We start from the raw sequence: 57,671 nt of genomic DNA on the forward strand, positions 1-57,671 counted from the left end.
AACTGAAAGAAGTACAGCGAGGCTGGCTTCAATACTACCGCATGGCAAGTATCCAGGAAAAACTCAAAGATGTGGATGGGTGGGTGCGTAACCGGTTACGTTGCTGTATCTGGAAACAATGGAAGAAATCCGAACGAAGACGGAAAAACCTGATACGTTTGGGCGTTGACCTTGAACACGCATACAGCCACAGCCGTAGCCGAATGGGTACATGGGCGGTCGCCTGTAGCCCTATTTTGAAAACCACCATCACGGTGGAACGTCTGCAACAACGCGGTTACGAACCTATGTTTACTTATTATCAGAAAATTGCTCCATTTCTTAACGAACCGCTGTATACGTGAACCGTACGTACAGTGGTGTGAGAGGCTCTCCCCGTCAGCCAAGGCTGGCGGGGCAGTCTACTCGATTAGGTACTGGCTTTTTTCACTTTATATTCTTCCAAAGTCGCTGCGTTTTCGATTTCCGTTTTTAATAGTTCCATTAATTGTTGCGTATCCTGATGCATTAAGTTATACGCTTCATATTCTACACGTAGATAATCTCCGTGTGCAATATTATTCCTTGCATCAACCAAATCGTTTATAAGACTCCTTTTATGCGCGAAATTCGTTTCGTCAATCCCAATGATAAATAAAATTTCCTCTAATACACTATAACGAAGATTTGATTTAGTTTGGATTACGTTTTTAGTTAGCATATTTGAATTCTTGTCAATTTCGTTGATTAAAAATTCAACCGCTTTGGTGCGTTCTTCTATATTTTTTATTTCCAAATTTCCTAAAGTTTTTGACAATGAGAGTGCAATGAATTGTGGTTTCAGTTCGCTATGCTTAAGATACTTTTTAGCTACAAATTCTAAATATAACTCACACGATTTTTTAACAAATCCCTCCCAATGAGCATACAAAATTGGAACGCAAAATCTCAACGCTGCGCTTTGTTTAGGACTTGGACTACTCGGAATTTGGTCTTTAATAATTTTAAGTTCCTTTCGTCTCCACGCGTAGTCATTACCAACTAAATCAATGAGTTCGTTATATGTATATGGTTTTCTCGCCATTATTTCTCGAAATAAGCTTTTGAGAAAGGAACAAGTTTTGGAATTCTCGTTTTTGCATTTGAACCAGAACCGGACGTCAGGTTATAGGTTTCTTGACTATAAAGCTCTTGAATTTTTGTTTTTATTAAAGTATCATCTTGGGGAAGATTATAGTTGGAAATATTTGGGGATAAACCAACTGCTACTGCCTCAAATGCCGATTCTAAAAACTTCCCTTTGAAATCAATGCCGTTATATTTTTTAAATGATTTTTCTCCCAATATTCTATTTAGTGTTGCAAATGTCAAATCAAAATTTTCTTTAACTTTTTCAAAATCGAATGTGTTGCTATTTAATATGTCTTCATTAATGTCATCAAGAAAGTCGCCTACATCCTTTTTATTGTTGTAATCATATTGAGTTAAGGAGATAAATCGTAAGAGCAACTCCATATGATATTGTTCATCATAAAGCCTGTCTGAAAGTGATAAAGTTTCCAGAAAATCGGAATTTTTTGACAAACCTTCGAACCATAGAAATCTATCACGATTAATCATTAACATTACATTATTTCGAACTTCCTGATTAGAAGCGTTTGAACCTCCAGTATTCAACCTCTGGAAAACCTCGAATTTCGCTCTTTCGTCCGATTCACTTAAAATAATTGTTAAGTTAATTTTTGTTCGTTTTATGGATAGTTTTAATCCAGCTGGCAATTCTTTATCTCCATCTTCCCACTTATAGCCTTCTAAACTTGGAATATATTTTGTTCCTTCCAAAACTAAAGGGTCTGTATCTTTTAGAACTCCAAAAAGTTGTAAAATAGTCGATACTCTTTGCAAGCCGTCAACTAATTCCCAAATTCCATTTTCATCTTGATAAACAAAAACAGAAGGAATAGGTATTCCTAATATAATAGATTCGACAAGTTTAACTTTTTGTCCGTGAGTCCATCTGAAAAGTCTTTGATACTCTGGTCTAATAATGATTTCTTCATTTTCATAAAGGTTTACTAATTCCCCAATAGACATTGCATAGCTTTCAGTTTTAAAACTGGTTCTTTTTTTTTCAATTTCTTCTAATAATTTATCCATTGTTCTTTTTTTTTCAATTTCTTCTAATAATTTATCCATTGTTCTTTTTTTTTAGCTTGTGCCTAACGGTTCGGGGCTTTGCGAAGTGGCGGAAAATCGAAGCGGAAAGTTTCGATTTAGACGGAACGTAGCAAAAGCCAATTTTTATTTGCTAAATTATGAAAAAAAGCCAATAAAATTGGCTTTTGCGGATTAAAATGTACAAACTTTCAATTTAGACGTAGACCCGCCATTTTGCAAAACCCTTGTTATGTGCTGGTGTTCTTGTCGTCCCTTTTAAACTCTTCCATTTCCTTATAAAACTCCATTGCTTTCATTACTGATTTACCACCCGAACCTGCAATCATATTCCTGAACCATTTTTTGTTTAAGTTTTCGGGCTTGTGGTTCTTATATAGCCAATAACTAAGGTAGATAAAAGAACTTGTCAATAATACCTGAAAAACAATATATCCAAATCCGACTTCTTGAGGAAACCATTTATTACTCAAATAAAATGTGGTGTAAAACGGGATTTGAAGACACATAATTTTAGCGTGGTCAATTATGGATAGTTGAAGTCTTGATAATTGTTGTTGAATTTCGATTATGCTACCATTATAGTTAATGTTGTTCGTCCAATTAAGGTGTCTAATATAGTCGGAAAAACCTTTAATGTTAACCACGGTGATTATAGCGACTGAAATGATAAAATAGTTCAAAGCCGAGGAATAGTTAAATATGGCATAAAACAAGGCGTGTCCTAAAATCAAAAGATAAAAGACAAAGGCAACGATTCCTGATGTTTTTAATTTAACCAATGATTTCAAAGAAGATTTAGCTTTGTTGTTTATAGCTTCTTTCAAAAGAAGTTCATTAATTGCCAATGTTTTTTCGATTTTGGCATTTTGTTGTTTCCAAATGTTAATCAGTTCTGTATTTTCCATTTTATTGATTTTTAATTTTAGTAAATTTTTGTTTTAAGCCGTTTTTGATACGGTTTATTTTGGTGGCGACATTAGTTTCAGAAATCCCGATGATTTGAGAAATTTCTTTGTGACTCTTTTCTTCTAAATAAAGCAACATCAATGCTTTATCCAAATCTTTGAGTTGAGAAATCATCTGTTGTAAAATACCTAAATCCGTTTCCTTATCTTCAAAATAGTCATTATCAGGGAAATTGATAATTCCGTCTGTTAACAGATTTGATATTTTTTTTCTGCTAGTTTCTTTCCGATAAAATGATATCGCAACATTTAAAGAAATTCGATACATCCACGTTGAATACTTGAAATTGTCGTCATAATTGTCAAATGATTTCCACAACTGGATAATAATTTCTTGAACGAGGTCTTTTCGGTCTTCAACATTTTTGCAGTAAGAATTTGCTACCTTGTAGATGATACCTTTATTAGTTTGAACAACAGAGAGAAATATGTCGGATTTATCAATTTTGTCCATTCTTGTAATTTGTCAGTGTATCAACGGGATAGTTGATTTGCACTTCATTTTTGTTTGATTTTTTTACACTTTGGTCAGGATAACCATAATAGTGATTTCTCGTGATTGTGATTCCGCATCCTGTTGTCAAGGTCAGTATCGCAATAAATGCAATAGCCAATAATTTGTTATTTCTTTTTCCCATTCGATTAAATAATTAGGTGTTAAACTTTCTACTTTCCTAATTATTCGCACAAAGGGTCAAAATATCACAATCCGTATAAAAAATATTTTTTGCCTGAAGTCAAATGGTCGTTTTGATGTTTGGCACGGTCGGTCTTACACTTGCACATAACGGACGGAGGATTTGCGAGGTTGCGGGGGGGATATCCACTATCCCTTGTAATCTCGCAAATCCTGTGTTCTACGATGTCGCCGTTAGGCGAGGAGTAGAATGCAGGATGTAATCCTCCGTCCGTTCTCCCGACGAGCCGAAGGCGATGTCGGGAGAACGGTACATGTATGAAACGTTGGGGATTGCGGGCTTCGTCACTGTCTGCCGTTGCAAAAGCGTATGCGGGGCAGAACACTTCAAGAAACCACTTAGACCCCAATGTTTTATACATGATGTGTGCGCCCTGCATGAGCAGAGCGCACCTGCTGCAAGCAACAGTAAAATTTCAAAATTACAAATAATTTTGGTTAAACAATGCTCTAAGCAGGTGTATTTTTCCAGGGGGTGCAAGTCCCTTATGCACGGGGTCGTGCCCGAAGCATTAGCAAGTCGCAAGCTGGTTGTTGGTGACGACAGCAGTGAAGGAAGCGAGACTGCAAAATCCGGTACTGACGAACAGAAACGGTATATGAGGCATAATTGTCTTGGGTAAGTAACCACATCATTGTAACGCCCAAAAGGTAGTTTGTGGACAGATATGTAGATACCGCAGGGATTGGAGGAAGGAAAAAGCTCTTACCGGGGGAGATCTCTAAGCAGTAAAATGTAATGAGAAGTCAGCCGAGGTCATAGTAATTACGGAAAACGAGCCGGCAAGTGATAGAAATCCAGAGAGTCGGAGGTCTCACGAACGTAATGAAGGACTGAACGTTAAGAAGTTTTTAATGCGACATGGATTTTCAGCAATGAAATAGCCTGTAGCAAGCGAAACAGGGCAAGAGAAGATGATTAAAAGAGCAAACAAAAACGAAATGGAATTGATTGAGCAAGTGATTAACCGTCACAACATGATGCGTGCATTGCAACAGGTCAGGCAGAACAAAGGTTCGGCAGGAGTTGATCGAATGCCTGTAAGTGAACTATACGACCACCTGACAAAGAACAGGGAAAGTATAGAGCAATCATTGTTAAACGGCACTTACCTGCCACAACCCATTTTGGGGGTAGAGATACCCAAGGGAAATGGGAAGAGACGTCTTTTAGGTGTGCCCACCGTGGTTGACCGGATGCTTCAACAAGCCGTAGGGCAAGTTTTAGCCAACCGGTTCGAAATGGAATTTGAGGATTACAGTTATGGATTTCGCCCGAATAAGAATGCCCTGCAAGCGGTACTCAAAGCATTGGAGTATATAAACAATGGTTATCAGGATATAGTAGACATTGACCTGAAGAGCTTCTTTGACGAAGTAGACCACTGCATTTTGCTGCAATTGTTGTATCGCAAGGTAAAATGCCCGCTTACGCTGCGTCTTATCCGCAAATGGCTGCGAGCGCCGATTTTAATCAACGGGAAGTTAGTCAAACGCCGAAAAGGAGTACCACAGGGCAGTCCGCTGAGCCCGATTCTCTCCAATATCATGTTAGATGAATTGGATAAAGAATTAGACAGACGTGGATTAAAGTCTGTCCGCTATGCTGACGACTTTAGCATTTATTGCAAAAGCCAATGGCAAGCCCGCAAAACAGGCAACGAGATCTTTCTCTTTCTAAAGAGTAAACTACACCTGCCTATTAATCGGGAGAAAAGTGGAATCCGTCGCCCCGTAAACTTTTCGCTATTAGGATATGGTTTTGTGCCCACTTACAAAAAGGGGGAAAAAGGCAAATACCAGCTGGTGGTAAGCGGCAAAGGATGGAAAAACCTGAAACTAAAACTCAAAGCCATCACCCGAAAAACCACACCCGCCAGTTTCGATGAGCGTATCCACAAACTGAAAGAAGTACAGCGAGGCTGGCTTCAATACTACCGCATGGCAAGTATCCAGGAAAAACTCAAAGATGTGGATGGGTGGGTGCGTAACCGGTTACGTTGCTGTATCTGGAAACAATGGAAGAAATCCGAACGAAGACGGAAAAACCTGATACGTTTGGGCGTTGACCTTGAACACGCATACAGCCACAGCCGTAGCCGAATGGGTACATGGGCGGTCGCCTGTAGCCCTATTTTGAAAACCACCATCACGGTGGAACGTCTGCAACAACGCGGTTACGAACCTATGTTTACTTATTATCAGAAAATTGCTCCATTTCTTAACGAACCGCTGTATACGTGAACCGTACGTACAGTGGTGTGAGAGGCTCTCCCCGTCAGCCAAGGCTGGCGGGGCAGTCTACTCGATTGTGTGCAGTTCTATTTTGTTCCGATAGGGTCAATTTTTGTCTCATTAACTTGATGTAGTTTAAGCATCAATTCTTCTTGCTCTTTAGTTAGCTGAATTTTTTTGAGTCTTTCTTTCCAAATTTTGTACAAATCAATAATATTTTGAAAAGAGTTGTCATCCTTAAGGTTTCGACAATCTGCAATTTCAAAAAAGTAGTTTTCCACCGAGTAACAATAAGTTCTTCCTATTGAAGAAAAAGCTATTTCTTCATCAGCAACTCCCTTTGTAAAATAGGTGGCAAAGGCCTCCATAGAGTTTAGAACATCTAACCATAAGACCAAAAACTTCAAACGCTCATTTCGAACTTCTGATACTTTCTTTGCACCTAGTTTTTGATTGAGATATTCAACATTGAAATCACCAATTTCGATTTTCGTTTTTTCTATTTTTTCTTTAATTAAAGAGAAGTCGTATTTCGTCATTTTTGGAATTATACGAACAGAGTAGTCTTTAATTTGTTGTGCTGCCAAGTTTGCCGCATCCCTTTTCGAATTAATAATTAATGTTTTTCTGGTAATAAATAATTGAATTACTCCTGCAATTGCAAGAAGAGTTAGTATAGGGCCACTTAATAGATATAAGTTTTCAACTATACTTTTAGAAGTGTCAAAAAATTCCATTTTATTCCATTTTTTTAATTGCACACAACATCTTAGTGTTTTATTCGCCGTTATAGCCCACCAAAGTTATTGAAAAGAAGTTGATTCACAAATTTTCACAAAGATTAATTTAATATGATATCAATAATGGCAAATAAAACTAGTTGAACGGAACCTATTGCTATGGGAAAAGTATTTATGGGAGGTTGGCGTTTTTGCTTGATTTGTGTTAATAAGTTCCTATAAAAGCTCTTTTTCAAGTACATGATTGTTTTTTAATCTTAGACCGTCCACGTAAATGCATAATTCTCCCTGTATGATTTTGCTCATCATCTATACGAGTTTTGTCATTAAATGGAAAGAACGCTTTTGTTAATTATCAGAATTATCCTGGTTCCATGTGTAAAACATTGCATGCCGGGCTTACCATTAATTTCCCTTTTTTGCACTTTGCGCAAATAATCGGGTCCTTACCGGATATTATTTGTAAAACTTCCATTGCAAGCAGTCCTGTAAGTCTTGAAAAACAGGTTGGGGTGGGCAACAGTGAATAGCATAAATTGAGCTTTGTTTTCCTTTTGCAGATAGCCATGAATCCGAAGTAACGTATTTTGCTAAATCCACATGGAAGGACATGCTGCATGAATCGCCGTATAAACTCCATAGTTTCCAGGGTCATTGTTTTTCTTGCACCTCCTGCCTTGTTCTCCCTATAGCTGAAAGTAACCTTATCATCTTTGTAACCTACCATACGGTGGTTGCTAATTGCCACACGGTGTGTGTAGTTGCCCAGATAACGGACCAGATTATCGGGTGAAGCAAACGGTTTTTCTGCATAAACCACCCATTTTTTAGCGTAGCATTTTGCTTTTATGGTCTGAAAATCGGGTGTATCATCCGGAAGTTTGATCTCCTTCCTGAATACTGACTCCTGCAGTAGCCGACATAAAATACCCCTGAAAACGGTGCTGAGCACTTTTACCGGGACAAAAAACTTTTTAGCACTTGGTACCCATTCCATTCCATCATCGGATACTCCTCCGGCAGGAACAATGGTATGAATATGCGGGTGATAGGTCATTGTTTGACCCCAGGTGTGTAACAGGGCAACAGCTCCGGCCTCTGCACCTAAATAATGCGTGTTTCTGGCACATTGCATCAGTGTTTGTCCGGCTGCTTTGAAGAGCAAGGAATAAGCAATCCTCTGATTGATATAAAACAGTTTGTGCAGACACGCGGGTATTGTGAAAACAATGTGAAAATGTTTTACCGGGGGGAGATCAGCCGCAAGTTTATCCACCCATTGCATCCGTTTTATGTACTGGCATTTGGGACAATTGCGATTACGACACGAGTTATAGGATTGAACCTTGTGACCGCAATGATTGCAACTCAATGTATGCCCGCCAAGTTCTGAAGTACGACAGGCAATAATATCTTCCATTGCTTTTTGCTGTACGGCACAAAGTGTGTTCTCGGTCAGGAAATCGTGTCTCTTATCCCGGAAAATGTCAGCAATCTCTATGATTTGCTTTTTATTCTCCATAATGATAGATCAGAAAAATGTTATATCATCCAATGGAGAAGTAAACTCGCTGGTTTTGATATGGGCTACATGCAGGTAAACAGCTGTGGTCTTCAATGAAGTATGACCCATGAACTGCTGTATCTGTCTCAGGTTTACACCGGCTTCCAATAAATGGGTGGCAAAACAATGACGCAATGTATGAAACGATACCTCTTTTTTTATTCCGGCATTTTTAGCACTGTTTTTCACAATATACTCTACAGTTCTTTCCGACAAGGGTTGTCCTTTACGCCCCATCGGTTCGAATAGATAAGTGCTTGGTCGTTCCAATTTATAATACATTCGCAGCACTTCGAGTGTTTTCCACGAAAGAATGGTATATCTGTCCTTCTTCCCCTTTCCTTGCACGATACGTACTTGCATACGCTGTGAATCAATGTCGCGTGGTTTGATTTGTAATACTTCCATCCTGCGAAGTCCCGCAGAATAAGTAAGCATTAGAATGGCTCTGTGCTTTATGTTGTTTGTTACCGTGATCATGCGTTGCACTTCCTGCAATGACAAAACTATGGGGAGTTTTTTCTCCTTGCGAGGCCGTCTTACATGGAACTCTTCCCATTTGCGATGGCAGACGTCTACATGAAAAATCTTGAAAGCACTTATAAGCTGGTTTACCGTGGAAACGGAAATTCCTTTTTTGGTAATCAGGTAATGTAACCAGTTTTTAAAGTCTTCGGTGGTAACCTCATACAGCGATTTACCCAAGTCTTTTTCAAGTTTTATGAGCAGGCTGCAATACGTCTTAATTGTACGGGTACTGTAATTGCGAATTTGCATCTCCTTGATCTGCAAACTCTCGAATGTTTTGTTTAGATTCATAATGATAATTAATTGAAGTTATTACGCTTCAAAATTATCACTATTCTAATTTACCGACAGGTTTAGTTCAACGTTTGTGTATACGCAATTGTATTGCGTATACATTTCATATATGCTTCCTGTTTGTTTTTATAATATTCATATTATAAGTACTTTATGGAAATTGTCTGTTTTTTATGCAATTGCGCATACAGAAATTTTCCCTGAGCTGATTCTTCATAGGTTATGACTTCTCTTCAATATTTACATAGGTATGAATAACCACTGCTTGTTTAGTTCTCAACGGGATTTCAATGATATGAGTTAACATTCCACCATTTCTAACTATTGGCAATTAATTCAAGCAACGAATTTACGAAAACATTTCTGCTTTACCTATCAATTCTTTGATCCAATTTGTGCTATTTCTCTCGATTTTCCTTTGAAGTTTCTTTCATCGCCTGGAAGAACAAGTCTGTCCTCCGATCTTGACTAATCGTTCCTTCTTCCAGATCCATCAACTCGATGGCTCTCTGATACGCTTCATCGCTTACTCCTACGTGAAATCGCAATTGATCTTCTCCCTCACCACTTTCCAGTACGACATGGTGTGAATTTTTCTCTTCTTGCATCAATTCTGATTTATTTACAGGTTTTCTTTCTCAATAAACAAATATAGACAAATAACAATTAAATATTTGACAACCTGTGTCATTTTGAAAATAAACCTCTGATAAAACTATAAGGTTTTTTCATTGCTGTCCCATTAAAATCTGAAATAGTTCTTTGAAATATTTGAAATTTAGTTAGATACAGAGGTTTTTCGAGCGCGACGATTTCAATTGATACCTTTGCCGCCTATAACAAAGGCTGCAATGAATAAAGAGAAATATGTGTTTGCTCAGTTAATCTCATTCCTGAATGAAGATAAGTTTCGACGTATAGTCAACAAGTACCAAGGGAATCGCTACATAAAGCATTTCACTTGCTGGAACCAGTTGCTATCTTTGATGTTCGGCCAACTTTCCAATCGTGAAAGTCTGCGAGACTTGATTGTCGCTCTTGATGCTCACCATTCCAAATGTTATCATCTGGGAATGGGTAGGAATGTTTCAAGATCATCCTTGGCGAGAACCAATCAAAACAGGGACTATCACATCTTTGAGGAGTATGCCTACTACTTGGTAAACGAAGCAAGGAAGAAGCGTGTCACCGATATCTTCAAACTCGGTGGAAACGTTTACGCCTTTGATTCAACAACCATTGATTTATGCCTATCTGTATTCTGGTGGGCGAAGTTTCGCAAGAAGAAAGGTGGTATCAAAGTACATACATTGTATGATGTGGAAACGCAGATTCCTGCATTCTTTCATATCACCGAAGCTTCCGTGCATGATTCAAAGGCGATGAATGAAATTCCCTATGAGTCTGGCTCCTACTATATCTTTGACCGTGCTTACAACAACTTCAAGATGTTGTATCGGATTCATCAGATAGGTGCCTGCTTCGTTGTCAGAGCCAAGAAGAATCTTCAATACAAGCCTGTCAAGTGGAAGCGAAGATTGCCTAAGAATGTACTCTCAGATATGTCTATCCAATTGACGGGCTTTTATCCGAAGCAATACTATCCTGAGCCGCTTCGTTTGGTCAGATATTGGGATGAAGAACAAAAACGTGAGTTTGTTTTCTTAACCAATGCAACGCACATTTCTGCCCTTCAAGTTGCCGACCTCTACAAGAACCGCTGGCAAGTAGAACTGTTCTTCAAATGGCTGAAGCAGCACCTCAAAATCAAAAAGTTCTGGGGTATTACCGAAAATGCCGTTCGGATACAAATCTACGCAGCTATATGCACCTACTGCCTGGTGGCAATTATTCAGCACGACATGCAACTGGATAGAAGTACATACGAAGTTCTTCAAATATTGAGTATCTCGCTGACCGATAAAACGCCTCTTCGAGACCTCTTTGACAAAACTAAATTTCAAAATGACAAAGAACGATTTGGACCAGATGGGCCAAGTTTATTTGATTTTTAATAACGTCCCAATTTTAATGGGACACTAGTGATATACATATAAAAAATTTCTCTCATTTTCTTCATACAAATTTGAAATACTGTATATTTGCCAATTAGTAAAGTCTATAGTGGATATGAAGAACAGGAATGAAATTAATGCTTATTTAAAAAAACTTCGGGCGGCAACGGTTGAAGATAAAGGATTGATCGAGGCTTTTTTAAGTGAAAAGGGACTAAAAGTAAAGGTAAAAGTAAGGAACTTGACTATACCGGAGATTTCTTTTAAGCAGTTTAGGGAGTGGTATGATAAAATATTACCTCATACGAACGAGATAATTTACAGTGAAGGATGTAAAACATTGGGCATTGTAAAGGAAATAGGCGTGAATCATATTACATTAGGGGTTGCATTTCGTGACAATCAGTTAATCACAGAACCTGTGGACATACCTATGGATGATTTCAGGGAAGCTTCTGAGGGTGAAATACTAAAACTTCAACATATTCTTTCTGAAAGAAACCTGAGATGGACACGGTTCTACGTTGGGTTGGTCAGTTCATATAAATTGGGGACCAATGACCAAATACGCATAACTAGGCTCGGAATTATATTAGGTTACGGTGTATTTAAAGAAATTAATGACAAAGGAGAATTGGTAACCTTTTGCGTTAAAATGAAAGACGAGCCTGTCAGATACAATCTCCATGAAATTGTAGGACCTGTCAAGGATTATCAACTTGAACCTGTGACGTCCAATGAAAGAAAATATATGGCTAATGCTCTTTCTGAAGCCAAGAAGCAATGGAATGGTTATCAAAGCAGAATAGAACCTCTTAATTCAAGAGGAAAAATAGGCGAGACGTATTATTACATTAACGATTATATGGAAATTATTGCCACAAAAGAAAGTGGCAAGCCGAAAGATTTAAAACGGTACAGGAAATTAAATTACTATATAATCAGGGGTGATGCAGAAGAAATCCTCACCCTAATTGAAGAAAAAAGAAAAAGACAGCTTATTAACAATGAGGAGATTGATATGGTAAAAATTGTATATATTAATTAAGAAGTACCCCACATTTCAATCGAAAAGTATACCACTTACAAACTTGAACGGAACAACTTCGTTCATAAAGAATGATAAGTATGTATACAAAACAGGAGATTATAATTAGCAGCTTCCGCGATGGAAAAAGTCAGCGTCAAATAGCCCGTGATTTGCAAATTAGTCGCAAAACAATCAGGAAGTACCTGCAGGAACACGAAAAGGCATTGCAATTGGCAGTCTGTAAAGAAACAGCGCAATCGTGTAATCTATCCAGTGAACCGGTCTATAAAATGGCTACACCTCGTCTGAGGCTCAAATTAACGCGGGAGGTGGAAACTGTCATCGATGAATTACTTGAAGACAACGGGCGTAAGCGTGGGCAAGGCCTGCGCAAGCAGATGCTAAAGAAAAAGGACATCCTTGAGGAACTTCACCGGCGAGGGTTTGATATTGGCTACACCACGGTTTGTAATCATATTGCGCGCAGGGAGAACCGGGTAGTAACCAAAGAAGCATTTATTCGCCAGGTTTATCAGGCTGGGGAAATCTGTGAGTTTGACTGGGGTGAGATCAAACTCTGCATTGCAGGGAAACGCAGGTCATTGCAACTTGCTGTTTTTACCTCCGCATTCAGCAATTACCGCTACGCATTTATTTACGAGCGGCAGGATACCCTGGCTTTTATGGAAGCTCACGTACGTTTTTTTAAAACAATTGGTGGCGTTTACCGGGAGATGGTTTACGATAATATGCGGGTTGCGGTAGCCAGATTTGTCGGGCCGCATGAAAAGGAGCCCACCCAGTCACTGCTCCAGCTTCGGGGACACTATCAGTTTAGACATCGCTTTTGTAACATATACCGTGGAAACGAAAAAGGCCACGTGGAACGGAGCGTGGAGTATGTTCGCCGTAAAGCCTTCGCGCCTAAAGATGCCTTTACAGACACCCTGGAGGCCCAACAGTGGCTTGATGCAACGCTGAAAAGGCTCAATGCAGGGAAGCAGCAGGGATCCGGTAAAAGCGCAGAGGAACTGTTCTCTCAAGAGAAGAACCTCTTGGGCAAGCATCCGGCCAAGGAGCTTATCTGCAGTGAACAGGTCCAGTTACGAGTGGATAAATATGCCACTATCAGTTATCGCACCAACCGTTACTCGGTTCCCGATTATCTGGTGGGAGAGTTTGTTGATGTAAGTGTTCGCAGCCGCGAGTTACAGGTATACGTACAAAACAAACGGGTAGCCGTTCATGGACGTAGTTACGAAAAGCACTCATGGAATGTGGAGATAGAGCATTACCTGGCAACATTCAAGAAGAAACCAGGCGCCCTGGCCGGTAGCCTGGCACTTGCCGGGAACCATTACCTTAAAGGGTTGTACATGGACTTTTTCCAAAGCGAACCCCGTGAATTTATCGATCTGCTTACATACTGCCGCGAGCAAATGGTGAGCCAGGAGAAACTCGAGGAATCCCTTAAGCGATTACTGGACATCGGCTGCCAGGGGGTCAGTGTTGAAAAGCTTCGGGCCCTACTGGGAAATAAACCCCGTGGAAATACAACCGGGGAGTCAGAAGATAAAATAAGTATCAAAGCCAAAGAACAACTTGCCGGTATCACCGGGCTAATGCAAAAAACAAACTACAATGGACAATATCAACAGGCAAATAACAGCATACAGTAAAGAGCTTCGACTGCCTGTTTTCAGGCGTGATTACAAGGAACTGGCAACAGAAGCAGCCCGGGAGGGGCTTGATTATGAAGCGTACCTGGTAAAGCTCATGGAACGTGAATATGAGCTCAGGATTGAGAACCGTAAAAAAGCGCAAATAAGGAATGCCCGGTTCCCGTCTAGAATGTATCTTTCCGACCTTGAGCGTGACCAGTTACCGTCGGGTGCCAGGGAAAAACTCCCTTTACTGGAAAGATTGGACTTTATCCCGGCAGCCCAGAATGTGATCCTCTCCGGCAACCCGGGTACCGGCAAAACACACATCGCGATAGGGTTGGGGCTTAAGGCTTGTATACAGGGGTATAAAGTGTTGTTCACCACGGTACACCGCTTGTTGACACAGTTACGTGAATCCCACTCTGAGCGCACACTGAAACAGGTAGAAGCACAGTTTGAAAAATATGACCTGGTCATATGCGATGAGTTTGGGTATGTATCGTTTGATAAACAAGGCTCTGAACTGTTGTTTAACCATCTCTCTTTAAGGATGGGCAGGAAATCGACCATCATTACCACGAACCTCGGCTTTGACCGTTGGGAAGAGATCTTTGGTGACCCCGTTCTGACAGCGGCACTGGTAGACAGGGTAACCCATAAGGCATATCTTGTAAATATGTCCGGAGACTCATACCGGCTGAAAGAAACAGAAAAAATGATGAATGAAAAATGAAGATAAGAATCAGAATAAGAACGCCCGTTTCCCTGTTGGGGGCGGTACCGCCCCCAACAGGGAAACGGACTTGGAGATTAAATTAAAATGGTATACTTTTGGATTGAAATACTGGTATACTTTTGGGGTGAAATAAACAAAAAATGGCTAAGAAAAGATGAAAACAGAAAAGACTGTTCTACCGGCAAGAAAAATGTAAAGGGATACCACCTACAATAAAATCAGATATTAAAGATCCAATTGTTTGATAGAGTTTTTTAATTTCAATCTATATGAAAAAGTTTTAAATTTGTGGAACAAATAAAGATTAAAGCTGACAGATTGATGGGATGTATATTTTATATAATTTTCATTAGCTTCGGATTAAGCTGTTTATTCGCTTGTAATAACCCACAGTCGGAGGCTTCCAAACTACTGGAAGATGCAGATTATTTACTTAAAAGTAAACCTAACAGTACCATGACCCTAATCGACTCTATTTTTTATCCGGAAAAGAAGAGCCTTAGTCGGGGAAATTATATGCGTTTTCTAGTATTGCAAGTGCAAGCAAATATATGAAAAATCGTCCATAGTCGAGGATACATTGATTTTTCAGGCAAGAGATTATTACTCAACCGGTAGAAAAGATCCTCAAATTACAACTTTAGCTTAGTTTTATAGTGGTTGCGTTCATCGAAAGCGTCGTGAGTATGAAAAGGCAATAGATCATTTTCAGACTGCGGCAGAATACGCCGAAAATGCAAATGATGCAAATTTACAAGGATTAGTTCAATACAATATCCATAAAGCGAAATAAAAGTGCCAGAGCTTAAATTAACAAAAAGAAAAGGTTTATCATTGTGGTTTATAATGAAAATAATTATTTTTGGCTCTGATTGTATTATTGTATAAATGATGAAAAGTAAAGACACAAGGGTTGATTGAAACTACACATGTGTTTCTACACTATATTCTGTGTTATTCTCATTTGAAGAATGTAAATCACAAAATCCAGACATGAACGAGATGGAGGAATAATATATCGAATTAAATAATCAAGCATATATCATCTGGATAGAAGGATGAATTGACACATATTTTCTTAGTCACTTTATTTTCTTCCACTAATTCAAGAAAGAATTTAAAGAGCTTTCACAACAACACTTGGCTAATGAACAAATATTACTGCTTGATATCTTTTTGTGTATTTTTTGGACTGTTTATAACAGAATTAAAAGCACAAGATTTTAATGATGAAATGAAAAAAAGACTTCGTCAGTCAATCATCATGCCCGAAAAGCTACCCGAACACCAACCTCTTCAACGCACACCTCAGCTACTCCCCGAGCAAGATAATAACAACGTACTTAAAGTCTCACCTTTCACAAAATTACCCACAAGAGGAGATAGGATAAAAATACTCCATCCTCCTGATGAATATAAAATCCATATAAGTACAACCGTTACCAATTCTGCTCCTATCAATCAACTTCCACGAGGCTCAGTCAGGTATGAATTTGTGGGGAAAAACGTGCAGATAATCTCAACCGCAGGAAATATGGTTATCCCATCTGGAAATGGTGGAGGGCCAATACGAAAAACACATAAGAAAAGTGCCAATATACTTAAAGCTTTGGAAAAATAAAATAACACTAGCAGAATTTTAATAAATAATAATCCAGATCTGATCTAACACAGAAGTTATACTTCCTGAAGTAAGATGCAATCTATTACTACAAATCCTGATAAACATTCATTCTCTCTAAACAGCTATGGATTTAGATGGTAACTCAATTATACACAGTATTATGAAGAAGAAATTTTCAAAACTACCTCCCACCAGGTTAAACATTAGTTTTGAAAGATATTCACCAAATAAACACAACTATTTAATATTTTATTATTAAGGTTTTAACCCATAGGTAAAACTTATTATAATTAAAAATATGAAAATTGATTCAGTGTATACTTTTTTATGATAAATTATTTTGTAAAAATATCATTGTTTTCATATGACTATGCTATATTTGTGACGTACATGTAATTATAGCGTTATGCTACAGACGCTTTAAGTTGTAGCGTTTATTCATTTTTTATTTATTTTACTATGGATAATGTTGAGAAATCAGTAATTGAGGAAAAGGACACTCAATTATTTAGTACAGAGAGTATTTCACTCCAAGAACTGGAGGAAAGGAAAGAATTGCTTCGCATTTTAGAGTTTGACATAGACAAAGGCGAATACAATTGGTTCCCAGATTGCTGATCTTTACTGAAACGATTAAAGAGGGTGTTTTAAAATTACGGAAGTTTAATTCTGATTTGCGCCCTACCTTAAAAGGGCAAGAAAATAATTTTATAACATCCTCTTTATATTTTTTTTAGCTCATGAAAATAAAAAATACAATCATATTTATTCTTTTTGGATTATTCAATGTAGTGACTGTTCATTGCCAAATAATTCAGTTACATTTAGTAGATGAAGAAAATAATCCAATAGAAGGAGCCTATGTAGGTATTCTCAATAAGGATTTTTTTTCCTATTCAGACACAACGGGAGTAGCCAGAGTATCCATATCTGACATATCGAAGCAAGATTCATTGATTATCTCGCATATAAGTTATAAGCCAACAAAAATAGACGTAGAATCGGTGATAGCTTCTTCAGATTTAGAAAAAACTATACGTTTAGAATCAGATGTGAAAATCTTAGATGAGATCGTGGTAAACCCATTAAATCCTAAAAAATTAGTTGAAGAAGCTATACGCTTAATACCTGCTCTTTATGACCCAACATCAAATTCAGCACTTTCGGTTCATGCAGATGTTGATATTTTCGATGCGAAAGACTCTACATCTTTAATTTACTATAAAGGAGTTTTACATTTTTCGCAACCTAATCAAAGAAATTTGCCTCTTGTCGGGAAATTAGAGGGAACGGAGAAGATAGCAGATGATGCGAAAGACAGATTGTACCCGATAAGAGTGAATCGCTTTGCAGCGATGATTCCTATCAGAGAACAAGCTGTTATTCAACAGTTCAAAAAATACACTTTTGACAGCTATCAATATATCGAATATAGAGGTTTTGAAGCTATCCAAATCCATTTTCGAAGGGAAAGAAAGGACTTCACTCAAACAGGATACTTAATTATAAGGAAAGATAACAAAGCAATTGTGGCTCTACAATATTCAACTCAACCCATGAAAAATGTTATGAAGAGTACGGTTAAGGGGAGTATGTGCTACACAGACCTTGATTCACACTCTGTTGAAATAACTTACGCCCTAAACTCGAACTATTTATATGAATTCGAATCTGGGTTGTATTATGTAAAATATACGAATCGCCGTAGTAATACTACTAATAGCGTTATTCTTAGCTCTCGACTAAAAACTGTTCAGGATCTGGAAGTCGAGCCTGAAATCATGAAACCTATTGATAAATTGTTTATAGAATGAATGAAAAAGAAGAATTGTTCACAGCGAAACTATCAGCAATATTAAATCTATTATGGGGTATATCAGAAACTTCTACAATTGTCCAAATAGCCAGAGCGTACACACAGCATAAACTTACAGCGAATATAAAGTTAAAACAATATTTAGAGAAAAAGTTCACGATAAAACTCCCTGATTCATGGCTTAACGCACTAAAATCACACAACATTTTTTACTCATTCTGTTATGGACTATTTAAATTAGTCCCTGCGACAATACTTGCACAAGGTTTTCCAGTAGCAATTCTAATGAGTGAAGAATTAAAATTCCGGCAATCTGATTATTTTATGCAGTTAGCCGAGCTCAATTTAGGTCAAAATAGATGGAATACTGATATTAGATTTTTGTCCCATCGCGATGAGAATCTATTATTTAAGATGAAAACTTTAATAAATTCGGGGTATAAAATCATTTTTTTTATTGATGGAAATAAAGGTATCGAACAACCACTTAATAATAAAAATTTGTATGAAACAACATTTAAACAATCTACCCTATTATTTCATCAAGGATTTGCCTGGTTAAGTTACCTATATAAAACAGATATTATTCATGGACTGATAATTACTTCTGACAACAATGATATAAAATGCAAACATTTGGGAGATAATATTGAACCAAATTTATCAAAACAGAACTTTATAACCTCTGTAATGTCTAAAGTTATTTATAATTTAGACTCTCTTATCCAAATAAACAATGTTGATAAATGGGATGCATTACTATCTGTATATAAGTGGATAAAACCACAAGAAGTAAAAGTAGACGATAGTCGTTTCCCTATATCAAAGGAATATTATTCAACTTTTTGTTTTGGAAAGAATGAGTACTATCTTCTTGAACATAAAACATTTAAAGTTTATCCGACTGATAAAGAAATTTATAATAGACTAAAATTTGAATTGTGAATTCAATAGTTGAAAAAGATTTAGACTGGATTCCTATTATGCACAATGCAACTAAATGGGAAAAAGTATCTGATAACCAATATTTACTATATAATGAATATTATCAGACAAAGATGTTTGTTTCTTATTCGGCAATAGCAATCGTGTTACAAATTAATAACGCAAACACTATTCAAGAGATAACAGACAAGTTAACCAGTGGAAATGCTAAAAATATAGATTATGAAAGAGTTCTCTCTTTTATTAAAGATCAATTATATAAAAATGGCATTATAGAAATAGAGAACATTCAAATAAAAAAAAAGAAATCACATATACATCTGGAGCGAATCATTATCCCAGAAAAAATACTCCAAAAGATTTGTCACCCTTTAGTTTTTTTATTTAAGAAGCCGGTTGTTCTTTCTGTAATTACCTTTTGTGTGATATGCAATATATCGATACTAATAAAAGAACTGCCTTGGCAAAAAAGCATTATAAATGAAACGAATATCATAATATTTTTAATTGGGCTTATAATACTTTTTTTATTCCATGAAATAGGGCATTGCACTGCATTGCAGTTTTTCGGAAAAAATAGCAAGGGTATAGGATTTGGCTTTTACTTTTTCTCTCCAGTTTTATTTGCTGATGTAAATCCATCTTGGACCTTAAGTCCTAAGAAAAAAATGGTTGTAGACATAGGTGGTTTTTATTTTCAATTCATAATAACAACCGTTTATTTAGTATTCTATGAAATTACTGATCAAGCAGCATTGTTAAATATAGCATATCTTTCCTATATTATATTCATCTTTAACATGAACCCACTGATAAATACAGATATGTATTGGTTTCTGTCCGATGCTCTGCACCATGTAAACCTAAATAAAGAAGCGATGAAAGAATTAGCTATTCTTTTTAAAAAGGGAAGAAAAGAAAAATTGAATATTTTTTTATTGCTATTCGGGATGGTTAAGATTTTGTTTATAACAATCATTTTTATACTGATAACTTATTTTCTAATAAAAACATTACACGTCATTGTTACCGGTAAATACACAATTTCATTTTATACCGTATTCAAAGATATAATTCTTGGAATAGGATTTATCTTTTTCGTTAGAGAAATTATAAATATGGTACTTAAACAACGATATAAAAGAAATTAGGATATTTCTAACTTAAAATATATATCTATGCAAATTACTGTATGTCAGCGAAATATAAAACATATATATGGATACAAATTATAAAACATTTGTATCCATATATAGTCTTTCACTTTTGCCGGTATCTGGACTTGCAAACTTAATTGAGACAAAAAGTTAAGCGACATTTTTAATTGAATCTTTTTTAATATTATACTGATTCCAAAATTCATCAATGGTTAAGTTTCCCAATGCTGAGAATCTTCTTTTATGATTATACCAGGATTCAATATATTCAAATACATACAAGCGCATTTGCTCTCTTGTTTTGAGTTTGGTACCATAGACCAATTCAGATTTGAAAGTTTTGAAAAAGCTTTCAGCCACGGCATTATCCCAACAATTTCCCTTTCCACTCATACTTTGTTCCAGCTTCAAGGATTTCAACAGATTGACAGTCTGTTTGCAAGCATATTGTATGCCCCGGTCAGAATGAAATATCATTCCTTCTCCAAAAGGTCTGTTCCTATTGGCCATCCTGATGGCCGGAACTACGGTATGGGATGCATTCATATGTAAGCTACCCCTTTTTAGGACAGTCTTTGATTAGACTGCTAAATTAGTTATTTATGTATACAATGTTATGTAAGCACCCGAGCAACTACCTCTTGATTATTCCGGAGCATATGCACCCACGGATTTGATCTGATTATTCATTCCGACAACTGCGGGTTCTCTAGTAAATTGTTAGAGTATCTTTAGAGTGCCTATAGGCATTTATTAGAGCATTATTAGATTTTTACTAGAGATTCGCTAGTTTCCTCCTTTTTCCAGTAATTCGGCAAAAGCTTCTTCAGGTTTTCATCATTCCCCGGCTTCTGGTAATAACTGAAATTCCCGCTTTTTTCTAACCAGATTATTGTCAATTACACGTAATCTACTGATAAATACTGAAAATATTTTAGCAAACCCTTGTTTTTCTCAAACAATATGGTTATATTTGTAACCATATTAAAGATTCACTGTCATGGGAAAAAGGGTCATCGAGATCAAGGCGAAGAATGGAACGGTATATCTCTACGAGGATGAGTCATACTGGGACAGGGAAAAGGGTTACTCAACGCACAAGCGCACCTGTATTGGCAAGAAGGGGGCAGATGGTGAGGCTATTTACAACACTTACTATAGGAACCGGGAAAAGATGCATCAACTAGCCGCAGAGGTAAAGAAGCCCAACGAGGTATCCAACACCACATTCGTTGGAGAGACGATGATACTTGACAAGGTGACCCGGGATACTGGTGTTTCACGCGTTTTGACCGAGAGCTACGGGGAGAATGATGCCCGCAAGATCATCGCGTTGTCATACTACCAGATATGTCGGGGGAAGGCATTGAGCAACGCGGAAGACTGGTTGGAGCAGCGCGGTTTGGGGAAGATGGGGTTGAGTTCACAAAGGGTGTCCGAATTGCTCGGGAGATTGAAGCAAGACAAGGTGAACACGTTCTTTCAACTCTGGGCGGGGGAACACGCGGAAAAAGGGAGCCAGCTATTCGATTTGACCAGCGTGAGTACCTACGGCAAACGAAACCCTTACGCGGAGTACGGGTACAACAGGGATAGGGAAAACCTCGAGCAAATCAACCTGGCACTGCTGACCTCGTGTGGGAGCGGGCTGCCTATGTGGTACCAGGTGCTCCCCGGGAGCATGTCCGACAAGGTGATCCTGGATCAGGTGTTGTCGATGATGAAGAAGATGGAAGTCCCAAGGTTTACCTTCGTGGGTGATCGCGGTTTTTATAGTGACTACAACCTTGAGCTGTTGTCACGCGAGGGCTACAAGTTCACCATCCCGGTGCCGTCCAATGTCGCATGGCAAAAGAAATTGATTGCGGAACATCGCGACACACTTGTGCGCCCGGGGAACCTGATCGAGGAAAATGGGAGTATCATGTACGGGAAGACCATCTACAAGACTACCCCTGCTCATGGCAGAACCTGGTATCACCTGTATTTTGACCCCGCGAGAAAAGACAAGATCATAGCCTCTTTCATGCAAAAGCTAAGGGCTTTGAAAGATGAGCTGGAAGCAGACAAGCTTGTAGAATCACACCGGACGATGTATGAGCGTTACTTCATCGTCAAGGAGACCCCGGTTCGGGGCCGGTCGGTGAATTATAACGATGAGGCGATACAGGAGTTCATCAACAGTGACAGTTGTTACTGGGTACTGATCTCTACCTCAGCCAAAACGGCGGTTCAGGCACTGGAACAATACCGGGAGAGAAACGGTGTGGAATTGTACTTCGATGATGAGAAGAATCTCCTGGACTTGAGACGCCTGAAGAACCATAGCGAGCAGACGATCAAGGGAAAAATTTTCGTGACCTTCATCTCTCTGATCATCCTTGCAAGGTTACGAAAGATGGTGGACCAGATTGACAAGAAGAAACGCAAACACTGGTCTGAACAAGATATGTTGCGCAAGGTGGAAACTTATGCAAGGGTTCACTTCGAGGGAAAATACAAGGATGTGTACTCCACACCCACCGCGGCTCAGCGACTAGTCTTCGACCTCCTGGAGATACCATACACCTTCAAGGGTAAGGAAAGTACATCGGGAAGAGAGCTGTAAATATGGTTACAAAAGCACGGGATTTTCGGGTAATAAGGCATCTTGCCTATCACATCGATAAGCCATTCCCGCGGGTTCACCCCCTGCTCCTTGCATGAGGTCAACAGGGAGCAGATTATGGCCGTGTTCTCTGCTGCCTCGTGGTTCCCGCAGAACATGAAGTTCTTTCGAGACAGGGCAATGGGACGGATCGCATTTTCAGCCATGTTGTTGTCGAGCAATAGTCGCCCATCTTTCATGTAATTCTTCATTCGCGGCCAATAATTATACGTGTATTTGAGAGCTTCACCAATAAGACTTTGGGGTAGAACCGTAGGGAAGGTTTTACTCACCCATACTTCAAGTGAGTCCATGATTGGTGTAGCAAGTTCCTCCCTGAGTTTTGCCCGTTCCTCGTACGATAGGTTTCGCTCGTCAGCCATCCTCTCTATCCGGTACAGCTTCTGGATCTCTTTCAGGGCATGTTCTGCCAGTGCTTTATTCTCATTCAGGGCCTTTTCGTAATAGCGCCTTATGTGGACGATGCAGCTGACGAGACACACCTTATCTCCCTTGTCAAAGACATTGTAGGCTTGCCAACCGTCACTTTGCAGGTAACCGGTAAAGGATTTCAGTAAGGTACCCACGGTTTCCTGGGACCTGGAACCATCGTTGTAATAAAAGAAAACCAGTTTCTTCATGACTGCTCTCACCATCCACAAGTACTCTTTTTTTGCCTTGTGACTTTCCTTGTTGATCACCGGTAGGGTGGTTTCATCCACCTGGAGGTAATCAGTATCAACAACCTCTCTCTTAAGTGCCTCGTAGAGCGGCTTCAGGAGCTCGCAAGCGGGCTTGAACCAACCGGAGATCGTATTCTCCGGTATCTTCACCCCCAAGTGTTGGAACTGCTGTACCTGGCGGTAAAAGGGGAGATGATACACATACTTCCCAAGCAGGATCTCTGCGAGAAGACTGGCTCCTGGGAGCCCCTTGTATATGGGCAGTAACGGGAGCGGGGCGATGATCACACCGGGTGTGCCATCAACTGCCGGTGCAGTGTTGTCTTTTAAACCGTACTTGGGGCGTACAAGCTCTTTCACGTACAGCTTCCCGGGTTCAAACTCCAGTGTACGGGTACGTTCCTCACCGATACGCTTGTATTTGTCCAGATCAAGTTCTTCAGGTTCAAGCAGCACCTCCACCACGGGCAGATCCTCCAACATCTTGCGGTTGGATCTCTCTTTCTTCCTTGTGCGTGTCTGCTCCTCAATCTGCTTCTCGGCAGCAGCACGGGCGGCTTCGATCTCAGCCAGTCGCTTCTCCTCGTCTGCAATCGTTTCAAACAATGAGAGCTGGTTGGGATCCAGCTGGGATAGCTTTTCGCTTTTACGCCCATAAAACTGGCGGGTGAACCAGGCGATTTGTGCCAGCAGCTTATCCATCCGCTGCTGCATCCCGGAGAGTTGTTCCGATAGCTTCGTGTTAGCCTCGGTGAGCTGACGGATTTGTTCCGCCTGCGATTGTATGAGGAGTTCTACGGCTTGCATCTGGTCCATTTCCCGGGTTTTTATCTAGTCATAAAAATACAAAAAAACCCTGATCTGGACAAGCTTTCAAGAGATTATTTCTACTCTTTTTCCGATTTTTTTATTGCCCGTTTCTCATTGCCATTAGCCTCTTCAACCTGGTGGCCGGATCATCCCGTATGCCCTCAACCATCAACACGAGATCTCTCCACTGCATGGGATAAGAGCGGCTATTTTCATCGTATGAGGGTATGCGGAAGGTACCTTCCTCGAGCCTTTTCATGTACAGGACCAACCCTCCATCTTCTGCATGCAAAAGCTTCATGGTTGTACGGTTTCGATTGATGAAGATGAAGACATCACCCATACGGACATCATATCCCATCTGGTTTTGTACAACACCACAGAGTGAGTTCATCCCTTTTCGCATGTCTGTCTTCCCAGGACACAAGAAGTAGCGCATGTTATCATTCAGGCAGAACATGGCGTGAGCAGATTTGATTCAGTAAATTGATAGCGATCTCTGTCTGGGCACTGCCAGTGAAACTGACCTGGATACCTCCCGGAAGTTTGATCCTGATCTCTCCCTGGCTGCTGCGGGGAGATGTGCCTGATACGGTGGCGGGGGCTTTTACAGGTAGGTTGATACTGATCGGTGCCAGCGTGCTCGCGGGTGCCTCCGGTGTATTGTTGTTATAGGATCGGGAGAGTCCAAACTTGGATTTCCAGTAGTGGAAGCTGGAGACTGTATAGGACTCGTTCGCACAAAAATCTTTGATGCTTAACCCGCTTTTCTGTTGGCGTTCCAATATCGCCAGGAATTCTTCTTTGCTTACAGGCTTCATAAAAAATAGGTTTGCCGGCAAAGATCGGGAAAAACCATTTACGCTAAAATGGGTATTTTATCGGGGGCTTACAATGTTATGATGTCGGACAGATTTTTGATAAGCCACTCCCAATACTAGACGATACAGCTGTTACCGGAAATTAGAAATACAGTAAAAATGGAAATCTCAGTACAGTGAAAACGGTAACAAGACTACAGCGATAATGGCAACAGCAGTGCAGTAAAAACGGTAACAATAGTGCAGTGTTTTTGAGAAATAATTTTCACCTTTAAGTCATAATTTTAAAGCAAAGGTATTATGACAGAGAAGGAATATAAATCACTCAATCGTTACATTATGTACGACACTATTCACCGGCTTCGTCATGAGGAGCATCAATCGATTCAATGGATTGCCGATTATCTCGGGATCAATTTTAGAACAGTAAAGAAGTACCTGGAGATGGATATCAAGGAGTTTGAAAGTTACTCAAACAGCTTGAACGAGCGTGACTGCATTCTAGAGCCTTACAGGAGCTTCATTGTAGAACGCCTGGGTCAGTTCCAGGATACACCGGCTGCGCAGATGCATGACTGGTTAAAGGAGTATCATCCTTCTTTTCCTCGTGTAACACCTAAAACTGTTTACAACTTTGTCATGAAGATCCGACAGGAGCACAATCTGCCCAAGTTAAAAGTCAATGAACGCGAGTATGGATCTCTCCCCGAAACGCCACCGGGTAAATATGCCCAGGTTGACTTCGGTGAATACAAGCTGCGAAAAGGCGACGGTTCAAGGGTCAAAATTTACTTCTTTGCCATGGTCCTGGGATATAGCCGCTACAAGTTTATTTGCTTCCAGGATAAACCTTTCACCAGCGAGAACGCTGTCTACGCTCATGAGCTTGCTTTTCGTTTCTTTCATGGGATACCCAGGTTTATTATTTATGACCAGGATTCAGTCTTTCTTTATGATGAGAACATCGGGGATTACATTATGACAGAGGTATTCAACAGCTATGTGAAAAGCCGTCCGTTCAAGCCCGTTTTTTGCCGTAAAGCAGACCCCGAGAGCAAGGGGAAGATAGAGAACGTGATCAAGTATGTCAAACAGAACTTTTTACTGAACAGGTCATACAGCAATTTGGATAACCTTAGCAAGGAAGCCGAATACTGGTTGACCAGGACAGGCAATGCCATGGTTCATAATACTACCTGCAAGGTGCCCCAGCAGGTATGGAGCTCTGAATGTAAAGATTTACAACCATACATACCCGTGACTTCCTCCGCACTTGAGTTAGGGCATAAAGTTCAAAACACAAACAGCCTACGTTACAAAGGGAACACCTACTCGCTTCCTTCCGGCACGTACCGTGGTGAAGAGACCAGGGTTCTTGTCGATGAAGAAAATGGCACACTCGTGATCAAAACCATGGATGGAGAGCTCCTGGCAAAGCACCTTATACCGGCCGGGCGCGGAGAGAAAGTCATTAACAATAATCATCAGCGTGATAAATCAACCAGCATTCAGAATCTCTGTGATAAGGTGAAGGTTCAGTTCACGGATCAATCAGGGGCTGAAATCTTCCTGTCCAAAATAAAAGAACGTTATCCCCGATATATAAGGGACCAGATAACTGTCATGTTGAACTGCCTGGCAAAATATGCGCCGGAAGACACTGACAAAGCACTTGATACGTGCCTTGAGAAAGCCCTCTACAGTGCGAATGACTTCAAGTCAATACTCTCCTCCAGTGCGGTGATCAGGGAGAATAATAATGAGATGGAGATCAAATCCCTTGGCACTCCTGAAACACAATTGATGGTAAATATCAGGCCAAACAAATCCACCATCGATGTGTATCAAAACCTCTTTAAAAGCAACTGATATGACGCCGGATAAATTAACAACCATACGCGGGTATGCAAAACGACTCAGGCTCTCCGGACTAACTGTCAATGCCCAGGATATCCTGCTAAGAGCACAGAAAGAGTCTCCCAGTTATGATGATTTTTTAAGTCTTGTGCTGGAGTTGGAAGTTCAAGGCCGTGAAGAGAAGCAGAGACTTTTACGTTTAAAAGCTGCCAAACTTCCACTAGCACATAATCTTAACATGTATGACCACTCCATCTCAAATGGATTGAGCGCAACTCAACTAAACCAACTTCGGGAACTGCATTGGGTCGAAGAAAGCTTCAACCTTATGCTTGCGGGGCCTTGTGGTGTTGGCAAAACATTTATCGCTTCAGGCCTTTGTGCCGATGCCATTGACAAGGGGTATAAAGCATACTTCAGAAGTATGGATGAACTACTGACCACACTTAAGTTGAAAAATATAGTTGCCAGTGCAAAAAGGGAATACAAGAACCTGGCTGCCGCGGACGTGATTGTCATAGATGACCTGATGAATATATCTGTGAATCGCGAGGAAGGGAATCTTCTCTTTGCCTTTATGAACAGCATATACGAATCCACTTCGTTTATTATCACCACCAATAAATCACCTGCAGAATGGGCTCGTTCGCTTGATGACGAAGTGCTGGCGACGGCTCTTTTAGACAGATTGCTCTATAAATGTGAACTTTTGCAACTCAAAGGAAAGAGTTACAGAATGACTAACAGAAAAACTATTTTTGATGAAAACTAAAAAAATGAATGAAAAATGGAAACAAAAAAATGGGAATGTGAATGAATAAATTACCTTTGCAAAAGATGCACAGTTGTTACTGAAATTACTGCATCATTGTTACCAAAAGTGCTGCATTGTTGTTACCGAAAACACTGCACTTTAATTTACCGAAATTACTGCATTCTCAGTTTCCGTTAACAACAGCGGACAAGACTGCCCGACAGGGCACTCGTCTTGGCCTTGACCGCTGTAGCGGCTAGTGTTACCTTTGCTTGTCAAAATATCTGTCATACTGCTTCCTTTCGTTTTATCAGTTCTTCCCTATACTCAAAGGGTGTCATGTTGCCCAACGCCTCATGGGGTCGTTCTTCGTTGTAGTCATTCCGCCAGGCTTCTGTCAGTTCCCTGACTTCAGACAAGTTTCGGAAAATATATCTGTCAAGTACAGCCCTTCTGTAGCTTCCGTTGAAGCGTTCAATGTAGCCGTTCTGGGTGGGTTTACCAGGCTGAGTATACATAATGTTTATCTCATTGCCTTTACACCAATCTTTGAACACCTGGGCGATAAACTCAGGACCATTGTCGCAGCGTATGTTCTTTGGTTTGCCATTAAGCCATATGACCTTTTCCAGAACTTTGATGACACGCTTTGCCGGCATGGACATCGATATCTCCTGTGTCACGGCAATCTTGCAGGCATCATCTATGATATTAAGAACACGGAATTGTCTTCCGCACTCAATCCTGTCACTGACAAAGTCAATGGACCAGGTAACATTGGGCTCTTTAGGCATAACCAGAGGATTCTTCACCCTTGCAGGCAGACGTTTCTTCAAACGGCTTCGCTTCTCATAGTGCATTGCCTTGTAAACCCTGTAAACCTTCTTGTGGTTCCATGTCTTACCCTCACGTCTCAGCCTTGAATAAATCTTCCAGAAGCCATCACCGAAGTTGGCGGCAGCACGGATTGCGTCTTCAACTTCAGTGTCATCTTTCTTGTCAGTATAATAGAAGTAGGAGCGATGGATGTCCATCAGCTTGCACGCCCGAGAGATGCTTACACCATATTCTTCCACTATATCTCCTGCCAATTCCTTCTTTACCTCGGGCTCTAGAGTTTTTTTTCGATGACCTCCTTCAGTATCTTGTTGTCAAGTGCAAGGTCAGCATACATCTGTTTCAACGTGCGGTTCTCATCTTCAAGCTCTTTGAGACGTTTAACCTGACTGATCTCCATTCCACTATACTTGGACCTCCAATTATAAAGGGTAGCCCTGGATATATTGTAGTCACGCGCTACAACTGCGGCATCCACCCCACTTTCAAGTTGATGGACTGCCTTTACCTTCTCTGACTCACTGTGTACTTTTTTTTTCATTTTATTTCCTATGCCAAACAAAGTTAATAATTTTGTCCAACTCGGAACTGTCCTACAAATAGGGAAGGCTACACATATGATCGCTTATGGACCATCCGATCAGTTTGCGGTCAAAAAGATCCAGCACACAGGTCAGATAAAGAAATCCATCCTTACACGGAATATACGTCAGGTCAGAGACACACGCTTTCACAGGCTCATTCTGATTAAATTCGCGATTCAACAGATTTGGAGCAACCTTATAGTTGTGAGAGGCATCCGTCGTCACTTTGAATCGTCTCGAGAGTTTGCTGCGCAAGCCCATTTTCCTCATGTGGCATGCTACAGTGGTTCTCGAGACAGGAGTTCCGGATACCTGCAAATCCTTTGCCAGCCGGGGGCTTCCATTGCGTCCCCTGGCTGCAAAATATGCATCCCTGATCTTTTCGTCCAGCTCCATATATTTGCGCTTACGTTGGCCCTCCGGATCTTTAAGCCAGCGGTAATAACTGCTCCTGGGGACTTTCAGTACTGTGCACATCACCTCGACCGTCCATTGTTTCGAGTTATATTCCTTTATAAAGAGATAGATCAACGATCTCTCTTGGAGATGATGCTCAAAGCTTTTTTTAATATGTCCCGCTCCGTTTCAGCCTCGCCAAGGCGTTTTTCCAGTTCAGCAATCCTTTTGGTATCTTCACTTAATGACTGGACACCGTGTCCGGGGAAACTGGCTTCTCCTTTCTGCTGGTATTCTTTCCGCCAACGATATAAAAGAAAGGGGGCAATACCCAATTCCTGTGCAAGCTCGGAAATATTCTTGCGTTCTAAACTGAGTTTGACCGCATTCTCTTTGAATGCCTTGTCAAAATGGGTTCTTTGTTTTCTCATATTACACAAAAATAAGCGTTTATGCTTAACTCTGTGTCCCGGCTAAGTTAGTAATTCCAATCACATTATTCTATACCAATATTATTGATTGAAGTTTATGACATACTTGCAGATCATCTTTGAAATCTTTTATTATAAAATACAGCATTGCTGTCCTATTAAAATCTGAAATAGTTCTTTGAAATATTTGAAATTTAGTTAGATACAGAGGTTTTTCGAGCGCGACGATTTCAATTGATACCTTTGCCGCCTATAACAAAGGCTGCAATGAATAAAGAGAAATATGTGTTTGCTCAGTTAATCTCATTCCTGAATGAAGATAAGTTTCGACGTATAGTCAACAAGTACCAAGGGAATCGCTACATAAAGCATTTCACTTGCTGGAACCAGTTGCTATCTTTGATGTTCGGCCAACTTTCCAATCGTGAAAGTCTGCGAGACTTGATTGTCGCTCTTGATGCTCACCATTCCAAATGTTATCATCTGGGAATGGGTAGGAATGTTTCAAGATCATCCTTGGCGAGAACCAATCAAAACAGGGACTATCACATCTTTGAGGAGTATGCCTACTACTTGGTAAACGAAGCAAGGAAGAAGCGTGTCACCGATATCTTCAAACTCGGTGGAAACGTTTACGCCTTTGATTCAACAACCATTGATTTATGCCTATCTGTATTCTGGTGGGCGAAGTTTCGCAAGAAGAAAGGTGGTATCAAAGTACATACATTGTATGATGTGGAAACGCAGATTCCTGCATTCTTTCATATCACCGAAGCTTCCGTGCATGATTCAAAGGCGATGAATGAAATTCCCTATGAGTCTGGCTCCTACTATATCTTTGACCGTGCTTACAACAACTTCAAGATGTTGTATCGGATTCATCAGATAGGTGCCTGCTTCGTTGTCAGAGCCAAGAAGAATCTTCAATACAAGCCTGTCAAGTGGAAGCGAAGATTGCCTAAGAATGTACTCTCAGATATGTCTATCCAATTGACGGGCTTTTATCCGAAGCAATACTATCCTGAGCCGCTTCGTTTGGTCAGATATTGGGATGAAGAACAAAAACGTGAGTTTGTTTTCTTAACCAATGCAACGCACATTTCTGCCCTTCAAGTTGCCGACCTCTACAAGAACCGCTGGCAAGTAGAACTGTTCTTCAAATGGCTGAAGCAGCACCTCAAAATCAAAAAGTTCTGGGGTATTACCGAAAATGCCGTTCGGATACAAATCTACGCAGCTATATGCACCTACTGCCTGGTGGCAATTATTCAGCACGACATGCAACTGGATAGAAGTACATACGAAGTTCTTCAAATATTGAGTATCTCGCTGACCGATAAAACGCCTCTTCGAGACCTCTTTGACAAAACTAAATTTCAAAATGACAAAGAACGATTTAGACCAGATGGGCCAAGTTTATTTGATTTTTAATAACGTCCCAATTTTAATGGGACACTAGTGGAAAAATTTATCTATTTATTTGTTTGTAGTATTTCTAGGGATTTTATCCGCCTGCAACTCTCTAGAAAATGTGGATGTTGAAACGGTAGATACAACTGAGCAAATTACAAGATCAGCATCAGACTTTGAACCTGCTGTGTGTTATGGATTAGAAGAGTACAATAATCTCTTAAAATCCTTTGAACCATCTCCTATACCCTCTGGAGCGCCATTAATCTATCCTACTTACTATGGGGGAGCTTATGTAAAAGATACGAAGCTTGTAATATTAATTGCTGGAAATCCAGAGTTATATAGGGAAGAATTTGTCAAAAGATGTGGTTCTGAAAATATTTTATTGGAAAAATGTGGATATTCTTATGTATCTTTATTGGCTCAAACTGATAAAATACACGAATATGTGATGAATGGAAATATTGATGGCATCGTGGGGTTTGGCATCAAAGAGGATAAAAACATGATTGAAATACGATTAAAAGATTTGAATGAAAAAACAGTAAAAGAACTCCAAACTAAAACAAGATCATCAAACATGTTTTTCTTTACTCAAGGAGAAGAAATAAAGACAGAACAGACCAGTGTAAATTCTGGTATAGAAATCCGCAATCCAATGGGATATACTTCAACTTTAGGTTATAGAGTGATGTATAATGGAAAGAAATGTCAAACACTGGCTGGACATAGCTTTAATGTGGGAGATTATTTTTACTTGCCTTCAAGTTTATATGGTATATGTGTAGACAAAGAGTTCTATGGGAGTGTTGATGCTGCAATTGTAGAGGTTTATTCAACTTATGAACCAACAAATAATATTTCTTATACAGGAATGACTGTCTCACCATCTGTCCAAGCAGTTCCAGTCGGGGGATATGTAAATTTATATGGAAAGACATCAGGGAACTTATACGGGACAGTTACAAATACTAATTTTGCAGGATATGTGGAGAATCAATTTATGAATGACATAGTTGAAGTAAATTATACCTCAAACTCAAGCCCTGGCGATAGTGGTGGGCTCGTATATTCGTCTAATGGCTTCACGAATTATACGACAGGTACCCATATTGGCAGATTACCAAATACTAACTACTCTTATTACACAAAATTCCAAAATATTCAAAATGTGTTTGGTGCTACACGCTATTAATATGAAAGGATTATTTTTTCTTTGTGTTGTTCTTTTTATTAGTTGCACATTTAAACCAAGTGGGACAGAAGGTACGGATTCTTTATCGAAAAATAGAACTGAATCTGTAAAAAATGATTCAGTAAAGGATAATATGTTGGAAACTTACATTAATTCTTTAGATATTCGTATGGAGTTAGAAGATTCTATATTCAGTATGTATCCGGATACCCTACACATGAATATAATAAATAATTCTGATTATAAACTTCTTACAGGGAGTAGGTATTCCATGAAATACTTCGAATCTGGAATTTGGAAAAGTATTTCACAATTAGAGAACACGATTTGGGCGGATGTAGAAATACCTGTGGACCCCCAAAGCAGTAGAGGTTCTGATGCTATTCTGTTCATTAGGAATTTAAAACCGGGGAGATATCGGATAGAGAAAGAGTTTAGTATTGTGATTCCAACAATCAAAAGAAGTCCAAATAACATCCGTATTACTCTTTCAGATGAATTTATATTAAATTGAAAACAGTTTATAAATTAGAACATGGAAGGGTCTGTACCAGAAAATTTCTAGTACAGCCCTTTTTCTTATCTGGAATTTAAATCATGGGGCGACTGAAGGATCGGGAACCAAGGAATATTCTTCCGTGATTTCATCCAACAGGCTAACGGGAAGATGCAAATATACTGCAAAGTCAGGATGGTAGACTAACCCGAAGCCGAACATCACCCCGTCTTTTTCATCCTCACAATCAATCATAAAGACGCAGTAATTATGTGGATGTCCAGCATTCAAATTAAGGATTACTTCCGCATCCGATAATTCCGGCGGAGGTGCTCCTTCCGGGGTTAATTCATAATAGTCAAAATCTTTCCAACCTTTTTTGATGTAGGTGGCATATAGTTCCTGAAGTTGCCTGGTCGATAAATGGCTTATGTCGTAAAAACGTTCAAGCATGATCCTTATTTTATTGAAACAAAGTTATAAATCATTGCTGTCCTATTAAAATCTGAAATAGTTCTTTGAAATATTTGAAATTTAGTTAGATACAGAGGTTTTTCGAGCGCGACGATTTCAATTGATACCTTTGCCGCCTATAACAAAGGCTGCAATGAATAAAGAGAAATATGTGTTTGCTCAGTTAATCTCATTCCTGAATGAAGATAAGTTTCGACGTATAGTCAACAAGTACCAAGGGAATCGCTACATAAAGCATTTCACTTGCTGGAACCAGTTGCTATCTTTGATGTTCGGCCAACTTTCCAATCGTGAAAGTCTGCGAGACTTGATTGTCGCTCTTGATGCTCACCATTCCAAATGTTATCATCTGGGAATGGGTAGGAATGTTTCAAGATCATCCTTGGCGAGAACCAATCAAAACAGGGACTATCACATCTTTGAGGAGTATGCCTACTACTTGGTAAACGAAGCAAGGAAGAAGCGTGTCACCGATATCTTCAAACTCGGTGGAAACGTTTACGCCTTTGATTCAACAACCATTGATTTATGCCTATCTGTATTCTGGTGGGCGAAGTTTCGCAAGAAGAAAGGTGGTATCAAAGTACATACATTGTATGATGTGGAAACGCAGATTCCTGCATTCTTTCATATCACCGAAGCTTCCGTGCATGATTCAAAGGCGATGAATGAAATTCCCTATGAGTCTGGCTCCTACTATATCTTTGACCGTGCTTACAACAACTTCAAGATGTTGTATCGGATTCATCAGATAGGTGCCTGCTTCGTTGTCAGAGCCAAGAAGAATCTTCAATACAAGCCTGTCAAGTGGAAGCGAAGATTGCCTAAGAATGTACTCTCAGATATGTCTATCCAATTGACGGGCTTTTATCCGAAGCAATACTATCCTGAGCCGCTTCGTTTGGTCAGATATTGGGATGAAGAACAAAAACGTGAGTTTGTTTTCTTAACCAATGCAACGCACATTTCTGCCCTTCAAGTTGCCGACCTCTACAAGAACCGCTGGCAAGTAGAACTGTTCTTCAAATGGCTGAAGCAGCACCTCAAAATCAAAAAGTTCTGGGGTATTACCGAAAATGCCGTTCGGATACAAATCTACGCAGCTATATGCACCTACTGCCTGGTGGCAATTATTCAGCACGACATGCAACTGGATAGAAGTACATACGAAGTTCTTCAAATATTGAGTATCTCGCTGACCGATAAAACGCCTCTTCGAGACCTCTTTGACAAAACTAAATTTCAAAATGACAAAGAACGATTTGGACCAGATGGGCCAAGTTTATTTGATTTTTAATAACGTCCCAATTTTAATGGGACACTAGTGTTTTCAAGTATTGGTTTATTCATTTTATTTCCTCCTAAATATTCTATAAGTTTACCATATTGTCTTAATACAAATAAAGCGTCAACGTTTTGAGAAGCCCTCTCACAAGGAATAATCCAACCATTAAACAAATCAGTATTTGATTCTTTATATGCTGAAATACTCACTACCTTTTTTAAAATTGTTTCAATTTCTTCTTGTTTCCAATCATCAATATTAGGTTTCTTTTCATCGCTGAGAAGCAAGTATGCTACTGCAACAACATCATAATGTGAATCTGTTAAGAATTTATGATAGCGAGGTATCTGTCGAGGCATATCAAAAAATCCATTGATTTTATTCTCTACAATTATTGCCTTTTTAGTAGTATCGTCCCTAATTAAAATATCAATCTTTCCTTTTTCTCTGAATATTGTTGAATTTTCAAAATCTCTTATATTAATCTTTGAACCTCTTTTGTTAAGATATTCAAGAAAGAGTTTTAAAAATTTAAAACCTTCATTATGATTTTCATGTTGGTCTAAAATCGATTTTAAAATATCACTATGAAAATTCTCCTTGTAGTAAGTGTCAGATATTAAAAGAAATAAGTAAAATCCAGGATTAATCTCTTTCGCTTTAAAATCATGGTATTGAATGGCTAAACCGTTATTGTCAGCTAAAAAACTATTTAAATCCAAAACAATATTTTGAACAAACTGATTATAAAAATCTAAATATTCTATTTCGTTCATTGTCTGTGTATTGTGTTTTCTTAGCCTTGCACCCAACGGTGGCGGTATGAAAAGTTGCCGATTGCGGACGATTACCTGTCGAGTTACACAAAAATTGAAGCGGGCTACAACCCTTGAATAACCTACTATACCGGCAATTTTTTATACCGCGTGTGTGCGCCCTGCATGAGCAGAGCGCACCTGCTGCAAGCAACAGTAAAATTTCAAAATTACAAATAATTTTGGTTAAACAATGCTCTAAGCAGGTGTATTTTTCCAGGGGGTGCAAGTCCCTTATGCACGGGGTCGTGCCCGAAGCATTAGCAAGTCGCAAGCTGGTTGTTGGTGACGACAGCAGTGAAGGAAGCGAGACTGCAAAATCCGGTACTGACGAACAGAAACGGTATATGAGGCATAATTGTCTTGGGTAAGCAACCACATCATTGTAACGCCCAAAAGGTAGTTTGTGGACAGATATGTAGATACCGCAGGGATTGGAGGAAGGAAAAAGCTCTTACCGGGGGAGATCTCTAAGCAGTAAAATGTAATGAGAAGTCAGCCGAGGTCATAGTAATTACGGAAAACGAGCCGGCAAGTGATAGAAATCCAGAGAGTCGGAGGTCTCACGAACGTAATGAAGGACTGAACGTTAAGAAGTTTTTAATGCGACATGGATTTTCAGCAATGAAATAGCCTGTAGCAAGCGAAACAGGGCAAGAGAAGATGATTAAAAGAGCAAACAAAAACGAAATGGAATTGATTGAGCAAGTGATTAACCGTCACAACATGATGCGTGCATTGCAACAGGTCAGGCAGAACAAAGGTTCGGCAGGAGTTGATCGAATGCCTGTAAGTGAACTATACGACCACCTGACAAAGAACAGGGAAAGTATAGAGCAATCATTGTTAAACGGCACTTACCTGCCACAACCCATTTTGGGGGTAGAGATACCCAAGGGAAATGGGAAGAGACGTCTTTTAGGTGTGCCCACCGTGGTTGACCGGATGCTTCAACAAGCCGTAGGGCAAGTTTTAGCCAACCGGTTCGAAATGGAATTTGAGGATTACAGTTATGGATTTCGCCCGAATAAGAATGCCCTGCAAGCGGTACTCAAAGCATTGGAGTATATAAACAATGGTTATCAGGATATAGTAGACATTGACCTGAAGAGCTTCTTTGACGAAGTAGACCACTGCATTTTGCTGCAATTGTTGTATCGCAAGGTAAAATGCCCGCTTACGCTGCGTCTTATCCGCAAATGGCTGCGAGCGCCGATTTTAATCAACGGGAAGTTAGTCAAACGCCGAAAAGGAGTACCACAGGGCAGTCCGCTGAGCCCGATTCTCTCCAATATCATGTTAGATGAATTGGATAAAGAATTAGACAGACGTGGATTAAAGTCTGTCCGCTATGCTGACGACTTTAGCATTTATTGCAAAAGCCAATGGCAAGCCCGCAAAACAGGCAACGAGATCTTTCTCTTTCTAAAGAGTAAACTACACCTGCCTATTAATCGGGAGAAAAGTGGAATCCGTCGCCCCGTAAACTTTTCGCTATTAGGATATGGTTTTGTGCCCACTTACAAAAAGGGGGAAAAAGGCAAATACCAGCTGGTGGTAAGCGGCAAAGGATGGAAAAACCTGAAACTAAAACTCAAAGCCATCACCCGAAAAACCACACCCGCCAGTTTCGATGAGCGTATCCACAAACTGAAAGAAGTACAGCGAGGCTGGCTTCAATACTACCGCATGGCAAGTATCCAGGAAAAACTCAAAGATGTGGATGGGTGGGTGCGTAACCGGTTACGTTGCTGTATCTGGAAACAATGGAAGAAATCCGAACGAAGACGGAAAAACCTGATACGTTTGGGCGTTGACCTTGAACACGCATACAGCCACAGCCGTAGCCGAATGGGTACATGGGCGGTCGCCTGTAGCCCTATTTTGAAAACCACCATCACGGTGGAACGTCTGCAACAACGCGGTTACGAACCTATGTTTACTTATTATCAGAAAATTGCTCCATTTCTTAACGAACCGCTGTATACGTGAACCGTACGTACAGTGGTGTGAGAGGCTCTCCCCGTCAGCCAAGGCTGGCGGGGCAGTCTACTCGATTGTGTGTAGGTTTTTTTTATTTCTTCAATTGTTATTATGTTTTTTTGATTCGGTTGTCCATTTTCAATCGTTGAAAAACCCTTAGAAAGAAAAAATCTAATTAATTTTCTCTCTTGTAAATCCGAATTTACTTTCATCATTGTTGCTAATTCTTGTTTGTTTTCCTTTATAATCCTTTCACAATAATCTGTAGCACTATAACTTTTAACCAATTCTTTATCCATTTCCACAACAACGAAATGAATGGATTGAATTATAGCAGCAACTTCTTTCAAGGTCGGTGAATAATTGTTTTTAAAGTTATCGAGCATTAAATTTGAATCTAATCCTCGAAATCTTTCTTGTATATCTTTTTTCTCCGTGTTTCTTAAGAATGTAGCATATTCATGGTCTAATTCATTCTCAGCATGAAAATGAACTAAATTATTCCTCCATTGAATCCCCAAATGAATCAATGAAATAGGGAAATCAGTCTGAAAGTTTAAACTTTTAATTGCTGCATTGAATTTTTTATAAACAGAACGTGCCTCTATTTCTTTTAGAAAGGTAGAGTCAGAAATGCAAAATGGTTTTTTTCCAAGAAATCCAATATACGCATCAAGTGAGTCAACAGCCCATGATAAAGCTGAATTTCTTGCAAATCTGCGGCTTCTCTTTGCTGAATCCTCAATAGATTTCGGTTGCCAAGTTACATTAAATGATTCTCCTTTTGTTACAATACCAGAACGAACACCCTCTAAACCAATCAAAATAGTAATCAAATAATGATTTGTCTGTCCAATCAAATCTTTGAAGTGGTTTAAAGCTGGAGTATGTCTTAATTCAAGCATATCTTTTAATTTGTGAGCTTATTGGATTCGAACCAACATTTCCTGCTTTATTTTAAATGTCTTTGAAGGCAGGTGACTTATCCAATTAGTCGAGAGCTCTTGTCTTTTTAAACTTACACACAACGTTCACCGGTATGCGCTGTTGCCGATTCATGGGCGCTCGCTTGTCGTGTTACCTAAAAGTTGGCCAAGTGAACTAACTTTAGCAACCCCTCCGCGCGGCAATTGCGTATGACCGGTTGTTAGGCACAGTTTTTACTCTACTATTTCTCTTGAATTTTTTCTATTTGTCTTTATTATCCACTTTGAAATACTCTTTGAATTTGTAATCAAAATATAACCGAACAAGTAATGAATAAAGTACCCAATATCTTGCATTAAAAAATCATATGGATTTCTCATGTTACCAAATAAATAACTAATAAATCTATAAATTGTAGAAATGAATCCAGGAAAGCGAAAAATCAAAATTATAACGCCAATCAATATTAAAGCCAAATCAAGAGTTTTCTCATAATTAATATTACTCCCAATCTGAAAGTCAGAATCATCCTTGGATAATATGCTTGTAACAAACTTTGATTTAAAGATTAGTAAATAACCTATGGTAAATGTAATTATTCCTCCACCAAGGAATAAAATAAGAGCTAAAGAATCAATTGAAGAATTGTCATACTTGGTAAATAGTGATTTCAAATAATGCAAATCTTTTAAATACAATAACCCAACTATTATTACATGAATTCCGAGTATTTTTATTGCTAGGTCAATTATTTCACTTTTTTTCATATCGGTAGTTTATTTTATTATTAGAGAAACTTCTATTGACGGTAAACTAAAATTGTGCCTAACGTTTTGGCGCTTGGCGCAGTGGCGGGTTTCGGAGCACAAAACTGTCAATACACCACAAAAGTTGATGCGAGGTACAATGTTCAATTAACCACGTCACCCGCCATTGAGCCAAACGCCTGTTAGCGGTTCGTGCTTCTTTTCTGCGTCTATGTAACTTGATTTTCTCATGTCAGTCGTCTTTTTAATAGCTGTGCATTTATTGCTACTACAATAGTGCTTAAACTCATCAAAACAGCACCAATTGCAGGACTTAACATAAATCCCCACTTGTATAATACACCTGCTGCTAAAGGGATTGCAAGTATATTATAACCCGCAGCCCACCAGAGGTTTTGTATCATTTTATTATACGTAGCCTTACCAAATAATATCAGGTTGGCAATGTCTTTTGGGTCGGAGTTTACAAGTATAATGTCTGCTGTTTCTGCTGCCACATCTGTTCCTGAACCAACAGCAATTCCCACATCTGCTTGTGCCAGTGCAGGTGCATCATTCACTCCATCGCCTGTCATGGCAACATATTCCCCTTTGGTTTGTAATTCTTTTACTTTCTCTAATTTATCGTGAGGTAATACGTTGGCTATGTAGCCGTCCATTTTCAATTCATCACACACTTTCTTGGCTGCTTTTTCATTGTCCCCAGTAAGAAGCAAATTTTTAATGCTTGCTTCTTTTAATATTTGAATGGCTTCAAAAGAGCTTTCCCTAATTTGGTCAGAGAAGGTAAAATATCCTGCTACTTCTTTGTCAATCAGAATATAAACAACTGTTCCTGTAAAATCATTGGTTGTATCGGTCACGCTAATGTTTTGTTCTTTCAGGTAATTTGGTCCGACTACTTTTATTTCTTTTCCTTCCACATTTCCTTCTAATCCTTTTCCAGGCAAGTAATTGAAATTTTCTGCTTTTGGAATTTTGATTTTCAATTCCTTTACTTTTCGCAAAAAACCCGCAGCGATATAATGTTCAGAATGTTGTTCAACACCTGATGCCAAACGGAGTAATTCGTTTTTATCAAATCCATTACCCAATACCTTCACTTCCTGCAATTCATGAGAACCTTTTGTAAGTGTTCCTGTCTTGTCGAAAATAATGGTTGTTATCAATCGAGCATTTTCAAAAGCAGTTCTGTTGCGAATGAGCAAACCTTTTTGTGCAGAAATGGATGTTGAAATGGCAACCACCAAAGGCACTGCCAAACCTAAGGCATGCGGGCAGGAAATAACCATTACCGTAACCATCCTTTCCAATGCAAATACAAAAGGAAACCCTAACAGCAACCAAACAACAAACGTAATGACACCACCGCCCAGGGCAACGAAAGTCAAAACCTTTGCGGCACGGTCGGCAAAGTTTTGTGTCTTGGATTTTATTTTTTGTGCATCTTCAACGAGTTTCACTACTTTGTTTAGGTAACTGTCTTTTCCAATGCTTACCACTCTAATGGTTAAAGACCCATTACTATTTACTGCCCCACCTATTACTTTGCTGTCTTTTTCTTTCTTTACAGGTTTGCTCTCACCTGTGAGCATACTCTCGTCCACATAACTTTCCCCTTCTATTACTATACCGTCTACCGGAACTTTCTCGCCCGGCTTCACCAGTACCATATCGTCAATTTTCAATTGACTGACCGGCATATCGTGAATGTTCCCGTCCTTAATATGGTGTGCAGTGGAAGGCATCATTTTTACGAGCAATTCCAATGAGCGAGAAGCACCCATAACCGACTTCATCTCAAAGTAATGGCCAATGAGCATGATGTCTATCAGAGTCACCATTTCCCAATAAAAGTCCATACCCTGCAAACCAAAAGTGATAGCAACACTGTAAGCCCAGGCAACTGTAATTGCAACGCCAATCAGTGTCATCATACCAATGGCCTTATCTTTTACTTCGTCATACAGCCCTTTTAGAAAAGGGTAACCGCCATATAAGAATATGAAAGTGGAAAGAAGGGCTAACACATATTTGTCGCCTTCAAAAGTGACTTCAAATCCTAACCACTGCTGTATCATGTGCGACAAGGCAAGTACAGGAATGGATACAATCGAACAGATTACAAATCGCTTCCAAAAATCGGCAATATTATGTCCTGCGTGTTTATCGTGTCCAGAGCCACTGTGTTCGGAATGGTGGTTATGTGTGTGGGTGCTTTCGGTATGATTATGCTCTGAGTGTTCCATATTTTTTGTTTGTTAATCTATTGTTTTGGGTGTTGTTTTAGCATGACCGCTAACGGGTGGCAATAAGAAACGTAGGGCATTTCGAGGCTCCTAACTATCAAACTACCAAGTCGGTGATTAAATGTTATGTCGTTCAAATTTAGTGCTTTCTGCCCTATGTTTTTTATTGCGTGTTACCACACGTTATTCTTTAATCAGGTTTAAATAATTGTCTTCATATTCAGGATATAGTCCTATTTTAAAATTACTTTCATATAAGTCAATTAGATTATCAATCTTATCTATTTGTTTGTTTTCCTTATAATTTATCGCCAGTTGAATCATTGAATTTGCATAAGAGTATAAAACTATACCTGATATTCTCGGTTGATTTGATTCCAAAATTGACTTGTAATCCTTGAAATTATTCTTTTCAACAAGGTTTATTAGAGAACTAATATCTAATTCATATTCAGTACCTGAAGTTTTAAATGGTAATAATTTATAAACAAGTCCTTTATAAGAACTATAACTATCTAAACCACCAAGATATCTGTTGTCCATTCCCAAAGTCCAATAAATTGGTCGCTCCCAATTGTTTGATTCTACAATTTCGAGGAGAAAAGCTCTTTCACAACTTAAATAGTCTCTCACTCCTTTTAAATCAGGAGAAACAGTCCATGACATATAATTTGTGTCAAGTTTATATTCTGTAATTAAGTCATCTGGGATAGGAATTTCAATTGTAGTTTCTTTCCATTTATATGGACGCATATTAAAAATCTCGTCGTCTGAAATACCAAGCTTAACAGGTTTTATTAATTCACTATTTTTAATTTCCTTAACAAAAAAAGGTCTATTCAGTATAACAAGCGGAATCACTGATATATCTGTCCTATAATTTTCACAGAATTGCAAATACCAACAAATGTTTAATTGAAAATCTCCATGTGTAAATAATATCCCATTATTTTCAACTTGACTTAGTAATAACTTGCCGTATTCAATACTCCATTTAGGAAATCCACCAATTTCAAAAGCCTTTTTGTAATATTGTCTAAGATTTTCATAATCTTTTTGTTGAAGAGAATACATTGCATTTGCGCCACATTCGGCTGTATAAAAGTATTTTGCGTCACCATAATTTGGGTCAAGTTCAAGTGCCTTTTTGAAATAATAAAGTACAGTATCGGAATAATTTAAATCATATCCTTTAAGTGGCCTACTGTCATAGGCGTTGTAATGAATGTAATAGCCTAAATAGTAATATATTTCTTTGTCATTTGGATTTGTTTCAAGAGCTTTTTGCATATAGCCAATTGCCAAAGGATAATTTTCATTATCAAACGCATCAAGTCCGAGTTGTTTATAATTCTCGGTTTGTCCATATAGCTTTGAAAAGATTGATACAATTAAAATGATAATGCCAATTTTTCTCATGTTGCTTTCTTTTTTAATGTGTGGTAACGTTTGTGTATACGCAATTGAATTGCGTATACATTTCATATATGCTTCCTGTTTGTTTTTGTAATATTCATATTATAAGTACTTTATGAAAATTGTCTGTTTTTTATGCAATTGCGCATACAGTACTTCAAAATTACTCTTCATAGTTTGTTTTCTTATATATCAAGATTATCCAACGGGTTCTTTATCTGATCAAATCCTTTTGTTGTCATATGGGTATAAATTTCAGTTGTTTTACTACTGGCGTGACCCAGTAGCTCCTGAATATATCGCAAATCGGTGCCAGACTCCAATAGATGCGTGGCAAACGAATGACGCAACGAATGTACAGTAATATTTTTACTGATACCAACTTTCTTCAGAGCATTTTTTAATATATTTTGAACACTTCGGGTTGAATACTGCCCTCCATTTGCCCCCTCAAACAACAATTCCTTTGGTTGGTATTCTTTGACATATAAACGTAATGTATCCAGAGTTTTATTCCCTAGCAATGAATATCTGTCTTTTTTACCTTTTCCTTGTTCTATACGTATCTGCATTCTTTTGCTGTCTATGTCTTTCAACTTAAGATTGGTTAGCTCACTGATGCGCAAACCGGCCGAATAAATTGTCATTATGATTGCTTTGTGTTTTAGGTTATTGATTGACTTCAAAATAGCTGTCACTTCCTCGGTGCTCAGCACTTCAGGCAATATCTTTTCTTTTCGTGGTCGATCGATCTGATAAACTTTGCGTGGCCCTCTCAATACTTTTTCATAATAAAACTTGATAGCATTGATGCTTTGGTTCTGATAGGATGTGGATACATTTCGCTCATTCACCAGGTATTGCAAAAAGTCAACAATCATCGATTCTGAAATTTTACGAATCTCTACCTCATCATAATAATTGATGAACTCGCCGAATAAATCGGTATATACCTTGATCGTATTTTTACTGTATCGAAGTTCTTTCAGTTTGTCAATGTAACTCTGTGGACATTTTCGATAGTCTTGGTTCTCTTTCTTTGATTTGCGGGGTTGTAACTTTTGTTTATTTTCTTCATGATATAAGAACTGAAGATCATGTTGACTGGCTATTCGTTTTATTTCAGCAAGGTACTTCTCAGAAAAGGGTACCTCCCAACATCTTCTGACAGGATTCCAGGAGCATAATGGGTTTTTCTTGAGTTTTCCTGTGATAGTCTGGTTATAGTTGAAGTACAGACGCAATGTTCTATGTGACACATTGATAACCAATATGTCTTTTTTTGTGTATTGAGGTGGCGCTTTGGTTCCTAAATCTTTCAACGGTATGGCATTACATTCTGCAAGTTTAGTTAATTTATTCTTATTTACATCTAAATAACACTGCTTTTTCTTTGTCTTGATGTTAAAAAATATGAATGAGCCTAATTTGTGAATATTCATGAGTCAGCGAGGGTTCAGATGAATAACTTTGTTGATAGATAAACGCCACCAGTAATATAGAATTATTATAAAGTAGCGCGAAAAAATAACATTTAGCGAGATTATTTGCCCTGTTGATTTGATTCTTTTATTTTTGCACCTCAAATGAAGGATATGGCAACCGTAACAGAAAAAATAAACAAATTGTGCGCCGACCGAAAGATGTCGGAAGAGGAGTTGGCAGAGGGTGCCGGACTGACTGTGGAACAGGTGAAGCGCATCTGCCGGAGCGATCTGATCCCTTCGCTTGCATCGCTGATCAAAATTGCAAGGGCGCTGGGGGTGCGTCTCGGTACCTTCCTGGACGACAGCGAAGAGGTGGGCCCGGTGGTGCACCGGCACTCCCCCGCAATGGAGGAGGCCACCTTCACGAGTCACCAGACCAGTCCCAACGCCCACATGGACTTCGTGTCGCTGGCAGGCCGGAAGGCGGGTCGCAACATGGAGCCTTTCCTGGTGCACATCCAGTCGGGCAGCGGTAAAGAGAGCTTTTCATCGCACGAGGGGGAAGAGTTCCTCTACGTGCTGGAGGGATCCATCACGGTTCGTTACGGGCGGGAGGAGTATATCCTGCAACAGGGCGACAGCATCTATTACGACTCCATCGTGGATCACCTGGTGACGGCCACCGGTGCCACCGAGGCAAAAATCCTGGGCGTGATTTATACTCCTGCTTAAAATCCCTTGCAACATGCACAAACAGACTGACATCACATTGTCGGAAAGGACCCTGGGTGACTGGCTGGAACACTGGGCCCGGGAAACACCCGACAAGGAATATATCGTCTATTCCGACCGCGACCTTCGCTTTACCTGGAAGAAATTCAACGAGCGTGTGGATCACATGGCCAGGGGACTGATCGCCATCGGCGTGACGCGTGGCAGCCACGTGGGTATCTGGGCCCAGAACGTGCCGGACTGGCTCACCTTCCTCTATGCCACCGCCAAGATCGGGGCCGTGGCGGTGACGGTCAATACGAGTTACCGCACGGAAGAGCTGCGCTACCTGATGAATAACTCCGACATGCATACTCTTTGCATGACCGACGGGGTGCCGGGGAGCAATTACACCGACATCATCTACGAGCTGTTGCCGGAACTGAAGACGACGCAGCGCGGCAAGCTGCGATCAGAACATTTCCCGGCATTGAAGAATGTGGTCTACATCGGACAGGAGAAGTACCGCGGCATGTACAACACGGCCGAGGTGCTGCTGCTGGGGAAGAGTGTGCCGGACGACGAGCTCAGGCGGTTGCGGGCGCTTACCCGCTGCGACGACGTGGTCAACATGCAATACACCTCCGGGACGACAGGTTTTCCCAAGGGGGTGATGCTTACCCACCACAACATCGTCAACAACGGTTACCTCACCGGTCTGCACATGCAGTTCACCCCCGAGGATAAATGCTGCATCTGCGTTCCCCTGTTTCACTGCTTCGGCGTGGTGCTGGCCACCATGTGCTGCCTCACCCACGGCAGCACACAGGTGATGGTGGAGCGGTTCGATCCGCTGGTGACACTGGCTTCCATCCACCGGGAGCGATGCACGGTGCTGCATGGTGTCCCTACCATGTTTATCTCGATGCTCCACCATCCCATGTTCTCGATGTTCGACATGCATTCACTTCGCACCGGCATCATGGCGGGAGCACTCTGTCCCGAGGAGCTGATGCGGCAGGTGAACGAGCAGATGTTCATGGATCTTACCAGCGTCTACGGGATGACCGAGACCTCGCCCGGCATGACGCAGAGTCGCGTGGATGATCCTTTCGAGGTTCGCCTGGCTACCGTGGGGAGTGATTACGAGTTCACAGAGGTGAAGGTGCTCGACCCGGAAACGGGACAAGAGTGTCCCGTGGGGGTCGCGGGAGAGATGTGCTGCCGCGGCTACAACGTGATGAAGGGTTACTACAAGAACCCGGAGGCGACGGCACAGGTGATCGATGCCAAAGGCTTCATGCACTCGGGGGACCTGGGGGTGAAGGATGCTCAGGGAAACTATCGCATCACCGGGCGCATCAAGGATATGATCATCAGGGGAGGGGAGAACATCTCACCGAAAGAGGTGGAGGAGTACCTCTACCGGATGCCGGGCGTGCGGGACGTGCAGGTGATAGCAGTGGCGTCGCCCCGCTATGGCGAGGATGTGGGTGCCTTCATCATTCAGAAGGAGGGTTTCCGCCTTACAACAGAGGATGTGCGCGACTATTGCAAGGGGCAGATCGCTAAGTACAAGATTCCCCGCTACGTCTTCTTCGTCGAAGCCTTCCCCATGACCGGCAGCGGCAAGATTCAGAAGTTCCGCCTGCGGGAGATGGCGCTGGAACTCTGCAAGCGGGATGGCATTGAGATTCTGTAAAAATGTTCACACAAAAAAAGCACCCGATGTAGGGTGCTTTTTTTGTGGAGAATATCGGAGTCGAACCGATGACCTTTTGACTGCCAGTCAAACGCTCTAGCCAGCTGAGCTAATCCCCCGTGATTTTCGTGGTGCAAAGATAGCTATTTTGTTTATATTTGCAACTGAATTGAGTCAGAAAAATAAAAAATTAGGATATATGATTGTATTCAACACTACCTTCCACGTGGAGGCCGCTCTTCAGGAAGAGTTCGTGGAGTACATGCTGTCGGTGTTCATACCCGGAGCCACACGCAGTGGACTGCTCTCCTCACCCCGCCTGGCGAGGGTATTTGGAGAGGAGGGGGAAGAGGGACACTCCTACGCCATGGAGTTCACCGCTGTCGACATCGCTGCACTGGAAAGATGGAACAGCGAAGAGAGTCAACAGGTTGTCACCCCCCTGCTGGAGAAATTTAAAGAGAAGGTGGTGGGGTTCTCTACCGTGATGCAGACAATATCCTACTGAACGATGCAGAAAGAAAGAATCATCATGGGGATCGACCCAGGCACGCAGGTGATGGGCTACGGCATCCTACGGGTGCTCGACAACAAGCCATCCATGATGGCCATGGGGGTGATGGAGTTGGGCAAGTATGGCGATCATTACCTGAAGCTGGCGAAGATCTACGCGCGCGTCATCGGCCTGATCGACGAGTTCCTTCCCGATGAGCTGGCCATTGAGGCTCCCTTCTTCGGGAAGAACGTGCAGAGCATGCTCAAGCTGGGACGCGCCCAGGGGGTGGCCATGGCGGCCGCAATCTCACGCGACATCCCCATCCATGAGTACGCCCCGCTCAAGATCAAGATGGCCATCACCGGTAACGGTCGCGCAGCCAAGGAACAGGTGGCCTACATGCTGCAGAAGATCCTGCACATCCCCGACGAACAGATGCTGCCGCAGCTCGATGCATCCGACGGGCTGGCCGCTGCACTGTGCCATTTCTACCAATCGGGTCTCACCACAGGCGACAAAAAATACAGGGACTGGAAGGATTATGCTGTCAAAAATCAGGAGAAAGTGAAAAAATAACTTTTTTTTGGGGATAGCGGGTGAATCTCTCTTCATTTTTTTTATCTTTGTTTCATTGAAAGTGATGAAAGAGGAGAAGAGTCACTCGAAAGACAAACGAACGTATGAAAGAACTGGTTTCGCATATTGAGTTTCTGCTGCATGATTACAATTGTGTGATCATCCCCGGCTTCGGTGGATTTGTGGTCAACAATTTACCTGCCCGTAGAGACGGCATCGCAACGTTCCACCCTCCCGTTAGCGAGTTGGTTTTCAACCGTTACCTCACCCACAACGACGGCCTCCTGGCGCAATCGTTCATGAAGCGTGAGTCAATCCCCTTCGAGGCGGCAATGCAGAAAATTGAACATGCCGTTCAGGAGATGTTAAGAGAGCTGAGAGAGAGGAAAAAGATTGAATTGGGTGCTCTTGGTCAGTTTGAGATGAACAGTGACAAACAGTTTGTCTACAAGCCGACAGCCTACGTTCAACCGCTGTACTTCGGCCTGAAAACTGCATCCCTGAAACCGCTGGTTCAGATGCAGCCCTCTACGGTAAAATCCCAGGAGGAACGGAAATCACCCCGTCTGCGGACTGTAGGCATCACTGCTGCTGCCGCTGCCATCCTGTTGCTGCTGATGTTCCTGCTGCCGGTGGGTGATCGCACCATCGTACACCAGTCCGCACAGATCATCTCCGAAATGGATCTTTTCGGTGGTCGTCCCCATCAGCTTAAAAGTGATGAAGCAACAACCGAAACGGGTGTGGCAGAAGAATTGACTGACGGGACAGAGGTGTCAGCACTACAAGAACCGGTTGATGAAGCTACTGTTGCCGAACCTGAGATCATGGTGGCCAATGAGCAGATGCCGCGCTACTATATCATCGTGGGTGTATACGAAGTGAAAGAGGTGGCAGAGAAGATGATGGAGAACCTGATGGATGGAGGCTTCTCAGAGAGAGGATGGATGAAACGTCCCGGACGTATTGACGTGTATGCTGCTTCCTTTTCCAATAGGGAGGAGGCAGAGGATACACTGAGGAAGATACACTTGGAATACCCTGCTTACAGGGAAGCTTGGATCTTAAAACGATAGATGATTATGTCATTCAAAAGCAATGTGATTGCAGGTTTTCTGCTCTATTGGGTGTGCCAGATGTACAAGGCACGAAGAAAGTTGGTTCCCCCGGTTGACAGGTATCGCTTTCCTGATTTTCAGTGAAATATTAAATTAAAACCCCGGCTTCAGTGAGAGGCTGGGGCTTTTTCAAAAGAAAACAACCCGTAAAATGAAAAGAACTACACTGTTAATAGCTACACTCTTTCTCGCAGTCGGTCTGCTCTACCCGAGGGAGATTCGTCTTCTTACCATTGGAAACAGTTTCTCCGATGATGCAGTGGAACACTACCTTCACGGTCTCGTGGCGGCTGAAGGCGATACCATCGTGATCGGAAACATGTATATTGGCGGCTGCTCACTCGAAACACACAGCAACAATGCTTTAAATGATGCTCCTGCATACTCCTATCGAAAAATAGTTGATGGCGTTAAAAGTGTTGAAGCCAACTATAAACTTTCAGATGCACTTGCCGACGAGGAGTGGGATTATATCTCTTTTCAACAGGTCAGCTCTTTGTCTGGACGATTCGAAACCTTCTTTCCCTATCTCTCTTTCTTGATGGACTACGCGAGGGAACATGCCGGAAGAGAGGATCTCACATTTATCCTCCATGCCACATGGGCCTATGCAGGCGACTCTAAACATCCGGGATTCGCCAATTATGACAATGATCAGCTCACAATGTATAACGCCATGGTGGATGCCACCAGCCGTGTGGCAAAAACTGCCTACATTGACATCATTGTTCCTGCCGGTACAGCCATTCAAAACGGACGCACCAGTAGTTTGGGAGACACCTTTTGCCGGGATGGCTACCACCTGGAACTGAACTATGGCAGGTATACCGCTTCCTGTGCCTGGTATGAGGTGCTCTTCGGTAAATCGGTGGTGGGCAACAGCTACCTCCCCGAAACAATCACTCCCGGTCAGGCGCTGATTGCGCAGTTGTCAGCTCACTTCGCGGTACGCAAACCGTTCGAGGTTTCTTCCGTGATAGTGTGTGATACTCCCCAACGGGTGGCTGATGCCTCCTGATCAACAAATCACTTTTACCAGGATTCTATTCAATGAAGAGAAAAGAATACGAAGCTCATTTGCTTCACAAGGATTATCCCAAATCGGACCCTTACGGCTCGTTGTCGATGCCGGTATACCATACCCTCGCATATGAGTTTGCAACGGCTGCAGAGATGGAAGATGCCTTCTGTGGCCGCACTACTGAGCATACTTATTCACGGGTGACCAACCCAACTGTGCAGCATTTTGAAGAGCGGGTGAAAGAGATTACCGGGGCACATGGGGTCACCGCCCTTAACTCCGGCATGGCTGCCATCAGCAACACCTTCATTACCCTGGCGTGGAGCGGCAGTAACATAGTCACCTCTCGCCACCTCTTCGGTAACACTTACTCTTTCTTCGTCAACACACTGGCAGCCTTTGGTGTGGAGGTACGCTTCTGCGATCTTACCAACCCGGAGGAGGTGGCTGCTAATATCGATGGCCGGAGCTGTGCCCTCTTCGTGGAGGTGATCTCCAACCCGCAGATGGAGGTGGCGGATCTGGATGCGCTCAGCAGCGTGGCACACGGGATGGGGGTACCAGTGGTGGCCGATACCACGTTGATTCCTTTCTCCCACTTTGCTGCTGCCGACTTCGGGGTCGACATCGAGGTGGTCTCCAGCACCAAGTATGTCTCCGGTGGGGCAACCAGCCTGGGGGGACTGATCATCGACCATGGACGGTTCGACTGGAGCCGGTCGCCACGTTTGCAATCACTGGCGGGTGACACTCCCTCTGCCTTTCATCTCAAACTGAGACGGGAGATACACCGCAACCTGGGGGCATATATGACTCCGGAGGTGGCCTACCAGCAGTCGCTGGGACTGGAAACATTGCCGGTGCGTTACAACCGCCATGCCTCTACCTGCGCTGCTCTTGCGGAACAATTTGTTACTCTGCCCGGAATAGCTGGTGTAAACTATACCGGACTCCCGGACAACCGCTTCCATGAGGTGAGCTGCCGTCAATTTGGGGATCTTCATGGTGCGATGCTCACTTTCGACCTGGGGTCGAGGGAGGAGTGCTTTCAATTCCTGGACCGGCTCAGGCTGATCCGCCGTGCCACCAACCTGTTCGACAATCGCTCACTGATCCTCCATCCCGCCAGCACCATCTATGGTTCTTTCACACCGGAACAGCGGGAATCGATGGACATCAAAGAAACCACGCTCCGCCTGTCGGTGGGACTGGAGAGCGTGGAATCGTTGCTGGATGATATCAGGCAGGCTTTAAGCTATTTGTAATAAGCTATCAGCCCATCATCAATTATTTTTCTACTCTCATTAAAGAGGGTACTCGTCAAAGGCGTATAGCAGGGTAGAGAGGTAGCGTTCTCCCGTATCGGGCAGGATCACCACGATTTTTTTACCTGCATTTTCCGCTTTCTGTGCCAGCTGAAGGGCCGCGGCGACTGCGGCTCCCGAAGAGATGCCGGCGAGCAGTCCCTCACGTGAGGCCAGCTTCCTGCCGGTACGAATTGCATCATCATTGCTGACGGTGAGCACCTTGTCAATTACCCGGCTGTTGTAAGTGTCCGGAATGAATCCCGCACCGATGCCCTGTATCTTGTGGGGACCGGGAAGGCCTCCTGAGAGCACAGGTGAGTCGGCCGGCTCAACAGCATAGACCTTGATGGCCGGGTTAAGCTCCTTCAGTCGCTTGCCGGCACCACTGGCAGTGCCGCCGGTTCCGATGCCGCTCACCAGAATGTCCACCTTGCCATCTGTGTCGCGCCAAATCTCCTCACCGGTTGTGCGGTAGTGTACCTCAGGGTTGGCAGGGTTCTGGAACTGCTGCAGGATCACCGCGTCAGAAAGTTGACTTTTCAGGCTCTCTGCTTTGGCAATGGCACCCTTCATGCCTTCGGGACCGGGCGTCAGCACCAACTCGGCACCAAGTGCCTTCAGCAGGTTCCTCCGCTCGAGGCTCATTGTCTCAGGCATGGTGAGAATGAGTCGGTATTGTTTGATGGTGGCTACGAACGCCAGTCCAATGCCGGTATTGCCACTGGTGGGTTCAATAATGACCGAGCCGGGTCTCAAAACTCCCCGCTTTTCGGCATCTTCCACCATGGACAGAGCGATGCGGTCCTTTACACTCCCTTGGGGATTGAAGCTCTCCAGCTTGGCGATGATCTCTGCCTTTACTCCTTCGGATGCTTCCAAACGGTTAAGACGCAACAGCGGGGTGTTGCCTACCAAATCTGTCAATTTCTCTGCAATCTTTGTCATATTTTCTCTGTGTTATTAATTTTTTGACAAAGTTAGGGGGTTGCACCATCGAATGAAATAGCACATTTGTGTTATTTTTTCCAAAAAGGAATGAGAATTGATTACTTTTGTGGATCAGAAAGTCTAAAATGAAACATGTAACACATATATTCCTTGCCGATAACCAGGATATCACCCGCCGGGGTGTGATGGCCCTGCTGGAGGAGCTGTTGAGTGAGGTGGTGATTGAGGAGGTGGCAGATTACCGTACGCTGCAGGTATTGTTGCGGCGTTTTCCCCGCTCAGTGGTGGTGGTCGACTATGCACTGTTCGACTTTCAGTCGCTCTCACAGTTGCTCAACATGAAAAGTGGTGCTGCTGAAAGCTCTTGGCTGCTTTTTTCCGACGAGCCGGAGGGTCAGTTTCTGCGTCGCCTGCTGCTGGCCGATCCTACTATCAGCGTTGTGACCAAACAGGATCGCCTGGAAGTGGTCAGGGAGGCTCTTCAGGCGGTTAGCTACGGGGAGTGCTACCATTGTGAATATGCCGAATCGGTATTAGAGGAGGGGGTAATGCCTAAAAAGACAGCCGATCCGCTCACCCCTGCCGAGAAGAATGTGCTGCGGGAGATCGCTTTGGGCAAAACCACCAAGGAGATCGCCATCGAGAAGCATCTCAGCTTCCATACGGTGAACGCGCACCGCCGGAACATCTACCGCAAGCTGGGAGTTAACAGCCTCAGTGAGGTTACCCGCTATGCGCTGCAGGCCGGGTTGGCAGACCCTGTGGAATATTATATTTAGGGGCGCTCATAGCGGACATAGGCAATCTGGCGACCGTCTGGCGACCAGCTATGTACGTTCAGCGATCCCTGTCCACCGTAGAAGACCGGTGTCAGGTCACGACTCTTACCACTCTCCGTATCGAGCAGTCTTATCTTCACGTCTTTCCCAAAGGGGTGTCCACCCTGCTGATCTTCCAGGTAGGAGATAAAAACTACTCTACGGTTGTCCGGGCCTGGGTGAGGGAACCAGTTGTCGTACTCGTCGAAGGTGAGTTGTTCCTGCCCACTGCCGTCGGGTCGCATCCGGTAGATATGCATTCGGCCTGTGCGGTGGCTGTTGAAATAGATCCATTGCCCGTCGTAGCTGTACTCGGGACCGTCATCGAGTCCCTTGGTATCGGTCAGCTGTACCTCCTCATCACGGATGGTGTGGGCCTTCCAGACATCCCACTCCCCATTTCGCATCGCGCAGTAGACTACCCACTCGTTGTCGGGGCTGATGCCGTGCCAGTAACTCGGATTATTGGATGTGATCAAACGGGGCACACCTCCCTGTGCTGGCAGGATAAAGATACGTGAGTTGCCACCAGCAGAGGAGACCCGATCATCGTTGTGACTCACTATCAGCCAGCGGCCATCGAAGGAGAGGCCATGGTCGTTGTTGCAGTTGTCGGCGAAACCGGTGTTGATGACCCCCTGCTTTTTACCATTCACCGATATTTTTTCCAGAAGACCGTCAGCGTTGATGATCAGGTAGCTGCCATCGCGCGACCAGTTGGGAGCTTCAAAGTGACGTTTTTCATGCAGAATGATTTTTTCGCTTCCGGTTTCAACATCCAACAGCACCAATTCACTGGTCACAGGATCACTGTGCTGTGCGGCTACGTTTGATATTAAGGACATGGCAGCAGTAAGTAAAATTAATAATTTCATTTTCATTGGTGTGGGTGTGTTGGTTTTTCCACGATCTTCCAGATGGCTTCCACCCAACTGTTGTTGTCGTTGAGTGAAGGGATAAAAGTGAATTTTTCCCCTCCGGCATCCATGAAAAGCTTTCGTGCTTCGATATCGATGTCGTAAAGAGTTTCCATGTTGTCGATGGGGAAACCGGGTGCAATCACTGCCACTTTTTTCCATCCCAGCTTGGGTAAATCGCCAATATCTTTATTCAGAAATGGTTTCAGCCATTTACTACCTCTCTGGGAGGAGTAGAAGAGGAAGGTGTCATGCGGATTAATGCCCGTAGCCTTACAGAAGAGATGGTTGGTCTCTTTCAGTTGATAGACATAGTCATACTCCTTTCCCTTTCGCCAGGCGGCAGCTACCTGCGTCACCGGCAAACTGTGGTAGGTGAATACCAGTTTGTCGATGCCTTCAAGGTAGGGGCGTGCCTGGTTGGTCAGCGCCTCAATAAAGGCAGGATGGTTGTAATAGGGCTCCACGAACCTGAGACGGAAGGAGTGGGGTCGGCTGAAAAAGATTCGCCCGATCGCCTCTTTCATGGTTTCAGTTGTCGACTGGGCATAGTGGGGATAGAGTGGAAAGATCACCACCTCATGGAGTAAGGGGCACTTGCGTTCAAGCTCTTTGAAAGCATGCAACAGATCAGGTTCTCCATATCGCATGGCGATTTCTACAGCGATATTTTTTTTATTCTCCAACGTGGTTGCAAGTTGCTGCATGTGATACAACAGAGGAGAGAGCTTAGGTTCCTCCTTGCGCCAAATCAGGTTGTACTTTGCCGCAGATTTGCTGGCTGAAAGGGGGGCGATGATTTTTCGGGCAAGTAACGAGGAAAACTTAGGCGAAAGACCGGTGACGTAGGGATCTGACAACATGTCGCCGATGAATCGTCTGACGTCTGCCTTGTTGTTCCCGGCCGGAGTGCCTAAGTTGACCAGTAAAATACCTCTCATAAACGGTGTTTTGTATCTTCTATAGGTTTTGTTGCTACCGTCAAATGCGGCTATTCAATATATGTCTCCAACAGTCTTGTTGTTCCCTCAGGGATAAGGGTTACACTGACTGTATTGGCCGGTATCAGGATCGTTTCTCCTTGACTGAACGTAACCTCATTCTGATTGTTGTCACGTAAGGTGATGCTACCCTCCATGCAGATATAGATTACGAATGAGTCGAGCGATGCAAAATTGCGCTCCATCGGCCGATCGATTTCCAACAGGTGGGTAGTGAAGTAGGGGCAAGTGACGAGCTTCACCGGATGGTTCTGGTTTTTATCGTAAGCTGTCTTGTATGAATCGTACAGGTTGAAGTCTATGGCATCTTTCGCAAGTTCGGTGTGTAACTCCCTGGGATTGCCGGAAGCATCCCTGCGGTTATAATCAAAGATACGATAAGTGACATCTGATGTCTGTTGAATCTCGGCGATGAAGCAGCCGGCACCGATGGCGTGGACTCTCCCTGCCGGCAGGAAAAAGAGATCTCCCTGTTTCACATCATGCTTCTTTAGCTTATCGGTGAATGTATTGTTTTGTATCGTCTGAATGTATTCATCGGGGGTGATCTGTTGGTCGAACCCGGAATAGAGAAATGCGCCCGGTGCGGCATGAATCACATACCACATCTCAGTCTTCCCGAATGAGTCATGTCGCTCCTTGGCCAGGCGATCGTCAGGATGCACCTGGATTGAGAGGTCATCACGGGCATCGATGAATTTGATCAACAGGGGGAAAGTGTTGCCAAAACGGGCGTAATTTTTTTTGCCCACCAGTTGTTCTTTGGTTCGCTCAAGTAGTTTGTCGAGCGATTCACCCGCGAGCGGTCCATTGGCAACAACCGATACGCTGTGGGGTACACCTGATATTTCCCAACTTTCGCCAATACCGTCTTGTACTGGTTTGATCTGTTTGAAGCGACAGATGTCAGATCCTCCCCAGATCACCGATTTGAGGATTGGTTTGAATATAAGTGGATAGAGCCTGTTGTTCTCTGTTGTTTTTTGATTGATGTTTTGATTCGTTGACATAATTCGTTTGTTCACTGTTTGAATCTTTGATCCGGATCTGTTTTTGTTGTGGACGATCAGCTGTATCTCATTACGAAGGCAGTCCTGGCGGGTAGATACAATTTGAGCCATCCCTTGTTGCCCGGTGCATAAAGGGGATCATACTGCGTAAAATGATGAATCGAATCATCATTCAGTCCGAAACCGCCAAATGCCTTGTCATCGGTATCCAGTATAATCTGATATTTACCCTGGGGAACCAGTATGCCGTAATCGCTGTATGATTTCTGCGGGTGAAAATTGAATACGAAGAGCAGGTCGTCACGCATGTATGCCAGGATGTTGTCATCATCCTTGTCCCAGATTTTCACCAGCTGTGTGGATTGGAAATCAGGAACGGAACGGATGAGATGGATCATTGCCTTGTCAAAGTCCCCCAGCTCATGGTACTTCAGATTCTGGTCGTCAGCCAGGTTCCACTGGCGACGGGCATAACGGTAGGACCAGTTGTTCCCCTCACGAGGGAAGTCGATCCACTCGGGGTGACCGAACTCATTCCCCATGAAGTTGAGGTAGCCCCCGTTGATGGTGGTAGCCGTGACCAGTCTAATCATCTTGTGCAGCGCGAGGCCGCGGTCCACGGTTAAAGAACTGCTTATAAGCTTGGACATGAACCAGTACATGTCGGCATCGATCAGGCGGAAGATAATGGTCTTGTCGCCCACAAGTGCCTGGTCGTGGCTCTCGGCATAGGAGATGGTTTTCTCATCGGTACGCCTGTTGGTGGTTTCCCACCAGATGGCGGAGGGGTGCCACTCCTCATCCTTCTTCTCCTTGATCAGTTTGATCCAGAAGTCGGGAATGTTCATCGCCATGCGGTAGTCGAAGCCGTACCCCCCTGCCTCGGTGGGCATCGCCAGTCCCGGCATGCCGCTCACCTCCTCAGCGATGGTGATTGCATCGGGGTTGACCTCGTGTATCAGCTTGTTGGCCAGTGTCAGGTAGCATATGGCATCACCATCCTGTCCCGCATTGTAGTAGTCGCCGTAGTTGCTGAACGCTTCTCCCAGACCATGGCTGCGGTAGATCATTGAGGTGACTCCATCGAAGCGGAAGCCGTCGAAGCGGAACTCATCGAGCCAGTACTTGCAGTTGGAGAGAAGGAAGTGCAGCACCTCATCCTTACCGTAGTCAAAGCAGAGTGAATCCCACGCCTGGTGGTATCTTCTTTCCGGGTTGCTGTGGAAGTAGAGGTCGTACGACCCGTCCATCCGACCCAGTCCCTCCACCTCATTCTTCACCGCGTGGGAATGAACGATGTCCATGATCACGGCGATGCCCATCGCGTGAGCTGTGTCGATCAACTCGCGTAGCTCTTCGGGTGTGCCGTTGCGCGAAGAGGGGGCGAAGAAGCTGGAGACATGGTAGCCGAACGACCCGTAGTAGGGATGCTCCTGGATGGCCATGATCTGGATGGCGTTGTAGCCGTTCTCCTTCACCCGTGGCAGCACCTTTTCACGGAACTCATTGTAACTGCCCACCTTCTCCTCTGCTGTTGACATTCCCACATGTGTCTCGTAGATCAGCAGGGGGGAGGTATCAGCCTTGAAGTGAGTGTTTCTGAACTGGTAGC

54 protein-coding genes, 1 tRNA gene and 1 pseudogene (2 of these 56 running past the window's edge) are annotated in these 57,671 nt (G+C 42.1%); 27 read left to right on the forward strand and 29 right to left on the reverse strand.

Going from position 1 to position 57,671, the window contains the following annotated elements; genetic code table 11:
* Positions 1-344 carry the 3' end of a group II intron reverse transcriptase/maturase gene (gene ltrA / locus JS578_12440; protein ID QRX65015.1) on the forward strand. Its footprint begins 952 nt before the window's first position, so 344 of the gene's 1,296 nt are visible here — the last part of the coding sequence; its start codon lies off the left edge, out of view; it ends in the stop codon at positions 342-344.
* 65 nt (positions 345-409) lie between these two features.
* Here ltrA (JS578_12440) and JS578_12445 read toward each other — a convergent pair whose 3' ends face one another.
* From JS578_12445 to JS578_12465, 5 genes are all read right to left on the reverse strand, one after another.
* On the reverse strand, positions 410-1,063 hold the full coding sequence (locus JS578_12445; GenBank protein QRX63646.1) for a hypothetical protein: 654 nt from the start codon (positions 1,061-1,063) through the stop codon (positions 410-412).
* A complete protein-coding gene (locus tag JS578_12450) occupies positions 1,063-2,175 on the reverse strand; it encodes a DUF262 domain-containing protein (GenBank protein QRX63647.1) in 1,113 nt (370 codons plus the stop codon). The genes JS578_12445 and JS578_12450 overlap by 1 nt, the downstream gene beginning before the upstream one ends.
* Positions 2,176-2,384: 209 nt before the next feature.
* The gene (locus JS578_12455; GenBank protein ID QRX63648.1) at positions 2,385-3,062 is read right to left on the reverse strand and encodes a hypothetical protein; all 678 of its coding nucleotides are present in this window, start codon (positions 3,060-3,062) and stop codon (positions 2,385-2,387) included.
* Between the two features lies 1 nt (position 3,063).
* On the reverse strand, positions 3,064-3,576 hold the full coding sequence (locus JS578_12460) for a sigma-70 family RNA polymerase sigma factor (protein QRX63649.1): 513 nt from the start codon (positions 3,574-3,576) through the stop codon (positions 3,064-3,066).
* Positions 3,563-3,760, reverse strand: coding sequence for a hypothetical protein (locus JS578_12465; protein QRX63650.1), 198 nt, complete (start codon positions 3,758-3,760; stop codon positions 3,563-3,565). Before JS578_12465 ends, JS578_12460 begins: the two co-directional genes overlap by 14 nt.
* 1,007 nt (positions 3,761-4,767) lie before the next feature.
* On the opposite strand from JS578_12465, the gene ltrA (JS578_12470) reads away from it, so the two are divergent.
* Entirely contained in the window at positions 4,768-6,063 is a 1,296-nt protein-coding gene (gene ltrA, locus JS578_12470; protein QRX65016.1) for a group II intron reverse transcriptase/maturase, read from the forward strand.
* A 77-nt stretch (positions 6,064-6,140) separates the two neighbouring features.
* Here ltrA (JS578_12470) and JS578_12475 read toward each other — a convergent pair whose 3' ends face one another.
* The 3 genes from JS578_12475 to JS578_12485 all read right to left on the reverse strand — a co-directional run bounded on the left by JS578_12475 (position 6,141) and on the right by JS578_12485 (position 9,177).
* On the reverse strand, positions 6,141-6,791 hold the full coding sequence (locus JS578_12475; protein QRX63651.1) for a hypothetical protein: 651 nt from the start codon (positions 6,789-6,791) through the stop codon (positions 6,141-6,143).
* A gap of 364 nt (positions 6,792-7,155) precedes the next feature.
* Positions 7,156-8,316, reverse strand: coding sequence for an IS91 family transposase (locus JS578_12480; GenBank protein QRX63652.1), 1,161 nt, complete (start codon positions 8,314-8,316; stop codon positions 7,156-7,158).
* Between the two features lie 9 nt (positions 8,317-8,325).
* Entirely contained in the window at positions 8,326-9,177 is an 852-nt protein-coding gene (locus JS578_12485) for a tyrosine-type recombinase/integrase (GenBank protein QRX63653.1), read from the reverse strand.
* A gap of 854 nt (positions 9,178-10,031) precedes the next feature.
* Here JS578_12485 and JS578_12490 point away from each other — a divergent pair.
* The 9 genes from JS578_12490 (at position 10,032) to JS578_12530 (ending at position 20,161) form a co-directional block, all read left to right on the forward strand.
* Complete coding sequence (locus JS578_12490) at positions 10,032-11,195, forward strand: IS4 family transposase (GenBank protein ID QRX63654.1); 1,164 nt, start codon at positions 10,032-10,034, stop codon at positions 11,193-11,195.
* A 115-nt stretch (positions 11,196-11,310) separates the two neighbouring features.
* Positions 11,311-12,243 (forward strand): hypothetical protein, encoded by a 933-nt coding sequence (locus JS578_12495; GenBank protein QRX63655.1) that lies wholly within the window; start codon positions 11,311-11,313, stop codon positions 12,241-12,243.
* Positions 12,244-12,323: 80 nt separating this feature from the next.
* On the forward strand, positions 12,324-13,904 hold the full coding sequence (gene istA, locus JS578_12500; GenBank protein QRX63656.1) for an IS21 family transposase: 1,581 nt from the start codon (positions 12,324-12,326) through the stop codon (positions 13,902-13,904).
* Positions 13,867-14,622, forward strand: a complete 756-nt coding sequence (istB, locus tag JS578_12505; GenBank protein QRX63657.1) for an IS21-like element helper ATPase IstB — start codon at positions 13,867-13,869, stop codon at positions 14,620-14,622. The genes istA (JS578_12500) and istB (JS578_12505) overlap by 38 nt, the downstream gene beginning before the upstream one ends.
* The gene (locus JS578_12510) at positions 14,612-14,758 is read left to right on the forward strand and encodes a hypothetical protein (protein ID QRX63658.1); all 147 of its coding nucleotides are present in this window, start codon (positions 14,612-14,614) and stop codon (positions 14,756-14,758) included. Before istB (JS578_12505) ends, JS578_12510 begins: the two co-directional genes overlap by 11 nt.
* 1,014 nt (positions 14,759-15,772) lie before the next feature.
* Positions 15,773-16,246 (forward strand): hypothetical protein, encoded by a 474-nt coding sequence (locus JS578_12515; GenBank protein ID QRX63659.1) that lies wholly within the window; start codon positions 15,773-15,775, stop codon positions 16,244-16,246.
* Between the two features lie 743 nt (positions 16,247-16,989).
* A complete protein-coding gene (locus tag JS578_12520; GenBank protein ID QRX63660.1) occupies positions 16,990-18,063 on the forward strand; it encodes a hypothetical protein in 1,074 nt (357 codons plus the stop codon).
* Positions 18,060-19,010, forward strand: coding sequence for a hypothetical protein (locus tag JS578_12525; GenBank protein QRX63661.1), 951 nt, complete (start codon positions 18,060-18,062; stop codon positions 19,008-19,010). Before JS578_12520 ends, JS578_12525 begins: the two co-directional genes overlap by 4 nt.
* Positions 19,007-20,161 (forward strand): hypothetical protein, encoded by a 1,155-nt coding sequence (locus JS578_12530; protein ID QRX63662.1) that lies wholly within the window; start codon positions 19,007-19,009, stop codon positions 20,159-20,161. Before JS578_12525 ends, JS578_12530 begins: the two co-directional genes overlap by 4 nt.
* Positions 20,162-20,317: 156 nt before the next feature.
* Here JS578_12530 and JS578_12535 read toward each other — a convergent pair whose 3' ends face one another.
* Positions 20,318-20,677, reverse strand: a complete 360-nt coding sequence (locus JS578_12535) for an IS3 family transposase (GenBank protein QRX63663.1) — start codon at positions 20,675-20,677, stop codon at positions 20,318-20,320.
* A 490-nt stretch (positions 20,678-21,167) separates the two neighbouring features.
* On the opposite strand from JS578_12535, the gene JS578_12540 reads away from it, so the two are divergent.
* A complete protein-coding gene (locus JS578_12540) occupies positions 21,168-22,775 on the forward strand; it encodes a transposase (protein QRX63664.1) in 1,608 nt (535 codons plus the stop codon).
* Between the two features lie 29 nt (positions 22,776-22,804).
* Here the strand turns inward: JS578_12540 and JS578_12545 are convergent.
* From JS578_12545 to JS578_12555, 3 genes and pseudogenes are all read right to left on the reverse strand, one after another.
* Positions 22,805-24,304: pseudogene (locus tag JS578_12545) on the reverse strand (IS66 family transposase).
* Between the two features lie 100 nt (positions 24,305-24,404).
* Positions 24,405-24,767, reverse strand: coding sequence for an IS66 family insertion sequence element accessory protein TnpB (gene tnpB, locus JS578_12550; GenBank protein QRX63665.1), 363 nt, complete (start codon positions 24,765-24,767; stop codon positions 24,405-24,407).
* Positions 24,751-25,128 (reverse strand): IS66 family insertion sequence element accessory protein TnpB, encoded by a 378-nt coding sequence (locus tag JS578_12555; GenBank protein ID QRX63666.1) that lies wholly within the window; start codon positions 25,126-25,128, stop codon positions 24,751-24,753. The genes tnpB and JS578_12555 overlap by 17 nt, the downstream gene beginning before the upstream one ends.
* Positions 25,129-25,428: 300 nt before the next feature.
* Here JS578_12555 and istA (JS578_12560) point away from each other — a divergent pair, with 300 nt between their 5' ends.
* A complete protein-coding gene (istA, locus tag JS578_12560; protein QRX63667.1) occupies positions 25,429-26,997 on the forward strand; it encodes an IS21 family transposase in 1,569 nt (522 codons plus the stop codon).
* Entirely contained in the window at positions 26,966-27,757 is a 792-nt protein-coding gene (gene istB / locus JS578_12565; GenBank protein ID QRX63668.1) for an IS21-like element helper ATPase IstB, read from the forward strand. Before istA (JS578_12560) ends, istB (JS578_12565) begins: the two co-directional genes overlap by 32 nt.
* A 269-nt stretch (positions 27,758-28,026) precedes the next feature.
* Here istB (JS578_12565) and JS578_12570 read toward each other — a convergent pair whose 3' ends face one another.
* The 4 genes from JS578_12570 to JS578_12585 form a co-directional block, all read right to left on the reverse strand.
* Positions 28,027-28,830, reverse strand: a complete 804-nt coding sequence (locus JS578_12570; protein ID QRX63669.1) for an IS3 family transposase — start codon at positions 28,828-28,830, stop codon at positions 28,027-28,029.
* Between the two features lie 20 nt (positions 28,831-28,850).
* The gene (locus JS578_12575; GenBank protein ID QRX63670.1) at positions 28,851-29,117 is read right to left on the reverse strand and encodes a transposase; all 267 of its coding nucleotides are present in this window, start codon (positions 29,115-29,117) and stop codon (positions 28,851-28,853) included.
* Between the two features lie 52 nt (positions 29,118-29,169).
* Positions 29,170-29,556: an IS3 family transposase gene (locus tag JS578_12580; protein QRX63671.1), complete on the reverse strand. Its 387-nt coding sequence runs from the start codon at positions 29,554-29,556 to the stop codon at positions 29,170-29,172.
* 131 nt (positions 29,557-29,687) lie between these two features.
* The gene (locus tag JS578_12585; protein ID QRX63672.1) at positions 29,688-29,987 is read right to left on the reverse strand and encodes a transposase; all 300 of its coding nucleotides are present in this window, start codon (positions 29,985-29,987) and stop codon (positions 29,688-29,690) included.
* 267 nt (positions 29,988-30,254) lie between these two features.
* Here JS578_12585 and JS578_12590 point away from each other — a divergent pair, with 267 nt between their 5' ends.
* From JS578_12590 to JS578_12600, 3 genes are all read left to right on the forward strand, one after another.
* On the forward strand, positions 30,255-31,418 hold the full coding sequence (locus JS578_12590) for an IS4 family transposase (protein QRX63673.1): 1,164 nt from the start codon (positions 30,255-30,257) through the stop codon (positions 31,416-31,418).
* 100 nt (positions 31,419-31,518) lie between these two features.
* The gene (locus JS578_12595; protein QRX63674.1) at positions 31,519-32,595 is read left to right on the forward strand and encodes a hypothetical protein; all 1,077 of its coding nucleotides are present in this window, start codon (positions 31,519-31,521) and stop codon (positions 32,593-32,595) included.
* 1 nt (position 32,596) lies between these two features.
* Positions 32,597-33,109 carry a hypothetical protein gene (locus JS578_12600; protein QRX63675.1) on the forward strand — a complete coding sequence of 171 codons (513 nt, stop codon included), beginning with the start codon at positions 32,597-32,599 and terminating at the stop codon, positions 33,107-33,109.
* A gap of 81 nt (positions 33,110-33,190) precedes the next feature.
* Here the strand turns inward: JS578_12600 and JS578_12605 are convergent, their stop codons facing one another.
* The gene (locus JS578_12605) at positions 33,191-33,544 is read right to left on the reverse strand and encodes a hypothetical protein (GenBank protein QRX63676.1); all 354 of its coding nucleotides are present in this window, start codon (positions 33,542-33,544) and stop codon (positions 33,191-33,193) included.
* Between the two features lie 154 nt (positions 33,545-33,698).
* Between JS578_12605 and JS578_12610 the strand changes: the two genes are divergently transcribed.
* Positions 33,699-34,862, forward strand: a complete 1,164-nt coding sequence (locus JS578_12610; protein QRX63677.1) for an IS4 family transposase — start codon at positions 33,699-33,701, stop codon at positions 34,860-34,862.
* Here JS578_12610 and JS578_12615 read toward each other — a convergent pair.
* Positions 34,859-35,626: a PD-(D/E)XK nuclease family protein gene (locus tag JS578_12615; GenBank protein ID QRX63678.1), complete on the reverse strand. Its 768-nt coding sequence runs from the start codon at positions 35,624-35,626 to the stop codon at positions 34,859-34,861. The two genes, JS578_12610 and JS578_12615, sit on opposite strands and share 4 nt — an antisense overlap.
* Positions 35,627-36,361: 735 nt before the next feature.
* On the opposite strand from JS578_12615, the gene ltrA (JS578_12620) reads away from it, so the two are divergent.
* Positions 36,362-37,657 (forward strand): group II intron reverse transcriptase/maturase, encoded by a 1,296-nt coding sequence (ltrA, locus tag JS578_12620; protein QRX65017.1) that lies wholly within the window; start codon positions 36,362-36,364, stop codon positions 37,655-37,657.
* Here ltrA (JS578_12620) and JS578_12625 read toward each other — a convergent pair.
* From JS578_12625 to JS578_12645, 5 genes are all read right to left on the reverse strand, one after another.
* On the reverse strand, positions 37,615-38,553 hold the full coding sequence (locus tag JS578_12625) for a hypothetical protein (protein ID QRX63679.1): 939 nt from the start codon (positions 38,551-38,553) through the stop codon (positions 37,615-37,617). The two genes, ltrA (JS578_12620) and JS578_12625, sit on opposite strands and share 43 nt — an antisense overlap.
* A gap of 255 nt (positions 38,554-38,808) precedes the next feature.
* The gene (locus JS578_12630; protein QRX63680.1) at positions 38,809-39,342 is read right to left on the reverse strand and encodes a hypothetical protein; all 534 of its coding nucleotides are present in this window, start codon (positions 39,340-39,342) and stop codon (positions 38,809-38,811) included.
* 227 nt (positions 39,343-39,569) lie between these two features.
* On the reverse strand, positions 39,570-41,591 hold the full coding sequence (gene cadA, locus JS578_12635; protein ID QRX63681.1) for a cadmium-translocating P-type ATPase: 2,022 nt from the start codon (positions 41,589-41,591) through the stop codon (positions 39,570-39,572).
* Positions 41,592-41,774: 183 nt separating this feature from the next.
* Positions 41,775-43,010: a hypothetical protein gene (locus JS578_12640; protein QRX63682.1), complete on the reverse strand. Its 1,236-nt coding sequence runs from the start codon at positions 43,008-43,010 to the stop codon at positions 41,775-41,777.
* A 182-nt stretch (positions 43,011-43,192) separates the two neighbouring features.
* The gene (locus JS578_12645; protein QRX63683.1) at positions 43,193-44,449 is read right to left on the reverse strand and encodes a site-specific integrase; all 1,257 of its coding nucleotides are present in this window, start codon (positions 44,447-44,449) and stop codon (positions 43,193-43,195) included.
* 144 nt (positions 44,450-44,593) lie between these two features.
* Between JS578_12645 and JS578_12650 the strand changes: the two genes are divergently transcribed.
* Together JS578_12650 and JS578_12655 are read left to right on the forward strand one after the other, a co-directional pair.
* Positions 44,594-45,166, forward strand: a complete 573-nt coding sequence (locus JS578_12650; protein ID QRX63684.1) for a cupin domain-containing protein — start codon at positions 44,594-44,596, stop codon at positions 45,164-45,166.
* 31 nt (positions 45,167-45,197) lie between these two features.
* Entirely contained in the window at positions 45,198-46,847 is a 1,650-nt protein-coding gene (locus tag JS578_12655; GenBank protein QRX65018.1) for an AMP-binding protein, read from the forward strand.
* 45 nt (positions 46,848-46,892) lie between these two features.
* On the opposite strand, the gene JS578_12660 is transcribed toward JS578_12655, so the two are convergent.
* Positions 46,893-46,966: transfer RNA gene (locus tag JS578_12660), tRNA-Ala, on the reverse strand.
* A gap of 80 nt (positions 46,967-47,046) precedes the next feature.
* Between JS578_12660 and JS578_12665 the strand changes: the two genes are divergently transcribed.
* The 5 genes from JS578_12665 (at position 47,047) to JS578_12685 (ending at position 51,323) form a co-directional block, all read left to right on the forward strand.
* Entirely contained in the window at positions 47,047-47,355 is a 309-nt protein-coding gene (locus JS578_12665) for a DUF4286 family protein (protein ID QRX63685.1), read from the forward strand.
* Positions 47,356-47,358: 3 nt separating this feature from the next.
* Entirely contained in the window at positions 47,359-47,919 is a 561-nt protein-coding gene (ruvC, locus tag JS578_12670) for a crossover junction endodeoxyribonuclease RuvC (GenBank protein QRX63686.1), read from the forward strand.
* A gap of 104 nt (positions 47,920-48,023) precedes the next feature.
* Positions 48,024-48,995 (forward strand): hypothetical protein, encoded by a 972-nt coding sequence (locus tag JS578_12675; GenBank protein ID QRX63687.1) that lies wholly within the window; start codon positions 48,024-48,026, stop codon positions 48,993-48,995.
* Between the two features lie 193 nt (positions 48,996-49,188).
* Complete coding sequence (locus JS578_12680; protein ID QRX63688.1) at positions 49,189-50,055, forward strand: DUF4886 domain-containing protein; 867 nt, start codon at positions 49,189-49,191, stop codon at positions 50,053-50,055.
* A gap of 32 nt (positions 50,056-50,087) precedes the next feature.
* Positions 50,088-51,323, forward strand: a complete 1,236-nt coding sequence (locus JS578_12685; GenBank protein QRX63689.1) for an O-acetylhomoserine aminocarboxypropyltransferase/cysteine synthase — start codon at positions 50,088-50,090, stop codon at positions 51,321-51,323.
* 39 nt (positions 51,324-51,362) lie between these two features.
* Here JS578_12685 and cysK read toward each other — a convergent pair whose 3' ends face one another.
* On the reverse strand, positions 51,363-52,310 hold the full coding sequence (gene cysK / locus JS578_12690) for a cysteine synthase A (GenBank protein ID QRX63690.1): 948 nt from the start codon (positions 52,308-52,310) through the stop codon (positions 51,363-51,365).
* Positions 52,311-52,438: 128 nt separating this feature from the next.
* On the opposite strand from cysK, the gene JS578_12695 reads away from it, so the two are divergent.
* Entirely contained in the window at positions 52,439-53,092 is a 654-nt protein-coding gene (locus JS578_12695) for a response regulator transcription factor (protein ID QRX63691.1), read from the forward strand.
* Here the strand turns inward: JS578_12695 and JS578_12700 are convergent.
* The 4 genes in view from JS578_12700 to JS578_12715 are tightly spaced (at most 56 nt apart) and all read right to left on the reverse strand, a layout consistent with a single transcriptional unit that may run on beyond the window.
* Complete coding sequence (locus tag JS578_12700; GenBank protein ID QRX63692.1) at positions 53,089-54,012, reverse strand: TolB family protein; 924 nt, start codon at positions 54,010-54,012, stop codon at positions 53,089-53,091. The genes JS578_12695 and JS578_12700 overlap by 4 nt on opposite strands.
* Entirely contained in the window at positions 54,009-54,989 is a 981-nt protein-coding gene (gene hemH / locus JS578_12705; GenBank protein ID QRX63693.1) for a ferrochelatase, read from the reverse strand. The genes JS578_12700 and hemH overlap by 4 nt, the downstream gene beginning before the upstream one ends.
* 50 nt (positions 54,990-55,039) lie before the next feature.
* Complete coding sequence (locus JS578_12710; protein QRX63694.1) at positions 55,040-56,059, reverse strand: class I mannose-6-phosphate isomerase; 1,020 nt, start codon at positions 56,057-56,059, stop codon at positions 55,040-55,042.
* Between the two features lie 56 nt (positions 56,060-56,115).
* Positions 56,116-57,671, reverse strand: the 3' portion of a protein-coding gene (locus tag JS578_12715) for an alpha amylase C-terminal domain-containing protein (protein QRX63695.1). It continues 451 nt past the right edge of the window; 1,556 of the gene's 2,007 nt are visible here — the last part of the coding sequence; its start codon lies beyond the right edge, outside the window; it ends in the stop codon at positions 56,116-56,118.

Source organism: Dysgonomonadaceae bacterium zrk40 (assembly GCA_016916535.1).
In the GTDB taxonomy this organism is placed as follows: Bacteria; Bacteroidota; Bacteroidia; order Bacteroidales; family Dysgonomonadaceae; genus Proteiniphilum.

What these genes read in the sequence shown, in the direction of transcription:
- JS578_12445 (QRX63646.1), bottom strand. Translation starts at nt 1,063, where the DNA reads ATGGCGAGAAAACCATATACATATAACGAACTCATTGATTTAGTTGGT.
- JS578_12450 (QRX63647.1), bottom strand. Translation starts at nt 2,175, where the DNA reads ATGGATAAATTATTAGAAGAAATTGAAAAAAAAAGAACAATGGATAAA.
- JS578_12455 (QRX63648.1), bottom strand. Translation starts at nt 3,062, where the DNA reads ATGGAAAATACAGAACTGATTAACATTTGGAAACAACAAAATGCCAAA.
- JS578_12460 (QRX63649.1), bottom strand. Translation starts at nt 3,576, where the DNA reads ATGGACAAAATTGATAAATCCGACATATTTCTCTCTGTTGTTCAAACT.
- JS578_12465 (QRX63650.1), bottom strand. Translation starts at nt 3,760, where the DNA reads ATGGGAAAAAGAAATAACAAATTATTGGCTATTGCATTTATTGCGATA.
- JS578_12475 (QRX63651.1), bottom strand. Translation starts at nt 6,791, where the DNA reads ATGGAATTTTTTGACACTTCTAAAAGTATAGTTGAAAACTTATATCTA.
- JS578_12480 (QRX63652.1), bottom strand. Translation starts at nt 8,316, where the DNA reads ATGGAGAATAAAAAGCAAATCATAGAGATTGCTGACATTTTCCGGGAT.
- JS578_12485 (QRX63653.1), bottom strand. Translation starts at nt 9,177, where the DNA reads ATGAATCTAAACAAAACATTCGAGAGTTTGCAGATCAAGGAGATGCAA.
- JS578_12490 (QRX63654.1), top strand. Translation starts at nt 10,032, where the DNA reads ATGAATAAAGAGAAATATGTGTTTGCTCAGTTAATCTCATTCCTGAAT.
- JS578_12495 (QRX63655.1), top strand. Translation starts at nt 11,311, where the DNA reads ATGAAGAACAGGAATGAAATTAATGCTTATTTAAAAAAACTTCGGGCG.
- istA (QRX63656.1), top strand. Translation starts at nt 12,324, where the DNA reads ATGTATACAAAACAGGAGATTATAATTAGCAGCTTCCGCGATGGAAAA.
- istB (QRX63657.1), top strand. Translation starts at nt 13,867, where the DNA reads ATGGACAATATCAACAGGCAAATAACAGCATACAGTAAAGAGCTTCGA.
- JS578_12510 (QRX63658.1), top strand. Translation starts at nt 14,612, where the DNA reads ATGAAAAATGAAGATAAGAATCAGAATAAGAACGCCCGTTTCCCTGTT.
- JS578_12515 (QRX63659.1), top strand. Translation starts at nt 15,773, where the DNA reads ATGAACAAATATTACTGCTTGATATCTTTTTGTGTATTTTTTGGACTG.
- JS578_12520 (QRX63660.1), top strand. Translation starts at nt 16,990, where the DNA reads ATGAAAATAAAAAATACAATCATATTTATTCTTTTTGGATTATTCAAT.
- JS578_12525 (QRX63661.1), top strand. Translation starts at nt 18,060, where the DNA reads ATGAATGAAAAAGAAGAATTGTTCACAGCGAAACTATCAGCAATATTA.
- JS578_12535 (QRX63663.1), bottom strand. Translation starts at nt 20,677, where the DNA reads ATGGCCAATAGGAACAGACCTTTTGGAGAAGGAATGATATTTCATTCT.
- JS578_12540 (QRX63664.1), top strand. Translation starts at nt 21,168, where the DNA reads ATGGGAAAAAGGGTCATCGAGATCAAGGCGAAGAATGGAACGGTATAT.
- tnpB (QRX63665.1), bottom strand. Translation starts at nt 24,767, where the DNA reads ATGTTCTGCCTGAATGATAACATGCGCTACTTCTTGTGTCCTGGGAAG.
- JS578_12555 (QRX63666.1), bottom strand. Translation starts at nt 25,128, where the DNA reads ATGAAGCCTGTAAGCAAAGAAGAATTCCTGGCGATATTGGAACGCCAA.
- istA (QRX63667.1), top strand. Translation starts at nt 25,429, where the DNA reads ATGACAGAGAAGGAATATAAATCACTCAATCGTTACATTATGTACGAC.
- istB (QRX63668.1), top strand. Translation starts at nt 26,966, where the DNA reads ATGTGTATCAAAACCTCTTTAAAAGCAACTGATATGACGCCGGATAAA.
- JS578_12575 (QRX63670.1), bottom strand. Translation starts at nt 29,117, where the DNA reads ATGAAAAAAAAAGTACACAGTGAGTCAGAGAAGGTAAAGGCAGTCCAT.
- JS578_12580 (QRX63671.1), bottom strand. Translation starts at nt 29,556, where the DNA reads ATGGAGCTGGACGAAAAGATCAGGGATGCATATTTTGCAGCCAGGGGA.
- JS578_12585 (QRX63672.1), bottom strand. Translation starts at nt 29,987, where the DNA reads ATGAGAAAACAAAGAACCCATTTTGACAAGGCATTCAAAGAGAATGCG.
- JS578_12590 (QRX63673.1), top strand. Translation starts at nt 30,255, where the DNA reads ATGAATAAAGAGAAATATGTGTTTGCTCAGTTAATCTCATTCCTGAAT.
- JS578_12600 (QRX63675.1), top strand. Translation starts at nt 32,597, where the DNA reads ATGAAAGGATTATTTTTTCTTTGTGTTGTTCTTTTTATTAGTTGCACA.
- JS578_12605 (QRX63676.1), bottom strand. Translation starts at nt 33,544, where the DNA reads ATGCTTGAACGTTTTTACGACATAAGCCATTTATCGACCAGGCAACTT.
- JS578_12610 (QRX63677.1), top strand. Translation starts at nt 33,699, where the DNA reads ATGAATAAAGAGAAATATGTGTTTGCTCAGTTAATCTCATTCCTGAAT.
- JS578_12615 (QRX63678.1), bottom strand. Translation starts at nt 35,626, where the DNA reads ATGAACGAAATAGAATATTTAGATTTTTATAATCAGTTTGTTCAAAAT.
- JS578_12625 (QRX63679.1), bottom strand. Translation starts at nt 38,553, where the DNA reads ATGCTTGAATTAAGACATACTCCAGCTTTAAACCACTTCAAAGATTTG.
- JS578_12630 (QRX63680.1), bottom strand. Translation starts at nt 39,342, where the DNA reads ATGAAAAAAAGTGAAATAATTGACCTAGCAATAAAAATACTCGGAATT.
- cadA (QRX63681.1), bottom strand. Translation starts at nt 41,591, where the DNA reads ATGGAACACTCAGAGCATAATCATACCGAAAGCACCCACACACATAAC.
- JS578_12640 (QRX63682.1), bottom strand. Translation starts at nt 43,010, where the DNA reads ATGAGAAAAATTGGCATTATCATTTTAATTGTATCAATCTTTTCAAAG.
- JS578_12645 (QRX63683.1), bottom strand. Translation starts at nt 44,449, where the DNA reads ATGAATATTCACAAATTAGGCTCATTCATATTTTTTAACATCAAGACA.
- JS578_12650 (QRX63684.1), top strand. Translation starts at nt 44,594, where the DNA reads ATGAAGGATATGGCAACCGTAACAGAAAAAATAAACAAATTGTGCGCC.
- JS578_12665 (QRX63685.1), top strand. Translation starts at nt 47,047, where the DNA reads ATGATTGTATTCAACACTACCTTCCACGTGGAGGCCGCTCTTCAGGAA.
- ruvC (QRX63686.1), top strand. Translation starts at nt 47,359, where the DNA reads ATGCAGAAAGAAAGAATCATCATGGGGATCGACCCAGGCACGCAGGTG.
- JS578_12675 (QRX63687.1), top strand. Translation starts at nt 48,024, where the DNA reads ATGAAAGAACTGGTTTCGCATATTGAGTTTCTGCTGCATGATTACAAT.
- JS578_12680 (QRX63688.1), top strand. Translation starts at nt 49,189, where the DNA reads ATGAAAAGAACTACACTGTTAATAGCTACACTCTTTCTCGCAGTCGGT.
- JS578_12685 (QRX63689.1), top strand. Translation starts at nt 50,088, where the DNA reads ATGAAGAGAAAAGAATACGAAGCTCATTTGCTTCACAAGGATTATCCC.
- cysK (QRX63690.1), bottom strand. Translation starts at nt 52,310, where the DNA reads ATGACAAAGATTGCAGAGAAATTGACAGATTTGGTAGGCAACACCCCG.
- JS578_12695 (QRX63691.1), top strand. Translation starts at nt 52,439, where the DNA reads ATGAAACATGTAACACATATATTCCTTGCCGATAACCAGGATATCACC.
- JS578_12700 (QRX63692.1), bottom strand. Translation starts at nt 54,012, where the DNA reads ATGAAAATGAAATTATTAATTTTACTTACTGCTGCCATGTCCTTAATA.
- hemH (QRX63693.1), bottom strand. Translation starts at nt 54,989, where the DNA reads ATGAGAGGTATTTTACTGGTCAACTTAGGCACTCCGGCCGGGAACAAC.
- JS578_12710 (QRX63694.1), bottom strand. Translation starts at nt 56,059, where the DNA reads ATGTCAACGAATCAAAACATCAATCAAAAAACAACAGAGAACAACAGG.